At 39.9% G+C, this 57671-nt stretch carries 53 protein-coding genes and 4 pseudogenes (1 of these 57 running past the window's edge); 54 read left to right on the forward strand and 3 right to left on the reverse strand.

Annotation, left to right across the window (positions count from 1 at the left end):
* Both G593_RS0111965 and G593_RS21515 read left to right on the forward strand, forming a co-directional pair.
* On the forward strand, positions 1-111 hold a 111-nt coding region (locus tag G593_RS0111965), incomplete at its 5' end, for a zinc ribbon domain-containing protein (RefSeq protein WP_029731825.1).
* 277 nt (positions 112-388) lie between these two features.
* Positions 389-547 (forward strand): annotated as a pseudogene (locus G593_RS21515) (CHAP domain-containing protein); the annotation flags it as partial.
* Positions 548-593: 46 nt separating this feature from the next.
* Here the strand turns inward: G593_RS21515 and G593_RS0111975 are convergent.
* A complete protein-coding gene (locus G593_RS0111975; RefSeq protein ID WP_029731827.1) occupies positions 594-1559 on the reverse strand; it encodes a helix-turn-helix domain-containing protein in 966 nt (321 codons plus the stop codon).
* A gap of 261 nt (positions 1560-1820) precedes the next feature.
* On the opposite strand from G593_RS0111975, the gene G593_RS0111980 reads away from it, so the two are divergent.
* The 37 genes and pseudogenes from G593_RS0111980 to G593_RS19605 all read left to right on the forward strand — a co-directional run bounded on the left by G593_RS0111980 (position 1821) and on the right by G593_RS19605 (position 40000).
* The gene (locus tag G593_RS0111980) at positions 1821-2423 is read left to right on the forward strand and encodes an MptD family putative ECF transporter S component (RefSeq protein ID WP_029731828.1); all 603 of its coding nucleotides are present in this window, start codon (positions 1821-1823) and stop codon (positions 2421-2423) included.
* Positions 2424-3167: an energy-coupling factor transporter transmembrane component T gene (locus G593_RS0111985; protein ID WP_029731829.1), complete on the forward strand. Its 744-nt coding sequence runs from the start codon at positions 2424-2426 to the stop codon at positions 3165-3167. It abuts the gene before it with no gap.
* Positions 3164-4642, forward strand: a complete 1479-nt coding sequence (locus G593_RS0111990) for an ABC transporter ATP-binding protein (RefSeq protein WP_029731830.1) — start codon at positions 3164-3166, stop codon at positions 4640-4642. The genes G593_RS0111985 and G593_RS0111990 overlap by 4 nt, the downstream gene beginning before the upstream one ends.
* Before the next feature lie 31 nt (positions 4643-4673).
* Positions 4674-6416: an ABC transporter ATP-binding protein gene (locus G593_RS0111995; protein ID WP_029731831.1), complete on the forward strand. Its 1743-nt coding sequence runs from the start codon at positions 4674-4676 to the stop codon at positions 6414-6416.
* Positions 6416-8158, forward strand: a complete 1743-nt coding sequence (locus G593_RS0112000) for an ABC transporter ATP-binding protein (protein WP_155961808.1) — start codon at positions 6416-6418, stop codon at positions 8156-8158. The genes G593_RS0111995 and G593_RS0112000 overlap by 1 nt, the downstream gene beginning before the upstream one ends.
* Positions 8159-8210: 52 nt before the next feature.
* Positions 8211-8699: an iron dependent repressor, metal binding and dimerization domain protein gene (locus G593_RS0112005; protein ID WP_081646544.1), complete on the forward strand. Its 489-nt coding sequence runs from the start codon at positions 8211-8213 to the stop codon at positions 8697-8699.
* 244 nt (positions 8700-8943) lie between these two features.
* Positions 8944-9633 carry a response regulator transcription factor gene (locus tag G593_RS0112010; RefSeq protein WP_029731834.1) on the forward strand — a complete coding sequence of 230 codons (690 nt, stop codon included), beginning with the start codon at positions 8944-8946 and terminating at the stop codon, positions 9631-9633.
* Complete coding sequence (locus G593_RS0112015) at positions 9606-10742, forward strand: sensor histidine kinase (RefSeq protein WP_049946486.1); 1137 nt, start codon at positions 9606-9608, stop codon at positions 10740-10742. The genes G593_RS0112010 and G593_RS0112015 overlap by 28 nt, the downstream gene beginning before the upstream one ends.
* 108 nt (positions 10743-10850) lie before the next feature.
* Positions 10851-11522 carry an ABC transporter ATP-binding protein gene (locus G593_RS0112020; protein ID WP_005341592.1) on the forward strand — a complete coding sequence of 224 codons (672 nt, stop codon included), beginning with the start codon at positions 10851-10853 and terminating at the stop codon, positions 11520-11522.
* Positions 11519-13984, forward strand: coding sequence for an ABC transporter permease (locus G593_RS0112025; protein WP_029731836.1), 2466 nt, complete (start codon positions 11519-11521; stop codon positions 13982-13984). Before G593_RS0112020 ends, G593_RS0112025 begins: the two co-directional genes overlap by 4 nt.
* A gap of 638 nt (positions 13985-14622) precedes the next feature.
* Positions 14623-15906, forward strand: coding sequence for a group II intron reverse transcriptase/maturase (ltrA, locus tag G593_RS0112035; RefSeq protein ID WP_029731837.1), 1284 nt, complete (start codon positions 14623-14625; stop codon positions 15904-15906).
* Between the two features lie 103 nt (positions 15907-16009).
* Positions 16010-17425 (forward strand): IS1182 family transposase, encoded by a 1416-nt coding sequence (locus tag G593_RS0112040; protein ID WP_029731838.1) that lies wholly within the window; start codon positions 16010-16012, stop codon positions 17423-17425.
* A 364-nt stretch (positions 17426-17789) separates the two neighbouring features.
* Positions 17790-18224, forward strand: a complete 435-nt coding sequence (locus G593_RS0112045) for a MarR family transcriptional regulator (protein WP_029731839.1) — start codon at positions 17790-17792, stop codon at positions 18222-18224.
* Complete coding sequence (locus G593_RS0112050; RefSeq protein ID WP_029731840.1) at positions 18214-19446, forward strand: acyl-CoA thioesterase/bile acid-CoA:amino acid N-acyltransferase family protein; 1233 nt, start codon at positions 18214-18216, stop codon at positions 19444-19446. The genes G593_RS0112045 and G593_RS0112050 overlap by 11 nt, the downstream gene beginning before the upstream one ends.
* A 52-nt stretch (positions 19447-19498) precedes the next feature.
* Positions 19499-20080, forward strand: a pseudogene (locus G593_RS0112055) (site-specific integrase); the annotation flags it as partial.
* A gap of 445 nt (positions 20081-20525) precedes the next feature.
* Complete coding sequence (locus tag G593_RS0112060) at positions 20526-23567, forward strand: SrtB-anchored collagen-binding adhesin (protein WP_029731842.1); 3042 nt, start codon at positions 20526-20528, stop codon at positions 23565-23567.
* Positions 23568-23758: 191 nt separating this feature from the next.
* The gene (locus G593_RS0112070; protein ID WP_029731843.1) at positions 23759-24085 is read left to right on the forward strand and encodes a YdcP family protein; all 327 of its coding nucleotides are present in this window, start codon (positions 23759-23761) and stop codon (positions 24083-24085) included.
* A 16-nt stretch (positions 24086-24101) separates the two neighbouring features.
* Positions 24102-24470, forward strand: coding sequence for a YdcP family protein (locus G593_RS0112075; protein ID WP_029731844.1), 369 nt, complete (start codon positions 24102-24104; stop codon positions 24468-24470).
* 81 nt (positions 24471-24551) lie between these two features.
* Positions 24552-25580: a DUF6602 domain-containing protein gene (locus G593_RS0112080; protein WP_029731845.1), complete on the forward strand. Its 1029-nt coding sequence runs from the start codon at positions 24552-24554 to the stop codon at positions 25578-25580.
* Positions 25581-25643: 63 nt separating this feature from the next.
* The gene (locus G593_RS0112085) at positions 25644-27032 is read left to right on the forward strand and encodes an FtsK/SpoIIIE domain-containing protein (RefSeq protein WP_029731846.1); all 1389 of its coding nucleotides are present in this window, start codon (positions 25644-25646) and stop codon (positions 27030-27032) included.
* Between the two features lie 158 nt (positions 27033-27190).
* Positions 27191-28423 carry a MobT family relaxase gene (gene mobT, locus G593_RS0112090; RefSeq protein WP_081646547.1) on the forward strand — a complete coding sequence of 411 codons (1233 nt, stop codon included), beginning with the start codon at positions 27191-27193 and terminating at the stop codon, positions 28421-28423.
* A 15-nt stretch (positions 28424-28438) separates the two neighbouring features.
* On the forward strand, positions 28439-28579 hold the full coding sequence (locus G593_RS0112095; RefSeq protein ID WP_029731848.1) for a DUF3789 domain-containing protein: 141 nt from the start codon (positions 28439-28441) through the stop codon (positions 28577-28579).
* The gene (locus G593_RS0112100; RefSeq protein ID WP_029731849.1) at positions 28576-28797 is read left to right on the forward strand and encodes a hypothetical protein; all 222 of its coding nucleotides are present in this window, start codon (positions 28576-28578) and stop codon (positions 28795-28797) included. The genes G593_RS0112095 and G593_RS0112100 overlap by 4 nt, the downstream gene beginning before the upstream one ends.
* A 69-nt stretch (positions 28798-28866) precedes the next feature.
* Complete coding sequence (locus G593_RS0112105; RefSeq protein ID WP_029731850.1) at positions 28867-29793, forward strand: DUF5677 domain-containing protein; 927 nt, start codon at positions 28867-28869, stop codon at positions 29791-29793.
* 73 nt (positions 29794-29866) lie between these two features.
* Entirely contained in the window at positions 29867-30103 is a 237-nt protein-coding gene (locus G593_RS19600; protein ID WP_081646546.1) for a hypothetical protein, read from the forward strand.
* On the forward strand, positions 30078-30575 hold the full coding sequence (locus G593_RS0112110) for an antirestriction protein ArdA (RefSeq protein WP_029731851.1): 498 nt from the start codon (positions 30078-30080) through the stop codon (positions 30573-30575). The genes G593_RS19600 and G593_RS0112110 overlap by 26 nt, the downstream gene beginning before the upstream one ends.
* A 17-nt stretch (positions 30576-30592) precedes the next feature.
* Complete coding sequence (locus G593_RS0112115) at positions 30593-31096, forward strand: antirestriction protein ArdA (protein WP_029731852.1); 504 nt, start codon at positions 30593-30595, stop codon at positions 31094-31096.
* 165 nt (positions 31097-31261) lie between these two features.
* Positions 31262-32155, forward strand: a pseudogene (locus tag G593_RS0112125) (ATP-binding protein); the annotation flags it as partial.
* On the forward strand, positions 32155-34317 hold the full coding sequence (locus G593_RS0112130) for a CD3337/EF1877 family mobilome membrane protein (protein ID WP_029731854.1): 2163 nt from the start codon (positions 32155-32157) through the stop codon (positions 34315-34317). The pseudogene G593_RS0112125 and the gene G593_RS0112130, both read left to right, overlap by 1 nt.
* A complete protein-coding gene (locus G593_RS0112135; RefSeq protein WP_029731855.1) occupies positions 34314-35321 on the forward strand; it encodes a bifunctional lytic transglycosylase/C40 family peptidase in 1008 nt (335 codons plus the stop codon). The genes G593_RS0112130 and G593_RS0112135 overlap by 4 nt, the downstream gene beginning before the upstream one ends.
* A gap of 17 nt (positions 35322-35338) precedes the next feature.
* Entirely contained in the window at positions 35339-36232 is an 894-nt protein-coding gene (locus G593_RS0112140; RefSeq protein ID WP_029731856.1) for a conjugal transfer protein, read from the forward strand.
* Positions 36233-36345: 113 nt separating this feature from the next.
* Positions 36346-36957, forward strand: a complete 612-nt coding sequence (locus tag G593_RS0112145) for a class I SAM-dependent methyltransferase (RefSeq protein WP_005337667.1) — start codon at positions 36346-36348, stop codon at positions 36955-36957.
* Between the two features lie 63 nt (positions 36958-37020).
* Positions 37021-37581, forward strand: coding sequence for a TetR/AcrR family transcriptional regulator (locus tag G593_RS0112150; RefSeq protein ID WP_029731857.1), 561 nt, complete (start codon positions 37021-37023; stop codon positions 37579-37581).
* Between the two features lie 76 nt (positions 37582-37657).
* Complete coding sequence (locus G593_RS0112155; RefSeq protein ID WP_029731858.1) at positions 37658-38977, forward strand: MATE family efflux transporter; 1320 nt, start codon at positions 37658-37660, stop codon at positions 38975-38977.
* A 1-nt stretch (position 38978) separates the two neighbouring features.
* On the forward strand, positions 38979-39203 hold the full coding sequence (locus G593_RS0112160) for a hypothetical protein (protein WP_005337661.1): 225 nt from the start codon (positions 38979-38981) through the stop codon (positions 39201-39203).
* A 156-nt stretch (positions 39204-39359) separates the two neighbouring features.
* The gene (locus G593_RS0112165) at positions 39360-39797 is read left to right on the forward strand and encodes an AraC family transcriptional regulator (RefSeq protein WP_029731859.1); all 438 of its coding nucleotides are present in this window, start codon (positions 39360-39362) and stop codon (positions 39795-39797) included.
* Positions 39798-39811: 14 nt separating this feature from the next.
* Positions 39812-40000 (forward strand): cysteine-rich KTR domain-containing protein, encoded by a 189-nt coding sequence (locus G593_RS19605; RefSeq protein ID WP_081048603.1) that lies wholly within the window; start codon positions 39812-39814, stop codon positions 39998-40000.
* Between the two features lie 106 nt (positions 40001-40106).
* On the opposite strand, the gene G593_RS0112170 is transcribed toward G593_RS19605, so the two are convergent.
* Positions 40107-40469: a helix-turn-helix transcriptional regulator gene (locus tag G593_RS0112170; RefSeq protein WP_005337657.1), complete on the reverse strand. Its 363-nt coding sequence runs from the start codon at positions 40467-40469 to the stop codon at positions 40107-40109.
* Positions 40470-40992: 523 nt separating this feature from the next.
* On the opposite strand from G593_RS0112170, the gene G593_RS0112175 reads away from it, so the two are divergent.
* The 9 genes from G593_RS0112175 (at position 40993) to G593_RS0112220 (ending at position 51885) form a co-directional block, all read left to right on the forward strand.
* Positions 40993-41412 (forward strand): sigma factor-like helix-turn-helix DNA-binding protein, encoded by a 420-nt coding sequence (locus G593_RS0112175; RefSeq protein ID WP_005337655.1) that lies wholly within the window; start codon positions 40993-40995, stop codon positions 41410-41412.
* The gene (locus tag G593_RS0112180) at positions 41409-41642 is read left to right on the forward strand and encodes a helix-turn-helix domain-containing protein (protein WP_029731860.1); all 234 of its coding nucleotides are present in this window, start codon (positions 41409-41411) and stop codon (positions 41640-41642) included. The genes G593_RS0112175 and G593_RS0112180 overlap by 4 nt, the downstream gene beginning before the upstream one ends.
* Positions 41643-42358: 716 nt before the next feature.
* Positions 42359-43579 carry a tyrosine-type recombinase/integrase gene (locus G593_RS0112190; RefSeq protein ID WP_029731862.1) on the forward strand — a complete coding sequence of 407 codons (1221 nt, stop codon included), beginning with the start codon at positions 42359-42361 and terminating at the stop codon, positions 43577-43579.
* A gap of 205 nt (positions 43580-43784) precedes the next feature.
* Positions 43785-46370, forward strand: a complete 2586-nt coding sequence (clpB, locus tag G593_RS0112195) for an ATP-dependent chaperone ClpB (RefSeq protein ID WP_029731863.1) — start codon at positions 43785-43787, stop codon at positions 46368-46370.
* A gap of 3 nt (positions 46371-46373) precedes the next feature.
* Complete coding sequence (locus G593_RS0112200; protein ID WP_029731864.1) at positions 46374-47621, forward strand: DNA polymerase Y family protein; 1248 nt, start codon at positions 46374-46376, stop codon at positions 47619-47621.
* 116 nt (positions 47622-47737) lie between these two features.
* Positions 47738-49492, forward strand: a complete 1755-nt coding sequence (gene iorA / locus G593_RS0112205) for an indolepyruvate ferredoxin oxidoreductase subunit alpha (RefSeq protein WP_022279029.1) — start codon at positions 47738-47740, stop codon at positions 49490-49492.
* A complete protein-coding gene (locus G593_RS0112210; protein WP_005342662.1) occupies positions 49492-50061 on the forward strand; it encodes an indolepyruvate oxidoreductase subunit beta in 570 nt (189 codons plus the stop codon). The genes iorA and G593_RS0112210 overlap by 1 nt, the downstream gene beginning before the upstream one ends.
* Before the next feature lie 32 nt (positions 50062-50093).
* A complete protein-coding gene (locus G593_RS0112215; protein WP_029731865.1) occupies positions 50094-51425 on the forward strand; it encodes a phenylacetate--CoA ligase family protein in 1332 nt (443 codons plus the stop codon).
* A 16-nt stretch (positions 51426-51441) separates the two neighbouring features.
* Positions 51442-51885 carry an ACT domain protein gene (locus G593_RS0112220; RefSeq protein WP_022279028.1) on the forward strand — a complete coding sequence of 148 codons (444 nt, stop codon included), beginning with the start codon at positions 51442-51444 and terminating at the stop codon, positions 51883-51885.
* A gap of 174 nt (positions 51886-52059) precedes the next feature.
* On the opposite strand, the gene G593_RS0112225 is transcribed toward G593_RS0112220, so the two are convergent.
* Positions 52060-52257 carry a cold-shock protein gene (locus tag G593_RS0112225; protein WP_005333869.1) on the reverse strand — a complete coding sequence of 66 codons (198 nt, stop codon included), beginning with the start codon at positions 52255-52257 and terminating at the stop codon, positions 52060-52062.
* A gap of 245 nt (positions 52258-52502) precedes the next feature.
* Here G593_RS0112225 and ptsP (G593_RS0112230) point away from each other — a divergent pair, with 245 nt between their 5' ends.
* The 6 genes and pseudogenes from ptsP (G593_RS0112230) to ptsP (G593_RS0112255) form a co-directional block, all read left to right on the forward strand.
* The gene (ptsP, locus tag G593_RS0112230) at positions 52503-54128 is read left to right on the forward strand and encodes a phosphoenolpyruvate--protein phosphotransferase (protein ID WP_029731866.1); all 1626 of its coding nucleotides are present in this window, start codon (positions 52503-52505) and stop codon (positions 54126-54128) included.
* A 309-nt stretch (positions 54129-54437) separates the two neighbouring features.
* On the forward strand, positions 54438-55184 hold the full coding sequence (locus tag G593_RS0112235) for a DeoR/GlpR family DNA-binding transcription regulator (protein ID WP_029731867.1): 747 nt from the start codon (positions 54438-54440) through the stop codon (positions 55182-55184).
* A complete protein-coding gene (gene pfkB / locus G593_RS0112240) occupies positions 55185-56120 on the forward strand; it encodes a 1-phosphofructokinase (RefSeq protein ID WP_029731868.1) in 936 nt (311 codons plus the stop codon).
* Positions 56117-56239 carry a hypothetical protein gene (locus tag G593_RS21130; protein ID WP_255348532.1) on the forward strand — a complete coding sequence of 41 codons (123 nt, stop codon included), beginning with the start codon at positions 56117-56119 and terminating at the stop codon, positions 56237-56239. Before pfkB ends, G593_RS21130 begins: the two co-directional genes overlap by 4 nt.
* A 68-nt stretch (positions 56240-56307) precedes the next feature.
* A pseudogene (locus tag G593_RS18630) lies at positions 56308-56564 on the forward strand (HPr family phosphocarrier protein).
* A 74-nt stretch (positions 56565-56638) separates the two neighbouring features.
* Positions 56639-57671: the 5' portion of a phosphoenolpyruvate--protein phosphotransferase gene (gene ptsP / locus G593_RS0112255; RefSeq protein WP_029731869.1), read on the forward strand. 590 nt of this gene lie beyond the right edge of the window; 1033 of the gene's 1623 nt are visible here — the first part of the coding sequence; it begins with the start codon at positions 56639-56641; its stop codon lies beyond the right edge, outside the window.

Below are 57671 nucleotides of genomic sequence, written 5' to 3' on the forward strand. Positions count from 1 at the left end.
AAAAATCTATCAGTAAGGGAATGGACATGTCCTGTCTGTGGAACAAATCATGACAGGGATATCAACGCAGCAAAAAATATACTGGAAGAAGGATTAAGACAAATAGCATAAAAATAACAATATAGGGCAGGGACTGCCCGAATTAACGCCTGTGGAGATAGTAGGTTACGAGGTCTGCGAAGCAGGAAGCCCATTGGCTTTAGACAATGGGTAGTTCACTTTGCTAAGGGCATTATCTTAGTCGAAAAACTGCTTGTTTCAGCGATATTTTTAGCATTGCTTATTTCTATCAGTAATATCATTGCTCCGGCAACGGCAGTATATTCTCTTTTGCACAGCATTACAGGAAGTATCGGAATTATCCTTGCGTCTGTCTGGCAAATCCCTTTGGGACAGTGATGGCACTACTGATCACGTCGGATTGGTAGAACGGGTAGAAAATGGCCGCGTCTACACGGTGGAGGGAAACTCCGGCGATATGGTCCGGCAGAGCAGCTATTCTATCGGAGACATCAGCATTTACGGGTATGGAGTACCAAACTACTAGCCGAGATAAAAAGGCCAGCCGCTTGTAGGCGGCTGGATACATAATATTAAACTTTTTTGTGTAATTTACGATAATCACGAGGAGACATTCCTACTTTTTGCTTAAAAAGGTAGGTAAAGCTACTTTGCTGAGCATAACCAATAATAGCCGAAATTTCTCCGATTTGATAATAACTATTTATGAGAAGTTCTTTCGCACGTTCTATTCGCAAATTATTGATAAATTCTATAAGCGTTACACCACTTACAGAATGAAATAATTCAGAAAGTTTAGATTTACTCATTTGGCACATTCTAGCAATATTTTTGACATCCAAAGATTCACAATAATGTTGTTGTAAAAAATGAATTAAACGATGTATTGCTTCACGATCTGCATCACAAATACTTCTTACGGAAGGCGAAAGTGATTCTTGAATATGCCAGTCAACTAAACATGCAATTAGTTCAAGTGCTTTTGCTTCATAGAAAAGTTCACTTGTTGCTATAATGGGTGTATAATCGGCAATTTCTTTAAAAATAGAAATTACAGAAGGAATATTTATCGTTCCATTCATCAACGCAGCTATGCGAGGTAAATCTGAAAAATCACGATCATACAAACTGCTTAGACGAGAATTATAAAATTCTGGTGTAAAAGCAATGCTGACGCTATCAATAGAACTAGATGCTGGCAGAGTATACTCATGTTCACCGTCTGGCAAATAATATCCAAGAAGCTGCTCTTTCTGTTCACTATTTTTATCGGATACAGCCTTAGCAACTATCGGAGAACTTAAGGAAATTACTAACATTGCGGGATGATGATAACGATAGTGCATTTCTTTATAATAAGTTAAATGATAAATGGTAACGGAAAAATAAGGATTAACCGGATATGTCCAAAGATAACCATTTCCTAAATCAGCATTAGGTACCATTGTAAAACCGCAACCGTTATTTTGACTGTTCGACTTTTCTGGAGTAAGCCCTAGTTGCGGAAACAAACCTTGCATAAAAGGATCTGTATTCAAATCACATTCTCTCCTTTTTAGTAAAAAATCCAATTTATTTAGGAAAACGTCCAAATCTATTATCCATGTATTGAAACAAATAAAGGTGGACGATATACTAAATAAGTGCAGTTAGCACTATCTAATTATATGGCATAAGTATATCATATTTTATGAAAAAGAACAAGGAGGGAAATCAATGCTACCAGTATATATATCATCCACCTAGTTATTAGAGGCAAAACGTGTTAAAGACTAAATATTAGATAGGAGAATGGGATAATGAGTAAAGAACTAAATTCAAACAAACTAAATGGTAAAGATTTAATTAATGCAGGTATTTTCTCTGCTATTTATGTAGTAATTATTATGCTTGTTGCGTGTACTGTTGGCATGATTCCAATAGGATTTATCTTATTGACGCTTCTTGTCCCTTTACTTGAAGGAATACCAATGATGTTATATTTTGCCAAAATCAAAAAAGTAGGTATGATTATGATCCTTCAAGTAGTTATCGGGCTTGCTATGATTATTACCGGTATGGGATACGACCTTCTTATATGGGGAATTGTTACAGGGATTATTGCTGAAATTATTATGAAAGTTACGAAATATAAAAAAGGGATTGCATGTGTACTTGCTTATGCTGTATCTTGCATTTGTATTGCTGGTAACTATGTTCATTGGATTGGCGCAAGTGATGAATGGTTAGCAAGCAAAGCAGCCGGTTATGGAGAAGTTTATATGAATACCATTGCTGGATATTTCAAAATTTGGTGGGTATTTCCTGTTATGATAATTCTTTGCTTTTTAGGTGGCCTTATTGGAGGGCTTATTGGACGTAAAGTAATGAAAAAACATTTTGAAAAGAGTGGGTTAGTATAAATGGCTTCAGAATTATATCAAGAAAAGGCTTCGTCAAAGCAGCTCTATCTTGATCCACGGACCAAAATTCTGCTTTGCCTCAGTGTTTCTACAACATTAATTGCAGGTAATGGTACAGGATATTTGTTATACTTACATTATGCTCTGGCTGTCCTTCCTCTCATTTTTTTGTTGATTTTGAGAAAGTTTAAGGCTGCACTTTATTACGTTACTGTGTATGCCTTTGCTCTTTTTGTTCCAGACTTAATTATGCCATACCTTCCAAATGCAGTTAATCTTTTATTTACAGGTGTATTCGCATTTTCAACAAAACTAATACCAGGAACTATGATGGCGTATTTCTTATTTGCAACAACATCTGTCAGTGAATTTATTGCAGCAATGGATCGTATGCACATTACAAAGAAATTGTCAGTCCCTATTTCAGTTATGTTTAGATTCTTCCCCACTATAAAGGAAGAATATCGAAACGTTCAAGATGCAATGAAATTACGAGGAGTAGGTTCTGTTCGTGATCCTATGAAAATGTTGGAATATCGTATGGTTCCGTTTTTAATGAGCGTGGTATCCATAGGAAATGATTTATCTGCCTCCGCATTGACAAGAGCATTAAACTCTCCGAATAGAAGGACGAATGTATGCAATATAGGTTTTACAGGGCGTGACGTAATAACATTTATAGGAATTTTCTTTTTCTTTTCCTTGTATTTTAGCATTATGTTATGGCAAGGAGGTACAGTATGATCAAGTTTAATAACGTAGATTTTACATATCAAAATGCCCAAAACGGAGCAGGTGTTCATAATATCACTCTTTCTATCCCACAAGGGCAGGTTGTTCTTTTATGTGGAAGTTCTGGATGTGGGAAGACTACTTTAACAAGAATGATTAATGGACTAATTCCTCACTTTTATGAAGGAGAAATGAGAGGAGATGTCACTGTTTGTGGTATGTTGACCGCAGACAGTGACTTATATGAAATTGCTCCATTTGTAGGAAGTGTATTTCAAAATCCTAAATCTCAATTTTATACGGTAAAAACAGATACTGAGATTGTTTTTGGGTGTGAAAATGTTGGAATGCCAAAAAAACAAATACTTTCAAATTTTGAAAATACAGTTAAAGAGTTGAATATATCAACTCTTTTAGGAAAAAGTTTGTTTTCTCTTTCAGGAGGAGAAAAACAAAAAATAGCATGTGCTTCTGTGGCTGCGTTGTTCCCTTCTATTATTGTGATGGACGAACCGACTTCCAATTTAGATATGAAAACTATCTCTTATTTAAAAGAGATTATCAAAAAATGGAAGAAAAGTGGAAAAACAGTTATTATTGCAGAACACCGATTATATTGGTTGATGGACTTAGCTGACAGAGTGATTTACATGGATAATGGGTATATAGTGCAAGACCTTCTTATCAACGAATTTAGGGAATATTCTGAAAACGATTTGCACCAAATGGGCTTGCGCAATTCTATTGCATCTGAAAATAGCTTGTACAGGTGCAATGAAAGAGATACGGGGCTTACGTTTACTGATTTTAGTTTTTCGTATAAAAACGCACCACATAAGGCGTTAGACATTGAAAAACTTTCTATTCCTAAAGGCGCAATAGTAGCTGTGTTAGGAAACAATGGGGCGGGAAAAACAACATTTGGGCGCTGCCTTTGCGGATTAGAGAAAAGGTGCAAAGGTACTGTGATTTTAGAAAATCGAGAATTAACTCAAAAGCAGAGGATTGCTTTATCTTATATCGTAATGCAAGACGTAAATCATCAACTGTTTACAGAAAGTGTAATTGATGAAATTCTTCTTTCAATGGAAAAACAGCCGGGAACTTTGGAGGAAAAAGAAAAGCGAGCTATGGAGATACTACATCTACTTAAATTACAAGAATTTAGAGAGTGTCACCCAATGTCATTATCTGGAGGCCAAAAGCAACGTGTTGCAATAGCCAGTGCGTTAGGATCAGGGAAAAAATTTCTTGTATATGACGAGCCTACCAGTGGTTTAGATTACAGACACATGCTAGATGTTGCAGAAGCAATTCGGGAAATGAAAAAAGCTGACAATACTCAGTTTATTATTACTCATGATGCAGAACTTGTTTCCCATTGCTGTGACTATATTATCCTTATGCAGTCAGGGAAAATCATAAAACAAGGTTCATTAATGAATCAAGATATAAATAAAGCAGTACGGGAATTCTGGAAACAGTAATTCCCGATTGTTTAGAAAGGAAATGAAATAAATGCTAAAAAAGATATTATATTATGGAAAAGAAAACAATAAAAAAACCGTTAGGTCAATTATTGTTCTCTTTTTATCTGTGATTTTTCAAATAGCCCCTTTTCTTTTTATATATTTTATAATTGGCAAAATACTAAATCACCAGACAGTTACAATATCATTTATTATAATATGTGCAGTTGGAACTGGCATTTCATTATTTTTACAGGCGATTACATATTGTAAAGGATTAGGACTATCACATGAAGCGGCTTATGGCACTTTAATGAATTTAAGAATATCATTACAAGGTAAAATGGAAAAATTACCTTTAGGAGTCATTGAAGGTAAAGGAACAGGTACATTTAAAAAGATTTTTATTGATGATATTGACAGCTTAGAGGTCTTATTGGCTCATGGAATACCAGAGGGCCTGTCTAATTTAATGGGGATTCTGGCTGTTTATTTTTTTATCTTTATTATTGACTGGAAAATGGGATTATTGGTACTTTTTACTATTCCGATGGGTATGATACCAATGATTCTAATGTATAAAATTGGTAACAAAGGTATGGAAGCTTACTATACTGCTGGACAAGTAATGAATAATACTATTGTTGAATATGTAAACGGTATGGAGGTTGTAAAAGTATTTAATAAATCGGGTGAATCCTATGAAAAATTCAAAACCGCTATTTGTAATTATAGGGACTATACTCTTGCATGGTTTAAGGCATGTTGGCCCTGTATGGCAGCTTATAGCGCACTTATTCCATGTACAATCTTATTTGCACTTCCAGTAGGCTCATGGCTAGTATTACAAGGAATAATAGAATTATCTCAATTTGCCTTAGTATTATGTCTGGCATTAGGATTAGGTTCTCCTTTATTACGGACTATGTCATTTACTTCTGTAATGCCACAGGTAAAATATAAAATTGACGAATTAGAAAAATTAATGGATATTCCCCCTCTAAAGGAAGGTTCTGCTCTTTTTGAAGGAGAAGATTATAATATTTGCTATGATAATGTCTGTTTTGGCTATGATGAAAAAGAAATCTTACATCATGTATGTCTTAACCTAAAACCGAATACTAAAACTGCTTTTGTTGGAGAATCCGGTTCAGGAAAGAGTACACTTGCTAAACTGTTGGTCCATTATTATGATGTAAATTCTGGATCTATCTCGATAGGCGGACAAAATATCTGTGATATGAGTTTGGAAACTTTAAATAATCTTGTTTCCTATGTTTCGCAAGATAATTTTCTTTTTAATACAACTCTTATGGAAAATATACGGATTGGAAAACCCAATGCTACGGATGAAGAAGTAATAGAGGCCGCTAAAAAGGCTCACTGTATGGAATTTATTAAAAAATTTCCTGAAGGGTTTAAAACCTTAGCTGGTGATTGTGGTAATCAATTATCAGGTGGAGAAAAACAAAGAATTACGTTGGCAAGAGCTATTTTAAAAAATGCGCCTATTATCATTCTGGATGAGGCTACTGCTTTTGCTGACACCGAAAATGAAGCAAAAATTGAAGCAGCTATTTCAGAATTTGTGCATAATAAAACATTGATTGTTATTGCTCATAGATTGTCATCTATTATTAATGCAGATCAAATATGTGTATTAAAAGCCGGAGAAATTATTGGCTGTGGTGTACACGAGGAGTTATTAGTAAATAACGAGTGTTACAGGACACTATTGGAGGCACATCAGAAAAGTCAAGGGTGGCAACTGGGTAAAGGGGGGATTTTATGATTTTGAATATGATGACCCGTATACTAAAAGTATCCGGAAAATATAAAAAACAAATTCAAATAGCTTTTATTTTTTCTGTTTTAAATGCAGTTCTTGCTAAAATGCCAATTTTATATGCAATGATTATAATAAGTAAATTATATTATGGGACAATGACTTCACTTCATGCTATATATGTCGGCATAGTAATGGTTATAACCATCATTTTGCAAATGATTTTTCAACATGCAAGTGATCGTTTACAAAGCGGAGCTGGATACTTACTATTTTCTGATAAACGAATCGAATTAGGTGAACATCTAAAGCGCTTGCCAATGGGATATTTTACAGAAGGAAATATTGGTAAAATTAGTTCCGTTCTTTCTACGGATATGCTTTTTATTGAAGAAAATGTAATGGCAAAAATAGCTAATATTTTAAGCTACGCTTTTTCCGCAATAATTTTAGTTGTATTTATGTTTATAATGGACTGGAAATTAGGAATTATTGCTACCATAACTTCTATAATTGCAATTTTAATAGGGCAAAAAATGAATAAAGTATCCCTAAAGGAAGCGGAAGTACGTCAAGAACAGAGTGAGCATTTAACAGAGGCGGTATTGTCGTTTGTAGAAGGAATTTCTGTTATTAAAAGTTATAATCTTTTGGGAAACAAGTCAAAAGAGTTAAGCGAAAATTTTCGCCAATCAAGAGATAAAAATATACAGTTTGAAGAAATGGTTACACCCTGGATGCGTGGTCTAAGCTGGTTGTATGCAATAGGAATTTTAGGAATTTTAATTAGTGGTTTATTTTTGTTTATATCTGATACATTGTCGTTGACTTATACAATGGGTATGCTTTTATTTGTTATAGAGATTTTTAATCCTTTAAAATCATTATATGCAGAATCAAATAACATGACAATCATGGAAAGCTGTTTGGATCGAATAGAAGAACTTTTTGCAGTAGAAGAACTTCCAGACAAAGGTAAAAAGGAAATTAACACGTATGAATCAGAGTATGTTGTAGAATATAAAAATGTTTGTTTTTCTTACGGTAAAAAGGAAGTATTGCATGATGTGTCATTTGGTTTAAAGGAAAATTCTATGACGGCTTTAGTAGGCAAAAGTGGTTCTGGAAAATCAACAATCGCTAATTTATTAGCGCGTTTTTGGGATATTAACAGTGGAACAATATATATTGGCGGTATTGATATAAAAGAACTCCCATTATCTGTTTTAATGAATCAAATTAGTATGGTTTTTCAAAATGTTTATTTATTTGAAGATACTATCTATAACAACATTTTAATGGGACGTTCAGATGCCACAGAACAAGAGGTTATAGAAGCTGCAAAGAAAGCCAGATGTTATGATTTTGTTATGGAACTTCCAAATGGTTTTCAGACTATTATTGGCGAGGGAGGCGCAAGCTTATCAGGAGGAGAAAAACAACGTATTTCTATTGCGCGCTCTATTCTAAAAAATGCGCCTATTATTATTTTGGACGAAGCTACCGCAAGCATTGACAGTGATAATGAAAGTTATATTCAAGAAGCAATAGATGCGTTAGTAAAAGGGAAGATACTTTTAGTGATAGCTCATAGGCTTAATACAATCAAAAATGCTAATCAAATATTAGTTTTAGATGAAGGTAAAATAACAGAACATGGGACACATGAAGAATTAATAATACAAGACGGTTTGTACCGTCGCTTGTGGTCTAGCCAACAAAATACCGGAACATGGAAAATTAATTAGAGATTATTAGGCTTTCTCTGCTCTAAATCATTTTGGAAAGGAGGTTTGCTATGTGATTTTAACTTCATCATTGGAAGATTATCTGGAAGCTATTTTGATTATTCAACAAAACCGCGGTTATGTACGCTGTACAGATGTGGCGGATCATTTAAGAGTGAAAAAACCGTCTGTAAGCCGGGCGGTAAAGGAACTGTCTAAAAAGAAATGTGTGATGAAAAAAACAGATGGTACACTCTCCTTAACAGAGCAAGGACAGAAATTAGCTAAACAGATTTATGAGAGACATTTGTTTTTTACTCAGCAGCTTATGGATGTGGGCGTTCCTTATGAGATTGCAGAACAGGACGCTTGTCGATTAGAACATGTTATCAGTGAAGAAAGTTTTAAGAGATTAAGAGAAGCAAGCCGTACTTCTAATATGCACTTTGGTATGGGACTTTATATCACAAGCAACATTATCAAGCAACATGGCGGGCAGCTTGTTTTAAGCAATTCTAAAAAGACTGGCGGCGCACAGGTTATTATCAAAATTCCATATTAAAAGTAGTGGGCGGTACTGTGGTATTGCTCATTATTTTTTCTAATCTTTATAAATTCTACAAATTTTCCATATAGCATATAGGTAAAGAATAGAACTATAATCTGCCGGACGACGGCAAAAGAAAAAAAGCCGTCGTAGAGCAGACTTTTTCTTTTCTGGAGAGCAGGTGGATACTATGCAATTTTGGAGGAGTGTGGTAAAATGTGATTGTTTATCATGTTAGGAGATTAGGAAGGTAGATGAAATGAGGACAATTTTGTTATTGGAAGATGATGAGAATCTGAACCGTGGAATCGCGCTAAAACTGCAGAAAGAAGGGTATCAGGTTTTTTCCGCTTTTCAGATTTCAGAGGCAGAAAAATTGTTTGATGAAAATAGAATAGATCTGGTAATCAGTGATATTACTCTGCCGGACGGAAAAGGACTGGAGTTTTGCAGGAAGATTCGAAATAAGAGCAAAGTCTTTGTACTGTTTCTCACGGCAATGGATTCGGAAATTGATATGGTAAACGGCTATGATGCAGGGGCGGATGATTATATTACAAAGCCATTCAGCCTGATGGTACTGGTTTCAAAAGTTCAGGCATTTATGAGAAGAATGGAAGGAGTCTGCGGACACAACAGAATCTTATCGGGAAATATCGAAGTAAATTATGGAGAAATGAGAGCGTTAAAACGAAATGCTGATGGAGTGACTCCTTTGCCATTAAGTAAAAAGGAACTTCAGATAATGATTTACTTTATGGAAAACGCAAGGCAGATTTTATCAAAAGAACAGATTTTAGAGTATGTCTGGGATGTTGACGGGCAGTTTGTAGACGATAATACAGTTCCTGTAAATATCAGCCGATTGAAAGGAAAAATCGGGAATGATTATATACAAAATGTAAGGGGGATGGGATATATATGGACCGAAGAAAGCGTACAGGAGTAGCTCTGGCAGCAGGGCTGCTTTTTCTGTTTGTGACAGAGATATTGTTGCTGTTTCTGGCAGGAAATAGTTTATACAAGGAAGAGCAGGGGAAATTAGGGGCGTTAGTGCTGTCCCATCCGGAACAGGAGACGGAGTATATAGAGTTATTTGACAGAGGAAAGCAAAGAAATCGTCAGGAAGAGGAAGCGGGGAAAGAGCTGGAGGAGCGTTACGGGTATACTCCTTTTGATGGGAGAAGCGTGAAAACCTTTGCTGCATATGGAATAGGAATGGCGATGGTTTTTGTGGCAGGACTTGGAGTTTCATGGGTTTTGTTTTTGCGAAATAAAAGAGACCGGCAGCAAGATGAAAATAACCAGGAAGAACTTCGGGAAAAATATATAGAACTGCAGAATCATTTTGAAAAAGTAAGAGAAAAACTTTCCAGAGAAGAAAATAATACAAAATCTTTAATTACAGATATTTCCCACCAATTGAAAACACCGATTGCTTCATTGAAGATGAGTTGTGAACTGGCGGGGTCTGCCGATTTAACCTGGGAGGAACGGGAAGAATTTTATAAAAAGGAATGGGATGAAATTCAAAGACTGGAAAATCTTTTGGATTCACTGATTCATGTGTCCAGATTGGAATCTGGGATGATTCAGATTCAGCCAGAGATGGGCAGTCTGAAAAATACATTGGTACAGGCTGTAAACAGTGTGTATATGAAAGCGTATGAAAAATCCATAGATATTTCTCTGGATGAATTTCAGGATGTGCAAATTGTACACGACTCGAAATGGACAGGAGAAGTGTTCGTAAATATTTTAGACAACGCAGTAAAGTATTCGCCGGAGCATACAGAAATCCGAATTCGGGTAACAGAGCTTGCTACCTGCATGATGCTGGAATTTATCGACCAGGGAACAGGTATTCCGGAAGAAGAGGCGCATCGGGTATTTCAGCGTTTTTACAGAGGAAACCAAGAGTATGTAAAAAAACAGGAGGGCTCTGGGGTTGGACTTTATCTTGCCAGAAAAATTTTGGAGGAGCAGAAAGGCACGATTTGTGTAAAAGCAGCACCTGAAGGCGGTAATAATTTTGTGGTGACATTACCAAAGAAATAGATTTCTGAAAAAAAGATTTCTTACAAAATTGTTATGCTTTTTGTAAGCCTGCTGTAAGACTGGATTGATAGAATGACATTAGCAAAGAAAAAGGAGGCTTCAAAGTTTATGAAAGCAATATTAGAAACAAGAGATCTTGTGAAATATTATGGAAAAGGCGATAATTTGGTGAAAGCTATTGACCATACAGATTTAATAATCGAACCAGGTGAATTTACAGCAATTGTAGGACGTTCTGGATCGGGAAAAAGTACTCTTCTTCATATGCTGGGAGGATTGGACCGTCCTGATTCCGGAAAGGTTTTGATAGAAGGAAGAGATATTTTTCAACTGAAAGATGAAAAACTTGCAGTGTTCCGCAGAAGAAAGATTGGGTTTATTTTCCAAAGTTACAATTTAGTACCATCCTTAAATGTTTGGGAAAATATTGTGCTACCCATTGGATTGGATGGAAAGAAAGTGGATACAGAGTATGTTATGGATATTATCTGTAGAATTGGAATGGAGGATAAATTGAAATCCTTACCGAATACTCTTTCTGGTGGGCAACAGCAGCGGGTTGCTATTGCAAGAGCGTTGGCATCCCGCCCGGCGATTATTTTAGCAGATGAACCAACAGGAAATTTGGATTCCAAGACGGAGTTAGAAGTGATTTCTATGTTGAAATCCTGTGTTTCAGAATATGGGCAGACACTGGTTATGATCACGCATGATGAGACCATTGCGCAGATGGCTGACCGTATGATTGTCATTGAAGACGGTAAGGTGGTGAGAGCATGAAAACAGTAACAAAAACAGCGCTTGCCAATGTAAAACAGAACAAAGGAAGAAATTTTTTATGTGGATGCGCCATTGCACTGACTACGTTTCTGATATTTGTTGTTTTAACGGTGGGATATGGAATGATCCGCGTACGGCTTGCATCGGTGGATGCTTATTATCCAACTTACCATATTATGTTCCGCCAAGTTTCCGAGAAAAACACCAAAGCACTTCAGGTGCATAATGATATAGAAGAAATCGGTCTGAGAATGGATTTGGGACAGATTATAGATGATGATGCCACAATCATTATGACCGCTATGGATAATAATGGGATTCGGTTGAACAAAGCGGAGTTAGAAGAAGGAACTTTCCCAAAAAATGAAAAAGATATTGTTGTTTCCAAGGGAGTTTTAGAGGAACTGGGAATTCAGGGAAAATTGGGTGATGAAATCACGATTCCATACCAAATTTACGAAAAAGACGGTATGGGATATGCGAAAGAAGACACTTTCCGCATCTGTGGCTTTATGAAATCTTCTGATTTGAATAAAGAAAAGAAAATGTATTTTGTGATGAATTCCATGGAATATGCGAAACAGATGATACCGGAAGCAGACAGAGAATATCGTGTGATGTTCCGTCTGGCAGATGCAGAGCATATGACAACAGATGAAATCGTAGAGAGGGGAAAAGAAATCGGAGAGGATTTTGGTGTACCTGAGGGAAATGTGGTAGAAAACAGAGAGTATTTGGCTGCAAATTATACGGATCCGTCATTTGTAAAAGGAATGATCGTGGTAATCGTTATGGTTGTTTTAGCAGGAATCCTGACTATTTACAGTATTTATTATGTGTCTATGATACCAAAAGTACAGGAATATGGAAAATTAAAAGCCATAGGCTCCACCAAAAGACAGATTCGGCAGATGGTATTCCGTGAAGGAATGCTGGTTACGGCGCTTGCCCTCCCTGTAGGATTGCTTATCAGTAGTTTCCTGTCCAGATGGATTATGAAACAGATGATTACTTTTATGGCAGGCGAAGACCCTCTAATGCAGGTAGCAGCAGAACTTGTAAAAAATGGTGAGGTATCTTTGTTGCACTGGTGGATTTATGCGATTACCATTATGGCGGTGCTCTTTACTTCCGCAGTTTCTTTGGCAAAACCGATGCGAATTGCTGCCAAAGTTTCGCCCATTGAGGCTATGCGTTATCAGGGGTTAGAAAAACGTGGGAAAAAAGTACGGAAAGGCTATCAGAATCTCACGATTTTTCGTTTGACAAAAGCAAATATGGCAAGAAATAAAAAGAGGACTGGGATTACGATTGTTACATTAGGAGCAACTGGTATTCTGTTCATGGTTGTGGCAACTATTTTATCTTGCGCGGCACCGAAAGAAATTGCAAGAAAGGATATTGAATCTGATTATAAAATTAAATTGGAAACATGGGGTGGGGACAAAATGAATCCGGACAGAGACTGGAGACAGGTTCAGCAGAATAACCCCTTGACGAAAGCGTTTATTGATCAGGTTCGTGATGTAGACGGTGTGGAAGAGGTAAAGGTAAAAACATTTATGAATGGCAAAATTCCGAAACTATCTATGGATGGTGAAATTTGGGACGCGGATATTATTGGACTGGATGCATCTTATGCAGAAACGCTGGAAAAAGGAGAGATACAAGGACATGTGACATATGAAGAATTGGAAAAAGGAGATAAAATCCTCATGTCTGCTAATATGCTATACTGGTTCCCGGAACTGAAAGTGGGAGATTCCTTGAAGATGGTTTTGAATATGGGAGATGACAAGGTAGAAAAGACTTTTGAGATAGGAGCCATCGGAGATTACTATGAAAGCCTTGGCGGAAGTTCATTTTATCTGCCCCAATCAGTGTTGGAAAAAATGAATCCCAATAATCTGAACTACACACTGGAAATCACAGTGAATGATCAGAAAAAGAACAGTGCATATCAGGAACTTCAGGCACTTGCCGACAACAGTGAATACCTGGTGACAGGAAGTTATGAAGAGCAACTTCAGGAGTGGGAAAAGAATATGCGGTTGATGAGCGTTTTGTGTTATGCATTTCTGATTATTCTGGGTGGAATTGGAATCATGAATCTTGTGAACACTATGATGAACAGTATTTACACAAGAAGGCGGGAGCTTGGAATGATACAGGCGATAGGAATGTCTGAAAAACAGTTGATCCGTATGCTGCAACTGGAAGGAATCATCTATACTTTGGGAACATTGGCAGTTTCTGTGGGCATTGGAAGTCTTGTAGGATATGGTGCATTTCTTTATGCAAAAACCAAACACATGTTTCAGATCACTGAGTATCATTTTCCAGTGGTCCCAGCAGTGCTTTTGATTTGTGTGGTTGCCTTTTTACAGGTACTGCTCACATATGGAGTATCTGCAAATTTCCGAAAATTGAGTTTGATTGATCGGATACGATATGCAGAGTAATATATTAAAAACATCATATATACAAAGGGAAACGCTATAAAAAAACAGAATTGCCCAATATGATTAAAAGGACCACCGTGCCATAAAGTATCTTCACGCGTCATTTCTAAATTACGGCGGCTTTGATTTTCAGAGCCGCCGCTTTCTTTGTTTGCGCGCCATGGGCGCGCTCTAACGGGTGTAAGTCCCGAACATGCCCAGGTAGTGGGAAATGTATAGACGAACAGCAAGGGTGTCTACCGTGAGGTGGAATCTGAAGGAAGCTGTAAGCAAATCTCTGGTCCGACGGACAGAAATCACATATAAGGCTAGGCTTCGAGTGATAAGCTGGCAAAGAACAGCGAAGTCTAATAACTACCACGTTTGTAGAAGCAGAGTAAATGCGGCGGATATATGGAGAGAAAGAGCGTGCACCTTAAGCGTGGAGGTCTCACAGAGGTTTCATTAGCCTAGTAACAACGAACTGTGAGAAGTCAGCCGAGCCCATAGTAGTGAAGAAGTCTCTGTAATGGGGATGGAGCGAAGGGGCGAACAATCAATCAGTTTGAGTATGTCTCGTATTGCAGAAATGACAACATCTGCCGTAACCAATCGGGTAAAAGGTGGTCAAATCAAGCGAGACGGAAAGGAAAGAACGCATGGACACAAGTAATCTAATGGAGCAGATATTATCTAGTGATAATCTCAACAGAGCATATCTGCAAGTCGTACGAAACAAAGGTGCTGAGGGAGTGGACGGAATGAAGTACACAGAACTGAAGGAACACCTTGCAAAGAACGGCGAAACCATCAAGGGACAGTTGAGGACAAGAAAATATAAGCCTCAGCCAGTACGAAGAGTGGAGATACCAAAGCCTGATGGCGGTGTCAGAAACCTGGGAGTACCAACAGTAACAGACAGATTCATACAACAAGCCATCGCACAGGCGTTAACACCAATCTATGAGGAACAGTTCCATGACCACAGTTACGGATTCAGACCTAATAGATGTGCACAGCAGGCAATTCTAACGGCACTTGATATAATGAATGACGGAAATGACTGGATTGTAGACATCGACTTGGAAAAGTTCTTTGACACAGTAAACCATGATAAGCTAATGACTTTAATTGGAAGAACAATTAAGGACGGAGATGTCATCTCTATTGTAAGGAAGTATCTAGTGAGCGGAATTATGATAGACGATGAGTATGAGGATTCCATTGTGGGAACTCCACAAGGCGGAAACCTTTCTCCATTGCTGGCAAACATCATGCTCAATGAACTTGATAAGGAAATGGAAAAGAGAGGGCTTAACTTTGTACGATATGCAGATGACTGTATTATCATGGTCGGAAGTGAAATGTCTGCGAATAGAGTTATGAGAAATATCTCACGATTCATCGAAGAAAAGCTAGGGCTCAAGGTCAACATGACTAAGAGTAAAGTAGACAGACCAAGCGGACTTAAATACCTTGGATTTGGGTTCTACTTTGATTCAAGAGCGCATCAGTTTAAGGCAAAACCACATGCAAAATCAGTAGCGAAGTTTAAGAAGAGAATGAAAGAACTCACATGCCGTAGTTGGGGTGTTAGCAACAGCTGTAAAGTGGAGAAGCTCAATCAGCTCATAAGAGGTTGGATTAACTACTTCAAGATAGGCAGTATGAAAACACTATGCAAGGAATTAGATTCAAGAATCCGTTATCGGCTTCGCATGTGCATTTGGAAACAATGGAAAACACCACAGAATCGAGAGAAGAACCTTGTAAAACTTGGAATAGACAGAAACACAGCTAGACGAGTTGCATACACAGGTAAAAGAATAGCTTATGTATGTAACAAAGGCGCAGTAAATGTTGCTATAAGTAACAAAAGATTAGCCTCATTTGGACTAATCACAATGTTAGATTACTACACCGAAAAGTGTGTTACTTGTTAAGTTGATTGAACCGCCGTATACGGAACCGTACGTCAGACTGTCTAACGATTAAGAAAAATGTTATAATAAAACTACCAAATACAGTATCGTAGGGGGATTCGTTATGGCATATATTGTTGGCGCAGATAGATATCAAACAAGAATGGTAACCACTTCATTAGATGACTTAATAAGTAAGGATAATTCTGTACGAGTAATAGATTCTTATGTAGAATCCTTAAATTTAGAAAATCTAGGTTTTATAGAGTATAGTGGTAGGAATCGAGGACAATCACCTTATCGCCGATCTGATTTATTAAAACTTCATATCTATGGCTATTTAAATAAGATTCGTTCTAGCAGAGCATTGGAAACAGAAGCAAAACGCAACCTGGAATTAATGTGGCTGGTAAACTGCATAACACCTGATCATGGTACTATTGCAGGTTTTGTTCAGAAGAATAAGGCTGCGTTTCACAATACATTACGAAATCTTACCCTTATTCTCAAAGGATGGGGGCTCATTGATGGAGAACTGATTGTTATTGATGGAACTAAGATCCGTGCTCAAAACAGCAAGCATAATTGTATTACGCAAAGCGGTTTAGATAAAAAAATCGAATATGCGGAAGCTCAGATAAATGCATATCTTATGGCAATCGCTAAAGATGAAGCGCTGGCAGATGACCTTACAGATAAACTAAAAACATATCAAGAGCTAAAAGAACAGTATCTTACACAAAAACAGGAATTAAAAGATGAAGGACTGGAACAAAAGAGTTTGACAGATCCTGATTCAAGAAGGATGAAAAATAACGGCTCATTGGATATCTGCTACAATGTACAGTCTGTTGTAGATGCAAAGAATCATTTTGTTGTAGATATTTCGACGACTAATGATATAAATGACCAAAACCAGCTTTACACTATGGCACAAAAAGCATCCGAACTTTTAGAAAAAGAGTCTTCTACAGTTCTGGCAGATACAGGTTATTATAACGGAACGGAGATAAAAAACTGTGTTGATGCCGGAATGAATGTCTTTATAAAAAAAGCTAAAGCGAATAATGCTACAAAGGATAATGAATTTCGCAAAGAAAAGTTTATATATAATGGTGAAACTGATGAATATACATGCCCAGCAGGAGATAGATTACGATTTTTTGAAAATACTTCGAAGAATGGTATGAAGTATCGCAAATATAAGTGTACAGACTGCAATTCATGCAAATATAAAAAAGACTGCACTACTTCTTCATCTGGAAGAACGATACAGCGTTGGGTACATGAAGATGTTCTTGAAACTGTGTATAATGAAACACTAAATAATAACGAGGTTTATAAACAGAGAAGATGTATCGTGGAGCATCCGTTTGGGACTATAAAAAGAAGTCTCGGATATAGTTTCTTTCATCGACGCAGACAAGAGAATGTTGACGCAGAAGCTGCATCTATGTTTATCGCTTATAACTTTAAGCGATTATTAAGCATGTTTTCAACAGAAGAATTAGCAACGAAGTTTGAAGGAAGTGTGATGTAGCAGGGAGAGGAACGCATGTAATTCATGTGAAAAACAAAGATAAAAATGGTATTAAAAAAATCAAATATAAAAATACCGTACATCAGACTGAATTTTCGAATCGTTAGACAGTCTGACGTACGGTGGTGTGAGAGGTCGGAATTTCTCATTTAAGAGAAATTCCTCCTACTCGATTTGCCTATCGGCAAGTCTACGACGACCCGAACACTGTAAAAATACGGCGGCTAATGGCGGCTATATGCTGGAAAAACGACCGGAAGAAATTTCTCTTATCCTTTACAAATCATAGCCTAATAGTATATAGTTGACATTTTTTTATGAATATGATATTTTGTTAAGTACGTTAACAAAAAGGAGCGGTGAAATGAACTACGAAAAAATTTTATGCGAATTTCAAAACTTCATAAAAGCATATCTCAGTTTAGAACACAAACAACATAGAATTCTTGACTTGAATTTATCAGAGGTACATTTATTGAAAGTAGCTGAACAAAACCCAAATTACACTCTTAGTGAATATGCTGAAAAGCTGAATGTAAGTCGAAGTGCCATTACGCAATTAGTTAATTTGTTAGAAAAAAAAGATTGTGTCAAAAAGAAAAAGGCTAACATGAAAAGTTTTGTGCTTGAGTTAACATCTAAAGGAGAAATAGTATGTAATAAACATGATGAAGAGCATAAAAAAATAGAAAATGATTTAAGAAGAATTTTTGAAAAATATGATTGTATTTTTTTTGAACAATTGAGCGAATTAATGTCTGATATCATAAGCGCTTGGGAGGAATACGATGGGATGTAAAATTATAATTGAAGATACTAATAAAATGATGGATTCAAAGATGAATATATGCATCCAGGGATTAAAAAAGTTTGAAGAAATTAAAATTATTTTAGAAACAAACTGTTTTTATAATATAAATGCTCCTATGAATTGGTCAGAGAATACATTTTGGCAAGCTGAAGCTATTTTTCTTAGTGATTCAAATGGAATAGTATCCCTTAAAAACTCACCATCTAAAGGGGGAGATTATATAGGCATTAGAGATATGGGGCTGTTTGAATCTCTTAAGGCTGTATCTATAGTTAATAAAAAACATATTAGAGACCTTAAAAATTTACCTTTAAATGATGTTGTAAGTTATAAAATTTCAGTTTTATCGGATGGAAAGTTACTTGCTAAAACAACTTTTAATAGATTCTATAAAAATTCTAATATAAATTACTATGATATACTAAGGGATAGTTGGCAAGGGAGATTGTTTTATGAGGAGGATAAAAATAAAAAACCAGCTATTATAGTATTATCTGGTAGTGATGGAGGAATTGAAAAAGCACAAAATATTGCAATGATGTTATCAAATCATGGTTTTGTGACACTAGCTATTAGTTATTTCGGAATGAATAACCAAAAATCAAGTTTAGATAGAATACCACTTGAAAACATTGAAGAAGCATTAAAGTATATACAAAAGTTGACATTTGTTGATTCTGCAAAGATTGGAATTTATGGTAGATCAAAGGGAGCAGAATATAGTCTAATGTTTCTAACTAAATATGATGGTATTAAATGTGCAGTTTTAAATTCTCCAAGTGATAGAGTTTATGAAGGGTTAAAAGGAAAGAGAAATTCTAAACATTCTTCTTGGACATATGGTGGAAAAGAGATATCTTATAAACCATTTAAAATAAGGGAATTTATTATGAATATGCTGACGAAGAAATCAAGTATTGATGATTCTGGAGTTATGGACATAGAAAATGTTACATGTCCCCTTTTACTAATTACTTCAATAAAAGATGAAATATGGGATTCTTATAGTGCATCAATTAACATTATGAAAAAAGCAAAATCATATGAAAAGAGTATTGTATTAACAACAGAGTTAGGGCATATGAACACCATTTCCTATCTTCCAAATCCACGCTATAAAAAGTATAAAACAGACAAAATATATTATGAGGCTATACTGTCGTGGGAAAATACTCTATCTTGGTTTATTAATTATTTAAAAAACATATGAAAAGATTAGTTTATAAAAGCGTGAGGAATACGGAGTAACACAAACAAGGCTTAGATCGTTGGAACTGATTGGATTGACTTGGGAAGATGTAGATGTCAGAACGAAAGCGGTAAGTATTGACCATCAGTTGATTTATAAAGATTTAGGCGATGGCTATAAATTCCATATTTCCACGCCAAAGACGGATTCTGGAATCCGAACTATCCCTATGACATCAGATGTACAAAGAGCATTTGAAGAACAAAAGAAATTAAACTTTATGCTTCAAAAAGGAAAAGATGTTGAGATAGACGGTTATAAAGGATTCATTTTCATGGCAAAGTCCGGCAGACCGCTCATGCCTAGTGCAATAAACAATATCTTATATAATATTGTAGACGCATATAACAAAAAAGAAGTTCAAATTGCAAAGACTGAACATAGAAATGCTGAATTGTTACCAACGGTATCCGCTCACATTATGCGACATACGGCTTGTACCAGAATGGCAGAAAAGAGGATAGACGTAAAAGTTCTTCAATATATTATGGGACATGCCCACATAGATGTAACAATGGACGTGTATAACCATGTAAGTGAGATGTCCAGAATTGAGAGTGAAATCACAAGGCTGGAAAGCGTAGCAATTAGCTGACACCAAAAATAAAAAAATTGGTGTCAAAATGGTGTCAAATCAAGAAAAAGTGATGATTATAAGGAAGAAAAAGTGTTGCAAACCTCGTAAAATCAAGGTTTGCAAAAAAATCTCAAAAAACTAGCACTCAATACTTGTTATCACAGTGTGGATTTTGTCTAACTTCATAGAGTGCCGTAAGTGCCTATTTACGGGCATTCTCGGATTTTATGATTTTGTCTTAGCTCATCAGAAATCGTCATTTTACAAAAAATTGGTGTCAAAATTGGTGTCAATCAGCAGAGAGATACCTTTTCTTGCCACAGTATATCAGTATCACAAATTGAAAAATTGAATATTGTAAGTAGATTATGGAACGCCGATATTGACGTTCCTTTTCTATTTCCAGCCGTTCAGAAATGGACGGCTTTTTCTATATCCAAACGAAAGGAGAATTTTAAAAGCTATGAAAAAGATATTGAAGCGATTAGCCACAGGCTTCCTTGCCTTTGCAACTATCGCTACCGCTTTGCCTACAACGGCAGTCCATGCTTCTGAAACGCAATATTGGACAGAAAGTGCAGAGCGTGTCGGTGTTGTTGAAAAAGTGATGAATGATGGTTCTATCGGTTCGACATTCAATGAGGGCTACATGAAAGTTGAGGGCGAAACTGCCTACTGCGTGGATATCAACACCAACTTTAAGAACGGCTACAAGACCAGAGCCGATGCAAGTACCCGCATGAGTGCCGACCAGATTTCCGACGTTGCCCTCTCTCTGGAATACGTCAAGCAGTACACACAGAGCCACAGCGGATTGAACTATAAACAGGTCTATCTTCTTGAACAGTGTGTCGTATGGCAGAGATTGAGTGTTCATCTTGGCTGGCAGTGTGATAATGTCAGAGCTTCCTATGATGAAATTCCGAAAGCCATACAGGACGAGGTTTATGCTGGGGCGAAAGCCTTTGCCAGTGCAAACAAGGGACGCTATGAATGTGGCGGTTATATCTACTCTGGCGAGGGACAGGATATTGGACAGTTCTGGGCGAAACTTGCCGTAGGAAATGCTACATTGAAAAAGACTTCCAGTAATGCCAGCATTACCGACGGAAACGGGCTTTACTCTATCGCTGGTGCGACTTATGGTGTCTATTCTGATAAGGACTGTACGAAACAGCTTGTCACCCTTACGACTGATAACAGCGGGAACACGGATACCGTGGAAGTAAAGGCTGGCACAATCTATATCAAAGAGCTTTCTGCTCCTGCTGGCTATAAGGTGGACAGCACTGTATATTCCTTAAATGTGGAAGCTGGCAAGACAGCGACCTTGAACGTATCCGATACACCAAAGGTCACAGACACCTTGATTGAATTATTTAAGATTGACATGGAAACACAGAAAGACGCTCCACAGGGCGACGCTTCCCTAGAGGGTGCGGAGTTCACATGGAAATTCTATGCGGGACACTATACCGCCGACAATCTCCCTAGTGAGCCTACGAAAACATGGGTGACAAAGACAATCGCTGAAAAAGACAGCGACGGCACTATCCATTACGTTTCCCTCCTTTCTGATGAATACAAGGTATCTGGGGATAGCTTCTATACACAGGACGGAAAGAACGTGCTTCCTTTAGGAACGCTGACCGTTGAGGAAACAAAAGCTCCAAACGGATATCTTCTTGACGGTGCGTATATGCAGGCAAATGGCAGTGAAGAACAAATTAAAGGAATGTACCTTACACAGATTACCGAGGACGGCGACCTTGCCGTACTGTCTGGAAGCAATCAGTACCATGTATCAGACAAGGTTATCCGTGGCGGTGTGAAAATCCAGAAACGAGATTTGGAAACCAGCGATACAAAAGGTCAAGGAAGTGCGACTTTGAAAGACGCTGAATTTGAAATCGTTTCTCTTAATGACAATACCGTACTTGTTGAGGGCAAGCTCTACAAGAAAGGTGAAGTGGTAAAGACAATCCTTACTGACATTGAGGGCGTGGCTTCTACTTCTGCCGACCTGTTACCATACGGGAAATACCGTATTGAGGAAAGCAAAGCACCAGAGGGCTATCTGACTGACGGTGCGAAACCGATTGAATTTGAAATCACAGAGGACGGGAAAATCGTTGACCTTACAGGCGAGGACACTTCCATTTACAATCAAGTGAAGCGTGGCGACCTAGAGGGTGTCAAGATTGGTGCTGGCACACACCAGCGTCTTGCGGGAGTTCCGTTTAGGATCACCAGCAAGACCACAGGTGAGAGCCATGTTATCGTGACTGACGACAACGGGCAGTTTTCCACTTCTTCTGACTGGGCTTCCCATAAGAACAACACTAATGCAGGAAAGACCAGCGAGGACGGTATCTGGTTTGGGACAAGCGAGCCAGACGACAGCAAAGGTGCTTTGATTTACGATACCTATATCATTGAGGAATTACGCTGTGAGAGCAACAAGGGCTTTGAGCTTATCCCACCGTTTGAAATCGTGGTGTCCAGAAACAATGTGACCGTTGACTTAGGAACACTTACGGATGAATACGAGAAAGAAATCACTATCCATACTACAGCCACAGGCAAGGACGGTGAGAAGTCTATTGTAGCTGGCAAAGAGGTAACAATCGTTGACACAGTTACACTTGACGGATTGGAAAAAGGCACAAAATATCAGTTGAAAGGCTGGCAGATGTTGAAAGAGGAAAATGTCGAGCTTCTTATCAACGGACAGCGTATAGAAAACAGCTATACCTTTACTGCTGATGATGAGGAAATGAAGATTGAAATGGAATACACATTCAATGCTTCTGCTCTTGGCGGTCAGAACCTTGTGACCTTTGAGGAACTTTACGACCTTTCCAATGAAGACGAACCTGTAAAGGTGGCTGAACACAAGGACATTGACGACGAGGGACAGACGGTGCTTATTACGGAGCGTATCATCTCTATCCATACTACAGCGACCAGCGAGGATGGTAAGAAAGAGATTGAAGCTGGAAAAGACGTGACAATCATTGATACCGTTACCCTCGACGGATTGGAAATCGGCACGAAGTATCAGCTCAAAGGCTGGCAGATGATTAAGGACGAAAACGCAGAGCTTATCATCAATGGTGAACGTGTCGAGAATGACTATACCTTTACTGCCGACAGTGAAAGCACGGAAGTTCAGATTGCCTTTACATTCGACGCTTCCGAGCTTGGCGGAAAAGAGCTTGTGACCTTTGAGGAATTATACGATTTGAGCAATCCAGACGAACCGACTAAGGTTACAGAGCATAAGGACATTGAGGACGACGGGCAAACGGTAACAATTACAGAAGTACCAGAAACGCCAGAAGAACCTACACCAGAACAGCCGACCACACCAGATACACCGAGCAAGACAACAGACGCTCCAAAGACAGGTGATAATACAAACATTGCCTTATTCTTAGGACTTCTTGCTCTCTCTGGTGCAGGCGTGGCAGGAACATACTTCTTCAAGCGTAGACGTTCCTAATCGGGCGGTCTACTTATGATGATGAAGAAATCACGTTCCCCGCCGTATGGACTTGTAACAGGAAATGAAAATTTAAACTGTTCCTTTTCTGTTCTTCTGTTTGCAGATCAACGGAAAAGGACAGTCCACTAGGGGCGTGGGGAGTGTAGCTCCTCACATATCAATGACAGAAAGAAATGAGGTAGAAACACATGAAATTAAAATATATCGTGCCAGATATGGCACAGACTTTTGGAAACTTAGAGTTTGCAGGTGAAAATGAGGTGGAGCAACAGCGTGTTAATGGTCGCTTTGTTCCCATGACAAGAAGCTATAACCTGTATTCCGACATTCAGAGAGCCGACGACATTATCGTGGTGCTTCCCGCAAAGGCTGGGGAGAAGCGTTTCAAATATGAGCAGAAAGTCAAGCTCGTAAACCCGAAGATTACCGCCGAGGGAAAGAACGTAAGAGGTCGTGGCTATACCAACTATATCTTAACGGCTGACGATATGCTTCCAGCCGAGGAAAGCAAGTAAAGGGGGATAACAGATTATGAGATTAGCGAATGGAATTGTATTAGATAAGGAAAAGACTTTCGGTGTTTTGAAATTCTCTGCTCTTAGACATGAGGTGCGTATGGAGAATGAGGACGGGACGACCAGCGAGGAAATCAAGCGTAGAACCTATGATTTGAAGTGCAGTCAGCAGGAACGCACGATACAGGTATCTATCCCAGCAGAAATCCCTGTCAAGGACTATCCGTACAATGCCGAGGTGGAGCTTATCAATCCTGTTGCCGACACGGTGGCAAACGCCAACTACCGAGGGGCAGATGTGGAGTGGTACATCAAGGCAGATGATATTATACTGAAACAAAAGTCAAACGTTGGTCATAAAACAGCACCAGCAAATATAAAATAATTTTTAATAGTCTATCAGATTGTATCCATCCTCAAATATACGGTATAATCAGTATATAAACTTTATTAAAGGGGTGGTATTATGTTTCTCTACAATATTGAGTCCATAGCCAAAAAATTACAAATAGACTATGAAGATATAACCAGCCATATCGAGCATATGGGCGTCCGTGGCACTAGCAGGGAAGACGTTTTACGGCAACGAATTAAAGAACTGTTGCCACAAAAATTTACTGTTGGAAATGGTATCATTACTGATTGTCAAGGAAAACAAAGCCGTCAACAAGACTTTTTCGTTTATGATGCTTTTAATTCACCTACATTTTTACAAACGGAGTCCTCTTGTATTATTCCTGTGGAAAGTGTATATGCAACCATAGAGGTTAAATCTACACTTAATAAAGACACGTTAAGGCAGAGCGTTGAAAACATAAAAAGTGTTAAAGAATTAGAATTATCTGTTTTACATAATTCTCCTTTTATACCGCAAAAATATAATTATATTTTTGGTGCTATCTTTGCATATAGTTCTGAAACCACCATTGAAACTATTGCAAAAAATTTAGGAGAATTTTGTAAGGAGATTCCCTACTCACAGCAACCTAATATCGTATGTATTTTAAATCAAGGTATAATCATACATACACCGAAAGTTGAGGGCAGACAAATTGAAATTACTCCATCAGAGAAAACAACTATAGCCATAATAAGAAACAGTCTTGAATTAAATTTATATCTATTTTATTTGGTATTACAGCAACATCTTAATACGACAAAGAACTTTCCACCTAATTTACTAAAATATGCTGAAAAGTCGGGCGCACTGAATAATCTGCAAATATATATCCCCCTTGACCTTATTCCAGAAGATTTTTCACTAAAAGCTGGAAAAACAAATTTTACTGGTGAGGAAGTTCAATTTTTAGGGAAATACAATGAAATTATTTTTAAGGCTTTTACGAAGCAATTAACGCCAGAAGATTTAAAAAAGCATTCTCTTTCGGAGGAACAAGTTCTTGAAATTATAAGTAAATTCTCTGCTATTATTAAACGCTCATTTGGAGATGGTGTAACAGTGAAATCTATAGAACAAACTAAAGAAAATAAATAATACCTATGAACTGGTAGTCATAAACATAAACGACTGCCAGTTTTTTTGAAAGGAGATGGATATTTGATAAATAGAAAAGGAAAGCGTATCAGAGTTAGTGACAAGAACCTTGTGTACCGCTTCTGTTTGGGTACGCTTCTGCTCCTGTTCGTGGCGGTTCTCCTGCTATTGAACATGGGACAGCTCATGCGTACCGATTGGGAGCATTTCAGCTTACTTGATAATGGCGTGACGCTTTCCACATACAACTTCATAACCATAGGGATAGCGACTGGTGTTTGTGCATTGGTCGCTTTTCTTTATTACCGCTTCTTCCATGACAGCTTCAAGAAGCTATTGCACCGTCAAAAGCTGGCACGCATGATACTGGACAATAAGTGGTATGAAGCCCAGACCGTACAGGACAGCGGTTTTTTCGCTGACCTGCAGAGCAGATCAAGGGAAAAAATCGTCTGGTTTCCTAAAATCTATTATCAAATGGACACGGGACTGCTCCATATCCGCTGTGAAATCTCTCTGGGAAAGTATCAAGACCAGTTCCTTAGACTGGAAGATAAACTGGAAAGCGGGCTGTACTGTGAGCTGACCGACAAGACGCTCCATGATGGCTATATCGAATACACCTTGCTCTATGACATGATAGCGAACCGTATCACGATTGACGAGGTAAAAGCAGAAAACGGGGGCTTGCATCTGATGAAGAACCTTACATGGGAATACGACGCACTTCCTCACGCCCTTATCTGTGGCGGGACTGGCGGTGGAAAGACCTATTTCCTGCTGACAATCATTGAAGCCCTCTTGCAGACCAACGCCCAGCTTTTCATCTTAGACCCTAAGAACGCCGACCTTGCGGACTTGGGTACGGTCATGGATAATGTGTACCACACCAAAGAAGATATGATTGAATGTGTCAATGCGTTCTATGAGGGCATGTTACAGCGAAACGAGAAAATGAAGCAACACCCAGACTACAAGACGGGCGAAAACTATGCCTATCTGGGCTTACCGCCCTGCTTCCTTATCTTTGATGAATATGTGGCGTTCTTGGAAATGCTGGGGACAAAGGAAAGTATGAGCCTTTTAAGCCAACTAAAGAAAATCGTCATGCTCGGCAGACAGGCGGGCTATTTTCTCATTGTCGCCTGCCAGCGTCCCGACGCAAAGTATTTTTCAGACGGTATTAGAGATAACTTCAACTTCCGTGTGGGCTTGGGACGTATCAGCGAGCTTGGCTACGGTATGCTTTTCGGAAGCGACGTAAAGAAGCAGTTCTTCCAGAAGCGTATCAAAGGGCGTGGCTATTGTGACGTGGGTACGAGCGTCATATCAGAGTTTTACACTCCCCTTGTACCAAAGGGGCATGATTTTTTACAGGCTATCGGCTCGCTCGTTCTCAAAAGGCAGGACGGGACGGCGACGTGCGAAGCGAAAGGCGACGGCACGGACTAGCCCTGCTGGTGTGGCGTCAGCCACGCCAGCGAAAGAAGCCCCTCGGTATCTAACAGAGGGGCACAATTCCGCTGGAAACTACGGTCAAAAAGTCTGGAAATCCCGCTTGTCATAAGGGGTTTCTCTCACTCATGGCTGACTGTGACAATCGGCGGAAAATATCACAGATTTATATAAATACACGATTGGGGGTATGCAGGCTGAATGAAAGCACCTTTATAAACGCCTTGAAAGAGAAACGTCAGTCTTACGGCGTGTCCCAGACAAGGCTTGCAGTCATGGCTGGTATCAGCCGTGAACATTTAAACCGTATCGAAGCGGGAAAGGTAACGCTCACAGAGGATATGCAGGAAAAGCTCATGGAAGCTGTTGAGAAATTCAATCCCGACGCTCCCATGTACCTGTTGTTCGACTATGTGCGTATCCGTTTTCCTACGCTGGATATACAGCACGTTATTAAAGATATATTGAAGCTCAATATCGACTATATGCTCCATGAGGATTACGGACACTACAAGTACACCGAGCATTACTATTTGGGTGATGTGTTTGTCTATACCTCGCAAGATGAGGAAAAAGGTACGCTTCTGGAGCTGAAAGGAAAAGGCTGTCGCCAGTTTGAGAGCTATCTGCTGGCACAGGAGCGAAGCTGGTATGACTTCCTCATGGACGCTCTGGTTGAGGGTGGTGTGATGAAACGCCTTGACCTTGCCATTAACGACAGGGCGGGCATACTGGATATTCCAGATCTGACCGCAAAATGCAACCGTGGGGAATGTGTTTCCCTGTTCCGTTCGTTCAAGTCCTATGCTTCTGGCGAGCTGGTGAAGCACAACGAGCAGGACAAGGCGGAAATGGGACACACGCTGTATATCGGCTCTCTGAAATCAGAAGTCTACTTCTGCTGTTATGAGAAGAACTACGAACAGTACGCAAAGCTGGGAATACCGCTTGAGGAAGCACACATAAAGAACCGCTTCGAGATACGACTGAAAGATGAAAGAGCCTATTATGCCGTCCGTGAACTGCTGACCCATTATGACGCAGAACAGACGGCATTTTCTATCATCAATTACTATATCCGCTTCGTGGACAGAGAGCCGGAAAAGCGAAAGACAGACTGGAAGCTCAATGACCGCTGGACGTGGTTTATCGGGAAAGACCGCCCACCTGTCAAGCTGACGACAGAGCCAGAGCCTTACACGCTGGAAAGGACGCTGGGTTGGATAAGCAGGCAGGTCGCCCCTACGCTGAAAATGCTGAAAAAGATAGACGCTGGCAATAGCACAAGCTATCTGAAAGAGATTGAGGACAATGCAAAGCTGACGGAAAAGCATTTGCAGATAATCCGTCAGCAGACAGCGGACACAGAGGAACTTATCACAGAGTAAAGGAGAATTGGGATTATGGCAGAACTTGTCAAGGACTTGGTGCTGGCATCGCTGGGAATGGGTATCGGTGTCGTCCTTATGTGTATCGCACAGGTCAGCAAAATGGCTGATGAAGAAATGGAAGAAATCAAAAAGGAAAGGATTGATAAAGAATGAATTTCGGACAGAACTTATACAACTGGTTTTTAAGCAACGCCCAGAGCTTAGTGCTTATGGCAATCGTGGTAATCGGTATCTACTTAGGATTTAAGAGAGAGTTTTCAAAACTTATCGGCTTCCTTGTGATTGCCCTTATCGCCGTGGGTCTGGTGTTCAATGCTTCGGGCGTCAAGGACGTGCTGTTAGAGTTGTTCAACCGTATCATTGGAGCATAAATATTATTAGTAGTAGATTTTTAAGAAGAATGATATAATTATCAATCATCAAGATAAAGGTGGTTTATGATGAAACGATATGAATATTTAATGAAACAACTTGCAGTAGAAGAAATGTTACTTTTAAAAAAACAAGGAAAAACTGAAGAAGAGATATCTCATATAATGGAACAAAAATTTAAAAGTGACGGTTATTGGGAATATTTTAATACAGTTTCTAATAATGAAACAGATAAAATACTTAATAATATTTCTAATGAGATGAATGAATTTGAAACAAAAGATATGAAATATCTTTCAGCATTAAATAAAAAATGGCGATTGCCATTACGTCTAGCAAAACTAGTTTGGCTCAAAGCAGTAGAATATGGCGAAAATCAAAATAATTATGTACGTTCTCAAACAATGACTACCAAACATGGAGTAGTTTATATGATTTATGCCAAAGCTTTACAACGTTATTTAGAAATTATAACTTTGAATAGCAATGGACTTCCAGAAGGAGCAAAAATTCTTTGGCGTTCACTTTATGAATTGATAGTAATTGGAGATTTCATTTCTACTCATGATGAAAAGTGTGCTGAATCTTATATGAGAGAATATAATTCCAGCAATAGATACGAATGGGCTAAAAATTTTCTTTCAGTTAATAAAAAGAAAAAATATGTTTCATTTAGCGATATAGAAAAAAACTTTATATTGAGAGTAGAGGATAAGGAATGGAATATAGCTTATGAAGAATCTAGTAGGGTTCTACACGCCTATTCATCAACGACCTTTAATAGAATAGGTGCAGATTTTGGAGAAAAATTAGTGGGACGTACAAATGTCGGAATAGCTGATACACTAATAAATGGAGCTATTCTTATTCTGAAATTATTTGAGAACCTGCGAGATATGAATGATAATGAAGATTGTGGTATGGAATTTCAAATATTAAGTAATTTGATAGATAAACTTATTGATGTATCTTTAAAAATTGATGAAGGTAATTAGTTATGATTAAGCGGTTACTCCCTTGGAGATCAACCGCTTTTTCTATACTCAAATTTCAGATTGGAGTGATTGATTGAACGATATTTTTTCGGAAATGCAGGCAAAAATTGGGTGTCCGTATCTCTCCGACTTGCCCTACTACAAGCGTGCGGTCTGGTTTGAGATAAAACGCCTTTGCCTGTCTGATTATCCTAAGAAACAGTTAGAAGATTTTTCACGCTATGTATTCGGTATACCTTACACCGTCATACAAGAAGCGTTGACAAGAGAGGACGTGATGAAACATGGAAGAAATGCGTGTGCAGATTGAAGCCAGAGAACCGACAGACGGCGAGATACGAGCCTTTTGGTTCACCCTGCCTATCGACACAGAACAGGTGGAAGAACTGCTGGGGATTGATGTAAATACGGACTATTACTCTATTACAGGTAAGGAGCTTCCCTTTGCTGATGAAGTGCAGGAAGATACCACCGTGGAAAAGCTCAATGACCTGTATTCTACTTATGAAAATTTACCCTCTGACTTGAAAGAGGACTATATGGAGCTGATGTGCCATTTTACTGACCTTGAAGAACTGCACCGATACAGGAATGATATTATCCATTATTCATGGTGCAGGAACATGACGGACGTTGCCCGCCACATTCTGAACAATGACCCAGACTTTACTTCCCTTAGTGAGAGCGTTATCCGCTATTTCGATTATGAAGCCTACGGGCAATATCTTGACGACAACGGACGCTTTGTGGAAACCGACCACGGTATCTATGAACTTCCATAGAAAAGAGGTGTGTGCCATTGGTTGACGACATGAGGGTATATATTGCTAATCTCGGCAAATACAACGAGGGCTACCTTGTTGGGGACTGGTTCTCTTTTCCCATCGATGAAGAAGAAGTTGCGGATCGTATCGGACTGAACAGCTATTATGAAGAATACGCTGTCCATGATACTGATAACTTTCCCATTGAAATCGGGGAGTATGTTTCGATTGAACAGCTCAATGAGATGTATGACATTATCTGTGAGCTTCCCGACTATATCATGGACGCTCTGGATGAGTTTATGTCCCATTATGGAAGTCTGGAAGAAGTCTACGAACATAAGGATGATGTGTATTTCTATCCCGACTGTGACAACATGACCGACCTTGCCTATTACTTCATTGATGAAATGCAGACGCTTGGCGAGATACCGCCACAGCTACAGAACTATATCGACTATGAAGCATACGGCAGGGATTTATCCTTTGAGGGAACATTTATCGAAACAAGCCGAGGAATTTGCGAGATACCATATTAGAGCTGGCAGATCAGCGACAGGAAGTGTTGCTACTGACAGCTTTTTATATTTTACGGGGACGGTCAGAAGCGGGCTGTCCCCTTGATGTTGAAAGAAAGGAGCTGAAACAGATTGAAAAAGATTAAGAGCTACACGGGTATCTGGAACGTGGAAAAAGTTTTATACGCAAACCTTACCAGCGACAAGGAGAATGCAGGGCTTCTTGACCCGTTCGTGATTATGAAGAACGTAAAAGACGCTGAAAGTCTGGCAATAGACATTCTCACATTCCTTACGGGAATTTCCTCTAGGGACGGCGAGAAGTTTCCTATCCTTAGAAAAGCGGTGCGAGCCGTGACCCAGAGCGATCAGCGAGGACTTCTCCATGTGATAGACGAGCTACGCAGAGAGGACACGGCGATAGCCCGCAATATTGCCGACCATATCGATAGCTTTACAGACTATGATTTTGCACATCTGCTGTTCTCTGACGGTTCGGTTAAGAACGCTATCAGCTTAGACAACCAGCTCAATATCATACAGGTGGCAGATTTGGTACTGCCCGACAAGGACACGACCTTTGAGGAATACACGACCATTGAACTGCTGTCCGTGGCTATGCTGATTGTCATTAGTACCTTTGCCCTTGACTTTATCCACAGCGACAGAAGTATCTTTAAAATCGTGGATTTGGATGAAGCATGGGCTTTCTTGAATGTGGCACAGGGCGAAACCCTCTCGAACAAGCTGGTGCGTGCGGGACGTGCTATGCAGGCTGGTGTGTACTTCGTCACACAATCCTCTGGGGACGTATCAAAGGAAAGTCTGAAAAACAATATCGGCTTGAAGTTTGCCTTTAGAAGTACCGATATAAACGAGATTAAGCAGACCTTAGAATTTTTCGGTATCGACCCAGAGGCTGAGAACAACCAAAAAAGGCTTCGTGACTTGGAGAACGGGCAATGCCTGCTTCAAGATTTATATGGGCGTGTGGGTGTGGTGCAGATACACCCTGTCTTTGAAGAATTACTGCACGCCTTTGATACCAGACCGCCGATACATAGAAATGAGGTGGAGTGATGAAAGAAAGGATAAAGGGGCTTCTGACGAAACAGAAGCTCTTTCGCTTTTTCAAGATAGCTCTGATAGTCATTTTTACCTCTGTCGTGTTTCTATCCCTGTTCGGTACGGTGGCTCATGCCACGGGGCTTGTTGATGATACGGTCAATGCGGACAACCTGTATTCGCAGTACCCGCTAGAAAACTACCAACTTGATTTCTATGTGGATAATAGCTGGGGCTGGCTTCCGTGGAACTGGCTGGACGGTATCGGAAAGTCCGTACAGTACGGCTTGTACTGTATCACCAACTTTATCTGGACTATCAGCCTGTACCTTTCCAACGCCACAGGATACGTTGTCCAGCAGGCATATAAGCTGGACTTCATCAACGACATGGCAGACAGTATCGGAAAGAGCATACAGACATTAGCAGGCGTAACGGAAAACGGCTTTGGAAGTACGGGCTTTTATGTAGGCTTTCTGCTTCTCATTATCCTTATCGTGGGTATCTATGTAGCCTATACGGGACTTATCAAGCGAGAAACCAGTAAGGCGCTTCACGCCGTTATCAATTTTATTGTGGTGTTTATCGTGTCCGCTTCTTTTATTGCTTACGCTCCCGACTATATCAAGAAAATCAATGACTTTTCTTCTGATATTTCCACAGCTTCTCTAGACTTGGGAACAAAAATCATGCTCCCCGACAGCGACAGTACGGGAAAAGACAGCGTGGACTTGATAAGGGATAGCCTGTTCTCCATACAGGTGCAACAGCCGTGGCTACTCTTACAGTTTGGCAACAGCGATATAGAAGAAATCGGAGCTGACCGTGTGGAAGCTCTGGTATCGGTCAGCCCGTCAGCAGACGACGGGGCGACCCGTGAAGATGTGGTGAAAATGGAAATCGAGGATAACGACAACGACAATCTGACGATACCGCAGGTCATCAACCGTCTGGGAATGGTATTCTTCCTGCTCATCTTCAATCTGGGGATAACGATATTCGTATTCCTGCTTACGGGCATGATGATATTCTCCCAGATACTTTTTATCATCTTTGCCATGTTCCTGCCGATTAGCTTTCTGCTCTCCATGATACCCAGCTATGAGAACATGGCAAAACAGGCAATCGTGCGAGTATTCAATACGATTATGACAAGGGCGGGAATAACGCTCATTGTCACGGTGGCTTTCAGTATTTCCAGTATGTTCTACAACATATCCACCGATTACCCGTTCTTTATGATAGCGTTCTTACAGATAGTCTGCTTTGCGGGTATCTACATGAAGCTAGGTGACCTTATGAGTATGTTCAGCCTTAACGCTGGGGATAGCCAGAGCATGGGACGCAGAATATTCCGCCGTCCTTATCTGTTTATGCGACACAGAGCTAGGCGTATGGAACACCGTATCGCAAGGGCTGTCGGTGCTGGAAGCGTCGCTGGTGCGGTGGCTGGTACAGTAGCAGGAACAGCCATGAATGACGGTTCCGGAAAATCTGCCAGAGCTGGTACAGGGAGAAAAGAGCGTCGAGAAAATGCGTCTTTTGGAAGCCGAACTGGTTCAGCCGTGGGTGCGGTGCTTGATACGAAAAACAAGGTCAAGGACAAGGCAACGGCTGTCAAGGAGAATATCAAGGATATGCCGACCCAGACCGCCTATGCCGTACACTCCGCAAAGGAAAAGGCAAAGTCCAGTGTTTCCGACTTCAAGCATGGCATTGTGCAGGGACAGGAAATCAGACAGAGTCAGCGTGCCGACAAACTCCAACAGCACAGACAGAATATCGCTGACAAACGTATGGAGCTTCAAAAGGCACAGGAAGCAAGGCAGACTGGCAGAACGACGGACGGATCAGCGACAACAGGAGCTACCCGTCCCCATGACAGACCTGTGACTGCTTCTAAAGAACGTGAGCCTGTCATGCAGGATATGAGAAAACACCCTGTCACATCTGATAGGACAAGCACTGACAAAGTACATACCGAGCCGACAAAAGCACAGTCTGTCAAGGAGCGACCGCTTGCGTCTGGCACAGACAGGAAAACTTCTGAACCTGTATTGCAGAAACATGGAACAAGGCTCAATGGTATGGAGCTGAACCAGCAGTTCACCAGAAAGGAACGAAACATCAAGAAAGTGACCCTAAACACTACGGATAAGAAAGGACGTAAGAAATGAAGCTAAGACATATCGCCCTTATCGGCAGTCTGTTTTCCTTTCTTCTTGCGATAGTGCTTTTCTTTGGTATGCTTATCAGTGCCGAGGACGACGACGGGGGCGGTGGTTCTTCCTCATGGGTAACGGGCATGAACCTGTCCGCAGAGGTGTTGAAACATCAGCCTATGGTGGAGAAATACGCTAAAGAATACGGCATATCCGAGTACGTCTCCTATCTGCTGGCAATCATACAGGTGGAAAGTGGCGGAACAGCTGAGGACGTTATGCAGAGTTCCGAGAGCATGGGCTTACCGCCTAATTCCCTTGATACGGAAAGTTCAATCAAGCAGGGGTGCAAGTATTTTGCGTCCCTGCTTTCTTCAGCAGAAAATCAAGGCATAGAGGATATAAACGTTGTGGTACAGTCCTATAACTATGGCGGGGGCTATATCGACTATGTAGCTAAGAACGGGAAAAAGCACAGCTTCACGTTGGCAGAGAACTTCGCCCGTGACAAGTCGGGTGGAAAGAAAGTCGTCTACACGAACCCTATCGCTGTCGCCCGCAATGGTGGCTGGCGATATGCCTACGGGAATATGTTCTATGTAGAGCTTGTCAGCCAGTATCTCACTGTCAGTCAAGTATCGGGTGAACTGGCACAGAAGATAATGAATGAAGCTCTGAAATATCAAGGCTGGGACTATGTGTACGGCGGGAGCAATCCTAACACTTCTTTTGACTGTTCGGGGTTGGTTCAATGGTGCTATGGCAAGGCTGGTATCTGTCTGCCGAGAACGGCACAGGCACAGTATGACGCTACCCAGCATATCCCGCTTTCACAGGCACAGGCTGGGGATTTGGTGTTCTTCCACAGTACCTACAATGCGGGAACGTATGTAACCCATGTCGGTATCTATGTGGGAAATAACCAGATGTACCACGCTGGCGACCCGATAGGCTACGCTGATTTAAATAATAGCTACTGGCAACAGCACCTTATCGGAGCTGGCAGAATTAAGCAATAGAAAGGAATGGAAATATCATGTTCAAGAAAAAAGAAAAACCGATAAAGGAAAAGAAAGTCCGTACTATGAAAGTGAGGACGCATAAGAAATCCGTCATTGTCCTCTGGGTGGTGCTTATCGCAAGCGTGAGCTTTGGTGTGTATAAGAATTTTACCGCTATCGACCAGCACACCACCCATGAGATAGAAACTATACAGCTCCGCTTAAATGACACCAACGGTATAGAGAATTTCGTCAAGAACTTTGCGAAGTCCTATTACACATGGAGCAACAGCAAGGAAGCAATCGAAGCAAGGACACAGGCTATCAGTGCCTATCTGACACAGGAATTGCAGGATCTGAATGTTGATACGGTGAGAACGGATATACCGACCAGCTCCACGGTCACGGACGTACTTATCTGGGACGTGGAACAGTCTGGGGAGAACGCTTTTACTGTTACCTACGAAGTAGATCAGCAGATAAAAGAGGGCGACCAGACAAGGAATGTATCAGAAACCTATACCGTGACCGTTCATGTGGACGCTGACGGGGATATGGTCATTATCCAGAACCCGACCCTTGCCCCTGCTATGGAAAAATCCAGCTACGAACCAAAGGCACAGGAAACCGACAACAGCGTGGACGCTGATACGGTGAATGACGCTACAGCATTTCTGGAAACATTCTTCAAGCTGTATCCTACCGCAACGGACAAGGAGCTTGCCTACTATGTAGAGGGAAATGCCCTTGAACCAATAAACGGGGACTATCTCTTTTCCGAGCTTGTCAATCCAGTATTTACGGCTGACGGCGATAATGTGAAAGTGAGCGTTGCGGTGAAATTCATTGACAATCAGACAAAGGCGACACAGGTATCACAGTATGAGCTGACGCTTCATAAGGATAGTAACTGGAAGATTATAGGATAATAGACAAATAGGCTTGTCATTGTATTGGCAAACCTATTTTTTTATTGAATGAATATTATTCATTGACAGCCATTCATTCACGCTGTATAATAACCTACGAAAGGAGCGATAGTATGAATAAAAATAAGGAAAATTCAAAAAAAACTTTCGACAAGCAGGCTATTTCTTATGATACTGCTATGGTAGGTGAACATGCAAGAAATCTATATGCTCCAATTTTAAAAAAACTGAAGCAGGAAGAACATGTTAGTTCACTTCTTGATTTAGGGTGTGGAACAGGAGCTTTGTTAGAAAGTATATTTAACCTGCATATTACAAAACAGTTATCTGGAATAGACTTATCTCCCAATATGATTGAAGAAGCCAAAAAAAAGATTGGCGATAATGCGAAATTATACATTGGAGATGCTGAAAATCTACCTTTTGAAGATAGCTTATTTGATACGGTGATATGTAATGACTCATTTCATCATTATCCCTCACCGGATAAAGTAGTAAAAGAGGTATCACGGGTATTGAAAAAAGGTGGGCTTTTCATTATTGGCGACTGTTGGCAACCAGCAGGAGCCAGACAAATTATGAATTTTTACATGAGGCATAGTAAAAGTGGTGATGTGAAAATATACTCAAAAAAGGAAATGGAAAATCTATTATCAAAAGATTTTTGTACAGTATTGTGGGAACATATTAGCAATACTTCTAGTTTAACAATAGCACGAAAGTGAATGAATATTAGTCATTGACATGTAACGCCCAAGACATTATGATGAAAAAGGAGGTGTGTTATAATGCGTATTTCAAAAGAACCGGAAGAAAGAAAACAAGAAATTTTGGAAATAGCAATTAAGTTATTTGCACAAAATGGTTTTGAAAAAACATCAATTTCTGATATTGCAAGAGAAATAGGAGTTGCTCAAGGACTTTGTTATAGATATTTCCCGTCTAAAGATGTTCTATTCCAAACCGCTTTAGATGAGTATGCAAATATGTTAATTTCTAAAATGACAAAAGGTATCGACATAAAACAAAACTCTTTAAAGGAAATTCTTAATAAAATGACTCTTTTTTCAGAACACGAAAGTGATACTTATTATCAAATGTTTCATGATAATCAAAATAAGAATTTTCATGATTTACTTGCTTTATGCGTTTGTAAAAAGCTAACTCCTATTGTTCAAGAAATAATTATTCGAGCTAATCAAAATCATGAGATAAATATTTCTGATCCAGAAACGTGTGCGAGTTTTTGTGTTTTTGGTCAATTAGGAATATTGATGAATAATGAAATTGCTTTAAATGAAAAAAGCGACAGAATAAAAGCCTTTTTTAATAAATTATTTAATTTTTGATATATCCCCTGCTTAAAGCAGGGAATATTTAAACGCTAAATATGAATGATGTTCATTCAATAACGGAGGACTTAATATGAATGGTAAGATAGACTTTATTAATGGAGATACAAAAAAATGTTTATTATCCATGACGCTTCCAATGATTGTCGCTATGTTTTTAAATGTGGCATACAATTTAGTGGATAGTCTTTGGATTGGGAATTTATTAGGAGAACAAGCATATGCGGCACTTACAAATTCTACACCTATAATCTTGATTTTAACCTCAATCGGTATGGGGGCAACAAATGGTGTTTCTATTCTTTTATCGCAAGCAATCGGAGCAAAAAAAGACGTAAAGAAAAATCGTGTATTATCTACTTCATTTTTTGTGTCTGTAATATTTTCAATACTGATTACAATTTTATTAGAAGTATTTTTAAACCCTATTTTAACTGCTTTGAATACGCCAGATGAAATATTTGATATGGCTCGAAGCTACTTGTTTATGTATATCTTAGGTTATGTAGCTGTCTATTTATATTTATATTTCACAGCGGTTTTAAGAAGCTTTGGAAATACAATGTTTCAAGCTGTTGCAATGCTTGTATCTACCCTACTTAATGCAATTTTAGACCCTATACTTATTAGAATAATTGGATTTCATGGTGCGGCTATTGCAACATTGACATCACAAATTATCTGTTTGATTTTTATGTGTATCTATATTTCAAAAAAGAAATTATTTAAGTTTACTCTATCTGATTTTGATAAATCGGAAATTATGCCACTTATTAAAAATTCTGTACCGTCTATTATTCAGCAGAGTATTCCTGCTATTAGCACGACTTTCCTGACCGCATTAGTAAGCGGTTATGGTATTTCAGCTATTGCCGGTTATGGTGTAACGGGAAAATTAGAAACCATACTATTCTATCCGGCTATGGCACTAAATATGGTATTGACTTCAATAGTAGGACAATGTATAGGCGGAAAACGAATTGATAGAGCTAAAGATTATTTAAAATTATCTTTGAAATATGGAAGTATTACTTTAATTATACTATCACTGATTATTATTGTTTTCTCCAAACAATTAGCAGGGCTTTTTGTGGCAAGTGAGAATGTAGCAGTTATTGTTAATCAGTATTTTACAATAGTCAGCATAGGATATGTTCTTTACACGATTACAAGCTGTTGTCTAGGTACATTAAACGGACTTGGGAAACCAACAAGAAGTATGATACTTATGATTTTTTACTATATTATTATTCGTATTCCATTAGCATATATTTTCGCAAGTTTAGGAAGTGGTTTAACTGGAATTTGGTTATCTATTTTAATCAGTCATATTATTGCCTGTATTGCAAGTGTAGTATGTGGTATTGGTTCTATGAAAATAAAGGAGTCATAAAATGATTGGATTAAAAAAACACGATATGAAGACACTTTTAAAAGTTGGTGCAAAAGCCAAAGGAGTATCGTTATCGGAATTCAGAGCTGAGATACAGGAAAATATTGATAACACTATGAATAGTAAAGACCCAGTGATACAGAAACGCTTCAAAAAATATTTTGGAAACAGAACTCCTACACCAGAAGAATATATTTATACAATTACAAAAAAAGTGAAGATTTAAGTTCTCTTTCTGCTTCCTGCGAGGCAGATCAGCAGGAAGAACTTATCTTTTAAAAAAGTTTTGGTGCATTTTAAAAAATATCTTGAAAAACATTTTAATTGCCCTTACCATTGCCTTATCAAGCTTGATACCGATTGAAATAAGGGAGGTCATAACTTGGTTATTGAAGAATTTAAAGATATTGAAATTGCATATATACGCAGAACCGGTAAGTATGGTGCAGAAAACAAGCAACTAATGGAAAAGCTAAAAGACTATTTAAAAAGTAATGATTTATTCAAAGATGATACAGCGATACTAGGTATAGCTTTGGACAATCCTTTATCAACGCCAGAAAATGAACAGCGATATGACGTGGGAATGGTTATCACTAGCAGGGATATACATTGTGATTTACCTGTTCGTAACATTGATAGTGGGCGTTACGCTATATTTGAGGTTCCACATACAGAAAATGATGTGGCAAATTTTTGGAAAAATATTGATACGTTAACTTCCGGTTTGCTAGTTGACTATACGAAACCGATAATTGAACGATATTCTTTCTCGAAAATCTCATTACATTTGTGTGAATTTTGTATTCCGTTAAAATAAAAGGTGGTGTTGCCGTGGAAAAGCAATCATGGATATTATGTCCTATTTGCAATAGTAAGACACGAGTTAAAGTACGAAAAGATACAGAATTGATAAATTTCCCTTTATTCTGTCCAAAATGCAAGCATGAAACTTTAATCAATATAAATCGTGGGATAGTAAAAATTATTAAAGAGCCAGACGCTAAGACGCAGAGCCAATAGTTTGTAAGAATTACTCTTACAGATTATTGGCTCTTTTTATTAAATCCTGCTTCCTGCGGAGCAGATCAGCAGGATAGTTTATGAGAGAAAAAAGAAAACGAGAAGCCTATTTGCTTCCCGTTCCCTTGTATTTCATGATACCGTCAATCGTTCCTTGGATGATTTTGAGTTCTTCATCTGTCAGTTCATTCAGCGATACCTCTATCTGTCTACGGATTGTAGATTTTTCTGCTTTCTCTTGCGGGTAGAAGTATTCGTCAACAGAGATATGGAACATGGTCACTAAATCATGAAATAACTGGAAGCTGGGGTGTTTCCCTATATTCTCAATATCTGCGATATGACGTTCTCCGTAAAAGACCTTATCGCCTAAATCATTGCGGGAAAGCCCAGCTTTTTCTCTCGCTTCTCTGATTGCCAGTCCAAGCGGACGGAAATCAAAGCTGTGGGTGTCTTTCTTTTTCCTCATTTTAAATCACCTGTCATGAGTTTATACTTCATGACACATGATTAAAATGTGTTAAAAATACATATATTATGCATTTATAATTCATATTAATATTACCTTGACGGTAAATAAAAAAAACCGTTCTAGGGTAATATCTTTTTCCATGTCTTTCAATCTGATTAGGACGGTTTTGGATAACCAGAGCTGTCCTTTTCTTTTGTACTTACGGTACAGCTCTGGATAAGGGGGTTGTGCCATGATTGCGTATCAGCGAATACGTCAGTATTTACAACTGAATAACCGCCTTACAATGGTTATCCAGTCAACACACCCTAAACACGAGTTAAAAATTCATATCACTTACATTAGTAAAACAGTCTATTGGTACATTCGTATTCTAATAGACTGTTTTTGTTATGTCCGAGATTTGCAAATTCTTTTTTGTAAATCTTGGTAGCTGGACACCTCCTTGGGTAGTTGGGGTGCGGAAAGGGGGAAATGAACTTCCGTTCATTTCTACTTCGCACAGAAAGGAGGTGAAACAGTGGAAACATCTTCTTTCAGACGAGCCATTGAAGCACAGTTCGATTGCCTTTCAAAAAAAGTCATCAAGCGAGCTGTGATGAAAGGCTACCGTGATATGAAACGACGTGAAAAGCGTGAGTGTTCATTTTCTGATTTGCCAGATTATCAGCAGGAACGCTTTGGCGAGTGTGATAAGTACGAATGCGACTACACCGTGTTTAACGTGCTGGGAATTGAAGTATGGGTTGAAAATGACAAGTTGAGTGAAGCTCTTAAAGCTCTGACCGAGAAGAAGCGAAATATTATTCTGTTGTCCTACTTCATGGATATGGCAGACGGAGAAATCAGCCGTTTTATCAATATCCCTCGTTCAAACGTCCAGTATCACAGAACAAAGACGCTTGAAACATTGAGAAAATACATGGAGGAACACGAATGATGAAACATGAACGCTTACCTTTTGGAGTTATCGTATCAGCGACAGAGGGAGACCCAGAAGCTATTGCCACAGTGCTGAACTTTTACGACGGGTATATCTCAAAGCTCTGTTTGCGAAAGCTCTATGATGAACACGGAAATGTGTGCATGGTAGTGGACGCAGATTTGAAAAACAGAGTACAGACAGCCTTTCTGGATATGATACTCAATTTTGAAATCACAGTAATCTAAATACATACAGGCGGGTGTGGTTTTCTCCCCTTTCCAGCCACACCGCTTGTCATTCTATAAAAGTCAATAGTCCTGGTGTTGGCTTTTACAGGCTGACAAGCCGTTGCGGTCTTTGACAATTGAATAAAGCAGACAGATACGTTTGTGATACAGCGAGCCACGGGGACTGTACGCCATGACCTTTTCCAAAGAAAGCGAGCGACCCATGCAGTGATCTGAGAGCGACCTTTGGAAAAGTTGTTCAGCCATGACCTGTATTCACAGGATAATGATACGTCCCAGAGGTGGTTTTGCTCATAGGAATGAGATTGGTTGAGATACCAGCGGAGCTTTTCCAGAGCCGTCTGTCTGCTTAGAAAATACAGGAAAGGGGGTGTCGCAGAATAAGTGATACTGATATGCTTATTTTGCTGATATATGAACAAGACAAAAGAACGAAAAACCAGCCAGTCGATTACTGTTGATATAGAGGGGCTTTCTGCTATGCTCTCATGCGGTCATGCTACGGCAAGGAAAATCGGTGAGCAGGCAGGAGCGAAAATTGTCATAGGTCGCAGGGTTCTTTACTCTGTAGAAAGGGTCAAAAAATATCTGCTTTACCTTGCAGAATAGCTCCGTCATCTATTCATGTTCTTGTGGAAATATGGTATAATTATCTATAGGCAAACCACGCTGTGAGAACATGAAAAGAGGGCTAAAAGAAAGGATTGGTTCTCATGGCAATTAGCAGAAAAGACCCGAAAGGGAGAAAATTAAGAGAGGGAGAAAGCTGGCGTAACGACGGCAGATACAGTTATCGCTTCACAGATATAAGAACAGGAAAACGTCGTACAATCTATGCACAGGATTTACCAGAGCTTAGAGAGAAAGAAAAAAAGATTGCAAAGGATATGGACGATAACATTCTGACAGACAGTGCAATCAAGAAAATGACGTTAAATACCTTGTTCGAGCGATACATGGAAACCCGTGAACTGAAAGAGTCTACACGAGTAAATTATCTTCGTATATGGGATAATCGTGTAAAAGACGAAATCGGCAACATTAAAGTTGTTCAGATGTTACCCTCTCACATTAAAGCCTACTATTCTAAATTATCCAAAGCTGGATATGCTCATTCTACTATTAAATCTATTAACAACATGATTTTTCCTGCGTTGGAAATGGCGGTTGATGATGATATTATCCGTAAAAATCCAGCAAAAGGTTCTATCAGCGATTATGGCAGACCAGCAGAGGAGCGAGTGGCATTGACAGTCTCACAACAGGAAAAGCTCATTGCTTTTGCAAAGCAGAGCAATGTCTACAATACCTATTATCCTATGCTTACGATTATGATAGGTACAGGGTTAAGGTGTGGAGAACTGATTGGTCTTACATGGAAAGACGTAGACACGAGAGCAAGACGCTTGAATGTAGACCACCAGCTTATCTACAAGAATTATGGAGATGGCTGTCGCTTCCATATCTCTACTCCAAAGACGGATTCGGGTATTCGTGTGATACCTATGACGCAGGAAGTACAGAAAGCATTTGAAGAACAGAGAAAAATTAACTTTATGCTGGCAAAAGATAAGTCAGTTGAGGTGGACGGATATTCTGGCTTCGTATTCACTGCTAAATCTGGCAGACCGCTTATGCCCTATGGTGTAAACAGTGTATTATATAACATTGTGGACGCTTATAACAAAGAGGAAGTCCAGAGGGCAAAGAAAGAACACAGGAAAGCAGAACTGCTTCCAAAGGTTTCCGCTCATGTTATGCGACACACAGCCTGCACAAGAATGGCAGAGTGCCGTATGGATATTAAGGTATTACAGTACATCATGGGACACGCTCATTTTGATGTGACTATGGAAGTGTATAACCACTTGGGCGACAGGGCAAGGATTGAAAACGAGATAGCAAAGCTGGATAGTATGGCAGTGAACTTCTGACACCAGAAAAGAAAAATTGGTGTCAAATTGGTGTCAAACCTAAGAAAAATGACAATTTCAAGAGTGAAAAATGCTTGCAAACCATTGATTTTATTAGGTTTGCAAAAAAATAAAAATAAAATTAGCACTCACCTATTGACAGTGCTAACAACCTGTGATATTGTTATATCGTAAATAGAACAGATAAACAAAGGAGGTTGTCTCTATGAACATAAATAAATTTACACAGAATTCATTACAGGCAGTTCAGAATTGTGAGAAGATCGCTATGAATTATGGTAATCAGGAGCTTGCGCAGGAACATTTGTTATATGCACTTCTTACACAGGATGACAGCCTGATCGCAAAGTTAATGGAAAAGATGGGACTGGATAAGAACATGGTCATTAACCGTGTGGAAGAGTCCTTAAGAAAACTTCCGAAAGTACAGGGAGGTCAGCAGTATGTCGGACAGGCACTGAACAATGTTCTTGTACATGCGGAAGATGAAGCAAAGCAGATGGGCGATGAGTATGTATCAGTAGAGCATCTGTTTCTTGCTATGATAAAGTATGCTGGTAAAGAGATGAAGAGTATCCTAAGGGAGCTTGGAATCAGTCGAGATGGATTTTTACAGGCACTTTCCAGTGTCAGGGGGAATCAGCGAGTGACCAGTGATAATCCGGAAGCTACTTATGATACCTTGAACAAATATGGATCAGATCTTGTGGAGCGTGCAAGAGAGCAGAAATTGGATCCAGTTATTGGACGTGATTCTGAAATTCGGAATGTTATCCGTATCTTGTCCCGTAAGACGAAGAACAATCCGGTTCTGATCGGTGAACCTGGTGTTGGTAAGACAGCAGTTGTAGAAGGACTTGCACAGCGTATTGTGCGTGGTGATGTGCCGGAAGGACTGAAAGATAAGACGATATTTTCACTGGATATGGGAGCACTGGTAGCAGGAGCCAAGTATCGTGGTGAATTTGAGGAACGTCTGAAAGCAGTGCTTGAGGAAGTGAAGAACAGTGACGGAAGGATCATCCTGTTCATTGATGAATTACACACAATTGTCGGAGCAGGTAAGACAGACGGAGCTATGGATGCCGGTAATATGTTAAAGCCCATGCTTGCAAGAGGAGAACTTCACTGTATCGGTGCAACAACACTGGATGAGTATCGACAGTACATTGAAAAAGATGCGGCACTGGAACGTCGTTTCCAGCCGGTTATGGTAGAAGAACCAACTGTAGAAGATGCAATTTCTATCCTTCGTGGACTGAAAGAGCGGTACGAAGTATTCCATGGTGTTAAGATTACAGACGGCGCATTGGTAGCGGCAGCAACGCTGTCAGACCGTTATATTTCCGACCGTTTCCTTCCGGATAAAGCAATCGATCTGGTTGACGAGGCATGTGCACTGATTAAGACAGAGCTGGACTCTATGCCGACGGAGCTGGATGAATTGAACCGTAAGATTATGCAGTTAGAGATTGAAGAGACTGCTCTAAAGAAAGAAGAAGACCGACTTAGTAAAGAACGTTTGGAGCATCTGCAACAAGAACTGGCAGAACTGCGTGCAGAATTTGCAGGCAAGAAAGCTCAGTGGGATAATGAAAAAGTAGGAGTTGAGAGAGTTCAGAGACTTCGTGAAGAGATCGAGCAGGTAAATAAAGACATTGAAAAAGCACAGCATTCTTATGATCTTGACAAAGCAGCTGAATTGCAATATGGTAAATTGCCACAATTGCAGAAGCAGTTAGAGCAGGAGGAAGAAAAAGTCAAAGATGAAGATCTCTCACTGGTACATGAAAGTGTTACAGATGAGGAGATTGCCCGTATTGTGTCACGGTGGACTGGAATTCCGGTTGCAAAGCTGAATGAGAGCGAACGTAATAAGACATTGCATCTGGCAGATGAACTTCACAAGAGAGTCATTGGTCAGGATGAAGGTGTGGAGCTTGTGACAGAAGCAATTATTCGTTCTAAAGCCGGAATCAAAGATCCGACAAAACCGATTGGTTCATTCCTTTTCCTTGGACCTACCGGAGTTGGTAAGACCGAGCTTGCAAAAGCACTGGCAGCAAGTCTGTTTGATGATGAGAATAATATGGTGCGTATCGATATGAGTGAGTACATGGAGAAATACTCCGTATCCAGACTGATCGGAGCTCCTCCGGGATATGTAGGATATGACGAAGGCGGTCAGCTTACTGAGGCAGTCAGAAGAAAACCTTACTCCGTTGTACTTTTTGATGAGATTGAGAAAGCCCACCCGGATGTGTTCAATGTCCTGTTACAAGTATTGGATGATGGACGTATCACGGATTCACAGGGACGTACGGTAGACTTTAAGAACACGATTCTTATTATGACTTCCAATATTGGTTCTCAGTATCTGCTTGATGGCATGGATGACCATGGCAACATCAGTGAGGAGAGCCAGACTATGGTTATGAATGATCTTCGTGCACATTTCCGCCCAGAGTTCCTAAACCGTTTGGACGAGACGATTATGTTCAAACCATTGACGAAAGACAATATTTATGACATTATTGATTTACTGGTAGCAGATGTGAATAAACGTCTGGCTGATCGGGAAATTCAGATTAAGCTTACAGAAGAAGCAAAGAAAATGATTGTGGATGGAGGATATGATCCGAATTATGGTGCAAGACCTTTGAAACGTTATCTGCAGAAAAATGTAGAGACATTAGCTGCAAAACTGATGCTTCAGGGAGATATCGGCACTGGAGATACAATTGTGATTGATGTGGAGAATGGCAAGCTGGTCGCAAGGAGCAGGTCATAAACGGTGATAATCTTTCATATAGATGTAAATTCAGCTTATCTTAGCTGGACAGCAGTAGAACAACTAAAGAATGGAGCCAGGACAGATATCCGTACAATACCGGCCATTATTGGCGGGGATCAAAAATCCCGCCACGGTATTGTGCTGGCAAAATCTGTCCCGGCGAAGAAGTATGGCATTCGTACTGGGGAACCGGTTGCGAATGCCTTTCGTAAGTGTCCGAATCTTCACATGGAAGCACCGGATCATGAAATGTACCATAAGCACAGCAGGAAGCTTATGGCTTTTTTGTGTTCTTATACTCCTGATATCGAGCAGGTCAGTGTCGATGAATGTTACATGAATTTTACGGGAATTTCAGGACGATTTGCATCACCTGTGGAAGCTGCATTTGAGATCAAAGACGAAGTAAAAAAACGGTTTGGATTCACAGTTAATATCGGAATCTCAGACGTGAAAGTGTTGGCGAAGATGGCATCGGACTTTGAAAAGCCGGATCGTGTTCATACACTTTTCAGGAAAGAAATTCAGGGAAAAATGTGGCCGCTTCCAATTTCAGATCTTTTTATGGCAGGGCATTCCAGTGTGGAGACATTGAGAAAACTGGAGATTCAGACGATTGGTGATCTGGCAAAGGCTGACCCAAAGCTGATAGAATTGCATTTGAAAAGCCATGGAAGGCGTCTGTGGGAGTTTGCCAATGGAATGGATGACTCTATTGTAGAATCGGAAAAAGCTGAGGCAAAAGGAGTCGGAAATTCGACTACTTTATCCAAAGATGTGTCAACAAAAGAAGACGCGCAGAAAGTCTTACTTTCTCTAGCCCAAAGTGTAGGAGGACGTTTGAGAAAACACGGATATCATGCAGGTGTGGTCAATGTGGAAATCAAGTATGCAGATTTTACCGTGAATTCACATCAAAAACAGCTTGAAAGAATGACGGCAAGTGATCAGGTCATTTATCAGACTGCAGTGGAATTATTTTGTGAAATGTGGAATGGAAAACCAATCCGCCTGCTTGGAATCCGGACTTCCAAGCTGTCGCAGGAGGGTGAACCACAACAATTGAGTCTCTTTGATCTGAATTTTCACAGCAGCGATAATATTTCTAAAGAAGTCAAAAGTTTTGAAAACGGCCAGAAACATGAAAAATTAGATCAGGCACTGGATGAAATCCGAAAAAAATTCGGGAAAGATGCAGTTGTCCGTGCCAGCTTTTTAAAAAAGCCGGAAAAAGAGGAAAAGATGTGAAAAAGCTGATTAGTAAAATTGACATTCCTATATAAAAACGCTAGAATAGTAAACAAGATTACGTTTATAGAGCGCACTCTAAAAGTGTCCCGATATTCGAAGGAGGAATTAGGAAAATGTCAGAAGTAAAAAAAGTGATTATGCTCGGTAATGAGGCGATTGCCCGAGGAGCATATGAGGCAGGCGTGAAAGTATCTGCCGCATATCCTGGAACACCGAGTACTGAGATCAGCGAGAATCTGGTCAAATACAAAGACGATCTTTACTGTGAATGGTCTCCGAATGAGAAGGTTGCAACAGAAGTTGCGATTGGCGCATCTGTCGCAGGTGTCCGGGCTATGTCCTGTATGAAACATGTAGGATTTAACGTGGCAGCAGACCCGGCTTATACCGTATCTTATATGGGAGTCAATAGAGGACTTGTCATTGTCGTAGCAGATGATCCGGGACTTTACAGCTCTCAGAATGAGCAGGATACAAGAATGGTCGCAAGAGCTGCACAGCTTCCGGTACTGGAACCTTCCGACAGTTCTGAGGCAAAAGAATTTATGAAGATTGCATTTGATCTGAGTGAAAAGTATGATCGTCCATTTGTATTTCGCACAACGACAAGACTGGCACATTCACAGGGACTGGTAGAGTTATGTGACCGTGAAGAGATTCCGGATAAGCCATATGAAAAAAATATCCGCAAGACAGTTATGATGCCGGGAAATGCAAAACTCCGCCATGTGGAGATTGAGAAACGCAACCTGGAGCTTGCGGAGGCAGCCAATACACTCCCAATCAACCGTGTAGAGATGAACGATACAAAGATTGGTGTGATTACAAGTGGTATTCCATATCAGTATGTAAAAGAGGCACTTCCGAATGCTTCCGTACTGAAGCTTGGAATGGTGAATCCGCTTCCAAGAAAATTGATTGAAGATTTTGCTTCTAAAGTAGAGAAGCTTTATATTGTAGAAGAATTGGATCCGGTTATTGAAGAACAGGTGAAATCCTGGGGAATCAAGGCAACTGGAAAAGAAATCTTCACGGTTCAGGGCGAGTACAGTGCGAATATGCTAAGAGAAGCAATTCTTGGGGAGGAATTAAAGCTTGATGCACCGGCAGCTGCGCCTGGAAGACCTCCGATTTTATGTCCAGGCTGTCCACACAGAAGCGTGTATTATGTACTGAACAAGTTAAAAATGCATGCGGCAGGAGACATCGGCTGTTATACACTTGGTGCAGTGGCACCGCTTAGTGTTATCGATACAACGATCTGTATGGGTGCAAGTATTTCCAGTCTTCATGGAATGGAGAAAGCAAAAGGAAAAGAATATATTAAAAACTGGGTAGCAGTAATCGGAGATTCCACATTCCTTCATACAGGTGTGAACTCTCTTATGAATATGATGTACAATAAGGCAACCGGAACAGTGATGATACTTGATAACTCTACGACAGGTATGACAGGACATCAGGATCACGCTGCAACTGGTAAGACATTGCAGGGAGATCCGACTTATGCCATTGACATTCCGGCATTATGCCGCGCAATCGGTGTGAAAAATGTCATTGAGGTCAACGCATTTGACATTGAGCGTCTGGAGAAAGTCATCAAAGAAGAAGTGGCAAAAGATGAAGTTTCTGTCATTATTACAAAAACACCATGTGTACTTTTGAGTAAAAAGAAAAAACCGCTTTACGCAGAAGAACCAGATAAATGTAAGAAATGTGGTATGTGTATGAAACCGGGCTGTCCGGCTATGACAAGAAATGCAGATAAGACGATCCATATTGATGATACCATGTGTACCGGATGCGGACTTTGCAAGAGTCTGTGTAAATTTGACGCGATCAAATTAGTAAGGGAGGGTGACAAATAATGGCTACTAAGAATATTATGATCGTAGGTGTCGGCGGCCAGGGAACACTCCTTACAAGCCGTATTCTCGGAGGACTGGCACTTGCCGGAGAATATGATGTTAAGCTTTCTGAGGTGCACGGAATGGCTCAGAGAGGTGGAAGCGTTGTTACATATGTGCGTTACGGTGAAAATGTAGCAGAGCCAATCGTAGAGGAAGGACAGGCAGACGTTATCATCGCATTTGAGAAGCTGGAAGCCTTAAGATATGCACATTTTCTCAAAAAAGACGGTGCATTGATCGTCAATGACTGGAGAATCGACCCGATGCCGGTTGTGATCGGAGCGGCTGAATATCCGGAGAATATTTTGGAGAATCTGAAAAAAGATCACAAAGTCTATACGGTAAATGCAACGGAAGAAGCGAAAAAGCTTGGAAATTCCAGGGTATTTAACTTAATCGTGCTTGGAATCGCAGCACAGCATATGGATTTTACAAAAGAGCAGTGGTATGAAGTAATTGAAAAAACAGTACCTCCAAAGACGATCGACATCAATAAAAAAGCATTTGATGTAGGATATCAATTATAATAATACTATCAGAAAAGAGAGGCAAGAAAGCAATGGCAAGAGTAGCATTGGAAGATTGGCAGGAACAGGTCCGTGACCCGAAGATTGAGTGTATGAGCCGCGATGAGATGACTGCCCTTCAGAGTGAGCGTCTGGTACGCCAGGTAAAGAACGTTTATGAAAATGTAGCATTTTACCGCAAGAAAATGGATGATATGGGAGTGGAGCCGGGAGATATCAAAGGAATCGAAGATATCGGTAAGCTTCCATTTACAACAAAAGAAGACTTAAGAGCCAATTATCCATTCGGACTTCTGGCAGTTCCGCAGGAGAAAATCGTCCGTGTACAGGGAACATCAGGAACGACCGGGAAACTGACACTGGCCTCTTATACAGAAAAAGATGTAGATGTATGGGGAGACTGTGTTGCCAGAGGACTTACAATGGCAGGACTTAATGCAGCAGACCGTATCCATATCTGTTACGGATATGGACTTTTCACAGGTGGACTTGGGCTTGACTTCGGAGCCAGAAAGCTTGGCGCAATGGCAATCCCGATGTCTGCAGGTAATACAAAGAGACAGCTCATGTGTATGGAAGATTTTGGAGCCACAGCATTTGCATGTACGCCATCTTATGCCCTTTATCTTGGTGAGGTTGCAAGAGAGGCAGGAGTGGTTGATCGTCTGCAGTTAAAGGCTGGTATCAATGGAGCAGAGCCTTGGACAGATGAGATGCGCCGTAAGATTGAGGAACTTCTTAATGTCAACAGTTTTGATATTTATGGACTTTGTGAGATTACAGGACCGGGTGTTGCACTTGACTGCATTCATCACAAAGGTATGCATGTGCAAGAGGATTATTTCTATCCGGAGGTCTTAAATCCTACAGATCATACGCCATGTAAAGATGGAGAGACGGGTGAGCTTGTATTTACAACGCTTGTAAAAGAAGGTATGCCGCTTTTGCGTTACAGAACAAAAGACCTGACAAGTATTGATCATTCAAAATGTGAGTGTGGAAGAACACTTCCGAGAATCCATAAATTTACAGGACGTACAGATGATATGAAAGTCATCCGTGGTGTGAATGTATTCCCAACCCAGGTCGAGACTGCACTTCTGTCAATGGGTGGCGGAGTTGCACCACACTATATGATGATCGTTGACCGTGAGAACAATCTGGACGTATTGACTGTAGAGGTAGAGGTTGATGAGAAGTACTTCTCAGATGAGATCCGTAAGCTGGACGGACTTCGTAACCGTGTAGCAGCAACTTTGAAGCAGGCACTTGGTGTAGCAGTTCATGTAAAACTGGTAGAGCCTAAGACAATTCAAAGAAGTGAAGGTAAAGCAAAACGTGTCATCGACAATCGTGACATGTAGGAAGGAGGATTGGATTATGGGAATCAGTAATACAATTCAGCAGTTATCTGTATTTTTGGAAAACAGAGAGGGACGTTTGGACACTGTGCTTAAGATACTGGCTGAAAATGATGTAAATATCGTGGCATTAAGCCTGGCAGATACTTCTGATTATGGAATGCTCCGTATGATCGTATCAGACCCACACAAGGGAAAAGCTGCACTTAAGGACGCTGGAATCACAGCTATGCTGACAGATGTTGTGGCTCTTCGCGTACCTCATGCGACCGGTTCACTGAGCAAAGCGATGCATCAGATCGTGGAAGGTGAGATCAACGTGGAATATATGTACGCATTTGCAAATGGTGCAGACGCTGCAGCAGTTTTAAAGAGTGATGATCCTGCGAGAGTGATTGATATCTTAAAAGGAAGCGGATTTGACGTATATACAGCCGATGAGGCATACCAGGCAAATCGCTGATATATGTTTTATGATTTAATAAAAATACCAGGCCTAAGGCCTGGTATTTTTCTCGTCATTGCTGTCTTAATCTCATTTCATGTGTATGTCTTTTAAATATCAAAATGCTATAAAAGCTGCTTTTTATATATTATAAAAGGTACATCATCTAAAATATGATTAAATCATTCATGATTAAAGCTTAGTTACGTTAACAGCCTGAGGTCCTTTAGCTCCCTCAGTAACGTCGAATTCTACTTCCTGTCCTTCCTCAAGAGACTTGAATCCTTCCATGTTCAGTCCTGAGTAGTGTACGAAAACATCGTTTCCGGACTCATCAGAAATAAAACCGTAACCTTTTTGGTTGTTAAACCATTTAACTGTACCTTTCATTGATAGTACCTCCCTAAAAATTAAAAATAACTAAGAATGCTTTATCACATTAGCATGTATCAATAAAAAAGTCAACAAAATATGGAATATTTGTAATGTTTTTACCAAAAAAGAACATAAAAATGTAAGGAATTCGTCAGACACGGAAACCATTTGCTTGACGAATAGTCCACGGACGTGTAAAGTAGAATAGAGTATTAAAATGATTTTTACTATATAATAATGAGCAGGGGTTTTGTAGAAGAATGATTACACTGACAGGAAAAAAGATATCCGAAGGCATTGCAATCGGGAAATTAACATTTTATAAAAGAGACATCAAAGAGATTAAAAGAATCTATGTAAAAGATGTAGAGAAGGAGATTCAGCGTTATAAGAAAGCAAGAGAAAAAGCAATTGCTGAACTGGAACTTGTCTATGATCTTTCTGTGCGTGAAGTCGGTGAGGCAAATGCCGCAATCTTCGAGATGCAAAAGGAACTCTTGGAGGACCAGGAATATACAGATCATATTATAAAGAGGATTCTGGAAGAAAAACTTAACGCAGAGTATATTGTTCAGACGTCTGTAGAACAGTTAATTCGAATCAGTAGTCATCAGCAGAATAATCCAATTCAGGGAAAAGAAGAAGATGTCAGAGACGTGGCAATTCGTGTGATCCGCATCTTGTCCCGAAGCTGGAAGGATCGTATGCTGACAGATGAGCCATTTGTCATGGCTGCGAGAGATATATATCCAAGTGAAGCGCTTCAGTTCGATAAGGCAAAGGTACTGGGGTTTGTGACTATGTACGGAACAATTAATTCACATACTGCCGTTCTGGCCAGAACGAAAGGAATTCCGGCGGTCATCGGTCTTGGAGAATCTCTGAAAGAAGAATATGACGGAAAGACAATTATTATAGATGGTTATGAAGGAAAGATTTATATTGAGCCTGACTATGCAACTCTAACGAAGATGCGGGAACGCAAGGATGCGAATCTGAGGCATGTCAGGAATCTGGAACGTCTGAAAGGTAAGGAGAACATTACCCAGAGTGGTCAGAAAATTGATATCTGTGCCAATGTAGGCACAAGAGAAGATATTGAAAATGTTTTAAGAAGTGATGCCGGTGGAATTGGATTATTCCGGAGCGAATTTCTGTATATGGAAATGGGGAGCAAACTGCCTTCCGAAGAGCAGCTCTTTCAAGTTTATAAACTGGCAGCAGAGTCTATGGGAGCCAACCGTGTTGTTGTCCGAATCGCAGATTTTGGCGGTGACAAGATGGTAGAAAGTGTAGATCTTGGAGAACAGGCAAATCCGGCGATTGGGCTGCGTGGAATACGTATTATGATGGAAAAAGAAGAATTGTTCCTTCCACAGTTTCGCGCGATTCTCAGAGCTTCTGCACTTGGAAATGTATCTATTATGTTTCCGATGGTTACATCCATGGAGGAAGTAGCAGCGGCAAAAGCCCTGCTTGAAAAGGCAAAGAAGCAATTGAAAGATGAAAAGACTGCTTATAATGAGAATATTGAAATTGGAGTCATGATCGAGACTCCGGCAGCAGTCATGATCAGTGGAGAACTGGCAAGAGAAGTAGATTTCTTCAGTATCGGAACGAATGATCTGCTGCAGCTTACACTTGGCATGGATCGTGAAAATCCAAAACTGGACAAGTATTATAACCCATACCACCCGGCTTTGATGAAGATGATCCGAATCGTAGCCAACAATGTACATCTGGAGGGAAAAAGAATCAGCATCTGTGGAGATCTGGCAGCAGATCTGAGCATGACAGAATTCTTCGTACAGATTGGAATTGACGAACTGTCCGTAGCGCCACACCAGGTACTTGGACTTAGAAAGAAGATCCGAGAGATACAGTAGTGGGTTTATTATAATAACAAAACTCAAAATCCTCACATTGATATTCCGCGCGCGAAACATTGCGTCGAGCCATAAACTATCATCAAGTTCGGGAGAGCCCTTCTTGATGATAATCGTCTCGACTCCATCGTGCTTAAGTCATATCACTGTGAGGGTTTTGCGTTATTTATCATACAATCCTACTAATCCCTAATTGTGAATCTGCAAAAAAATCTACATGAATTTTTGACTATTATTTTGACTGAACATGATTATATTATGTGATTGAAGATGAACGAAGTTGACTGAAAATGACTGAGAGGTGATTTGATGCTGGCGGAAGAAAGATTCCGGGAAATTCAGAAATATGTGGAAAGCCATGGTACTGTGACAGTACAAGAGCTGACAGATCTTTTGAATACGTCAGAATCTACGGTGCGGAGAGATCTGACAGAACTTCACAAGCGTGGAACTCTTATCAAGGTTCACGGTGGAGCGACAACTGTTGGAATTTCCGTGAGGACAAGAGATGAAGAATTGTCGGTCAGACGAGACCGGAATACAGAAGAAAAACATAAAATCGCAGCATATGCGGCTGAACTGATAGAGGCAGATGATTTTGTATATCTGGACGCTGGAAGTAGTGTAGATCTTCTGATTGACGAATTGAATGAAGAGTCAGCTGTTTTTGTGACGAATGCGATCGGGCATGCGCAGAAGCTTTTGAAAAAGGGGTATGAAGTTCTTTTGATCGGTGGGAAATTAAAAGGTGTGACGGAGGCAATCGTCGGTGCGGAAGCATTGGAGAGTCTGAACCGGTACAATTTCACAAAAGGATTTTTTGGAACGAATGGAGTTCACCCACAGAGGGGGCTTACCACACCAGACAGTGAGGAAGCGCTGGTCAAGAAAAAAGAGATGGAGCGGTGTGCACAGTGCTTTGTACTGGCAGATTCAAGCAAAATCGGTCAGGTAACATCAATTACATTTTCTGATATGAAAGAATCTGAGATTCTTACAACAGAATTTAAAGCTTCTTCTTATAAAAAATATAAAAATATCGTGGAGGTTAAGTAGATGATTTACACAGTGACATTTAACCCGTCTCTGGATTATGTCATCGGGGCGGAAAAATTGGAACCTGGAAAAATCAACCGGACAACGAGAGAAAACATTTACCCCGGAGGTAAGGGGAATAATGTTTCTGTGGTACTTTCAAATCTGGGACATAAGAGTAAAGCACTCGGATTTGTATCAGGATTTACCGGGGAGGCATTGGAGAAGATGTTGGACGATTTTGGCTGTTATACCGATTTTATCCAGTTAGATAACGGATTTACCAGAATCAATGTAAAAATCAACGCCGGTGAAGAGACGGAAATCAACGGTCAGGGACCAAAGATCAGTGAAGAGGCCATCGGAAAGCTTTATGAAAAACTGGATGCACTGACCAAAGGAGATGTACTTGTTCTTGCGGGAAGTATTCCGAATACCTTGCCGGAAGACATTTATGAACGCATCATGGCAAGACTTGCCGGACGTGAGATCAGGATCGTGGTAGACGCAACAAAAGATCTTTTGATGAATGTCCTGAAATACCATCCATTTCTTATTAAGCCGAACAACCATGAGTTGGGAGATATGTTCGGAGTTCAGATTGAAACAGATGAAGAAATCATCGAATATGCAGGAAAATTAAAAGAAATGGGGGCAAGAAATGTATTGATTTCCATGGCAGGCGATGGAGCCATTCTTTTAGATGAACATGGAAAAGTCTACCAGGGAAGACCACCGAAGGGAGAGGTGCTCAATTCTGTCGGAGCGGGAGATTCCATGGTAGCAGGATTTGTCACCGGTTATCTCAATACCGGAGATTATGAGAAAGCATTTGAACTTGGAATTGCAACTGGAAGTGCCAGCGCATTTGAGTATTGGCTGGCAGAAAAAGAAGATGTAGTGAAACTGTTGGAGAAGGAACCTGAATTATACGGATTGCAGGAGGAAAGGGAATGAAGATTGTAATCGGTATTATTGAAAATGCACCGATGTTCCTTGTGGCACTTGTTATCGGAGCAGTCATCACAATGGCAGGAATCGTACTTCTGAAAAAACCATTAAATACAGAAAAATAATTGAATTGTTGTTAGTAAAAAAGATATTAAATATAATTAAGTCAAAATGAGAAAAGGAGATTAAAACGATGAAAGAATTTAAATATGTAATTACAGACGCAGAAGGAATCCATGCAAGACCAGCAACTATGTTCGTAAAGAAAGCGGCAGGATTTAAGTCCGATATTAACATTGAGGCAGAAGGAAAAAAGTGAATGCAAAAGGAGTTCTTGGTGTTATGGGACTCGGCGCTAAAAAGGGAGCAGAGATTACAGTAACTGTAGATGGTGAAGATGAAGAAATCGCAGCAGCAGAGCTTGAAACATTTTTAAAAGAGAACCTGTAAGAAGCATTTCTTTTTGGAAAGCACAGAGAAATGGATTATTAAGAGAATCTTGAAAACAGGAGAGTCGGATCATGATGATTACTTTAGAAGGTAAAAGTGTATTTGGCGGGGTTACAATTGGCAAAATCCAGTTCTATAAGAGAAATGAGATTACGATAAAGAGAACCCGTGTGGAAGATGTGGAGGCGGAAGTAGAACGCTTTCAGAATGCAAAAGCAAAGACGTTAGAACTGTTAAAAGGATTATATGAGAAAGCATTGGAAGATGTGGGAGAGGCAAATGCCATGATTTTTGAGGCGCATCAGTTAATGCTGGAGGATCCGGACTATGTAGAGTCAATTGAAAATATTATTCGCACCCAGGATGTGAATGCAGAATATGCAATCGGTGCGACAGCGGACAACTTTGCAGCAATTTTTGAAGCTATGGACGATGCTTATATGCAGGGAAGAGCAGCAGATGTCAGAGATGTCTCAGAGCGGCTCCTTCAGGCATTATCCAGTCAGAATGAAACTGTTATGGTGATGGATGAACCTGTGATCATTGCAGCAGATGATCTGATGCCAAGTGAAACTGTTCAGCTTGACAAAGAGAAGGTATTGTCCTTCGTGACCATGTATGGCTCTGCTAATTCTCATACGGCGATTCTTGCAAGAACCATGAATATTCCGGCAGTGATCGGTCTTGGTGAAGCGTTGAAAGAAGAATATGATGGTAAGGTCGCAATTGTAGATGGAGTAGATGGAAAAGTCTATATTGATCCGGATGAAGAGACTATGGCTTCCATGCAGAAAAAGCAGAAGAAAGATCAGGAACAGAAAGAACTTCTGAATCAGCTCAAAGGCAAAGAGAATGTGACAAAGAGTGGCCAGAAAGTGAATGTCTACGCAAATATTGGAAACCTGGCAGATGTAGGAGCGGTTCTTAAGAATGATGCCGGTGGTATCGGATTATTCCGAAGTGAATTTTTGTATTTGGAAAGTGATACTTATCCGACAGAAGAGCAGCAGTTTACAGTATATAAAAAGGTCGCTGAGACGATGGCCGGGAAAAAGGTCATTATCCGTACTTTAGATATCGGAGCTGACAAGCAGGTGGATTATTTTA

It is taken from the genome of Dorea sp. AGR2135 (genome assembly GCF_000420885.1).
Classification (GTDB): Bacteria; Bacillota; Clostridia; order Lachnospirales; family Lachnospiraceae; genus Dorea; species Dorea formicigenerans.

What these genes read in the sequence shown, in the direction of transcription:
- G593_RS0112215 (WP_029731865.1), top strand. Translation starts at nt 50,094, where the DNA reads ATGGCAAGAGTAGCATTGGAAGATTGGCAGGAACAGGTCCGTGACCCG.
- G593_RS0112210 (WP_005342662.1), top strand. Translation starts at nt 49,492, where the DNA reads ATGGCTACTAAGAATATTATGATCGTAGGTGTCGGCGGCCAGGGAACA.
- G593_RS0112145 (WP_005337667.1), top strand. Translation starts at nt 36,346, where the DNA reads ATGAATAAAAATAAGGAAAATTCAAAAAAAACTTTCGACAAGCAGGCT.
- G593_RS21130 (WP_255348532.1), top strand. Translation starts at nt 56,117, where the DNA reads ATGAAGATTGTAATCGGTATTATTGAAAATGCACCGATGTTCCTTGTG.
- G593_RS0112080 (WP_029731845.1), top strand. Translation starts at nt 24,552, where the DNA reads ATGTTTCTCTACAATATTGAGTCCATAGCCAAAAAATTACAAATAGAC.
- G593_RS0112100 (WP_029731849.1), top strand. Translation starts at nt 28,576, where the DNA reads ATGAATTTCGGACAGAACTTATACAACTGGTTTTTAAGCAACGCCCAG.
- clpB (WP_029731863.1), top strand. Translation starts at nt 43,785, where the DNA reads ATGAACATAAATAAATTTACACAGAATTCATTACAGGCAGTTCAGAAT.
- pfkB (WP_029731868.1), top strand. Translation starts at nt 55,185, where the DNA reads ATGATTTACACAGTGACATTTAACCCGTCTCTGGATTATGTCATCGGG.
- G593_RS0112140 (WP_029731856.1), top strand. Translation starts at nt 35,339, where the DNA reads ATGTTCAAGAAAAAAGAAAAACCGATAAAGGAAAAGAAAGTCCGTACT.
- G593_RS0111985 (WP_029731829.1), top strand. Translation starts at nt 2,424, where the DNA reads ATGGCTTCAGAATTATATCAAGAAAAGGCTTCGTCAAAGCAGCTCTAT.
- ptsP (WP_029731866.1), top strand. Translation starts at nt 52,503, where the DNA reads ATGATTACACTGACAGGAAAAAAGATATCCGAAGGCATTGCAATCGGG.
- G593_RS0112225 (WP_005333869.1), bottom strand. Translation starts at nt 52,257, where the DNA reads ATGAAAGGTACAGTTAAATGGTTTAACAACCAAAAAGGTTACGGTTTT.
- G593_RS0111995 (WP_029731831.1), top strand. Translation starts at nt 4,674, where the DNA reads ATGCTAAAAAAGATATTATATTATGGAAAAGAAAACAATAAAAAAACC.
- G593_RS0112110 (WP_029731851.1), top strand. Translation starts at nt 30,078, where the DNA reads ATGGAAGAAATGCGTGTGCAGATTGAAGCCAGAGAACCGACAGACGGC.
- G593_RS0111990 (WP_029731830.1), top strand. Translation starts at nt 3,164, where the DNA reads ATGATCAAGTTTAATAACGTAGATTTTACATATCAAAATGCCCAAAAC.
- G593_RS0112170 (WP_005337657.1), bottom strand. Translation starts at nt 40,469, where the DNA reads ATGAGGAAAAAGAAAGACACCCACAGCTTTGATTTCCGTCCGCTTGGA.
- G593_RS0112070 (WP_029731843.1), top strand. Translation starts at nt 23,759, where the DNA reads ATGAAATTAAAATATATCGTGCCAGATATGGCACAGACTTTTGGAAAC.
- G593_RS0112105 (WP_029731850.1), top strand. Translation starts at nt 28,867, where the DNA reads ATGAAACGATATGAATATTTAATGAAACAACTTGCAGTAGAAGAAATG.
- G593_RS0112075 (WP_029731844.1), top strand. Translation starts at nt 24,102, where the DNA reads ATGAGATTAGCGAATGGAATTGTATTAGATAAGGAAAAGACTTTCGGT.
- ltrA (WP_029731837.1), top strand. Translation starts at nt 14,623, where the DNA reads ATGGACACAAGTAATCTAATGGAGCAGATATTATCTAGTGATAATCTC.
- G593_RS0112180 (WP_029731860.1), top strand. Translation starts at nt 41,409, where the DNA reads ATGATGAAACATGAACGCTTACCTTTTGGAGTTATCGTATCAGCGACA.
- G593_RS0112025 (WP_029731836.1), top strand. Translation starts at nt 11,519, where the DNA reads ATGAAAACAGTAACAAAAACAGCGCTTGCCAATGTAAAACAGAACAAA.
- G593_RS0112040 (WP_029731838.1), top strand. Translation starts at nt 16,010, where the DNA reads ATGGCATATATTGTTGGCGCAGATAGATATCAAACAAGAATGGTAACC.
- G593_RS0112130 (WP_029731854.1), top strand. Translation starts at nt 32,155, where the DNA reads ATGAAAGAAAGGATAAAGGGGCTTCTGACGAAACAGAAGCTCTTTCGC.
- G593_RS0112150 (WP_029731857.1), top strand. Translation starts at nt 37,021, where the DNA reads ATGCGTATTTCAAAAGAACCGGAAGAAAGAAAACAAGAAATTTTGGAA.
- G593_RS0112155 (WP_029731858.1), top strand. Translation starts at nt 37,658, where the DNA reads ATGAATGGTAAGATAGACTTTATTAATGGAGATACAAAAAAATGTTTA.
- G593_RS0112060 (WP_029731842.1), top strand. Translation starts at nt 20,526, where the DNA reads ATGAAAAAGATATTGAAGCGATTAGCCACAGGCTTCCTTGCCTTTGCA.
- G593_RS0112235 (WP_029731867.1), top strand. Translation starts at nt 54,438, where the DNA reads ATGCTGGCGGAAGAAAGATTCCGGGAAATTCAGAAATATGTGGAAAGC.
- G593_RS0111980 (WP_029731828.1), top strand. Translation starts at nt 1,821, where the DNA reads ATGAGTAAAGAACTAAATTCAAACAAACTAAATGGTAAAGATTTAATT.
- G593_RS0112020 (WP_005341592.1), top strand. Translation starts at nt 10,851, where the DNA reads ATGAAAGCAATATTAGAAACAAGAGATCTTGTGAAATATTATGGAAAA.
- G593_RS0112190 (WP_029731862.1), top strand. Translation starts at nt 42,359, where the DNA reads ATGGCAATTAGCAGAAAAGACCCGAAAGGGAGAAAATTAAGAGAGGGA.
- G593_RS0112160 (WP_005337661.1), top strand. Translation starts at nt 38,979, where the DNA reads ATGATTGGATTAAAAAAACACGATATGAAGACACTTTTAAAAGTTGGT.
- G593_RS0112045 (WP_029731839.1), top strand. Translation starts at nt 17,790, where the DNA reads ATGAACTACGAAAAAATTTTATGCGAATTTCAAAACTTCATAAAAGCA.
- G593_RS0112015 (WP_049946486.1), top strand. Translation starts at nt 9,606, where the DNA reads ATGGACCGAAGAAAGCGTACAGGAGTAGCTCTGGCAGCAGGGCTGCTT.
- G593_RS0112135 (WP_029731855.1), top strand. Translation starts at nt 34,314, where the DNA reads ATGAAGCTAAGACATATCGCCCTTATCGGCAGTCTGTTTTCCTTTCTT.
- iorA (WP_022279029.1), top strand. Translation starts at nt 47,738, where the DNA reads ATGTCAGAAGTAAAAAAAGTGATTATGCTCGGTAATGAGGCGATTGCC.
- G593_RS0112095 (WP_029731848.1), top strand. Translation starts at nt 28,439, where the DNA reads ATGGCAGAACTTGTCAAGGACTTGGTGCTGGCATCGCTGGGAATGGGT.
- G593_RS0112010 (WP_029731834.1), top strand. Translation starts at nt 8,944, where the DNA reads ATGAGGACAATTTTGTTATTGGAAGATGATGAGAATCTGAACCGTGGA.
- G593_RS0112050 (WP_029731840.1), top strand. Translation starts at nt 18,214, where the DNA reads ATGGGATGTAAAATTATAATTGAAGATACTAATAAAATGATGGATTCA.
- G593_RS0112220 (WP_022279028.1), top strand. Translation starts at nt 51,442, where the DNA reads ATGGGAATCAGTAATACAATTCAGCAGTTATCTGTATTTTTGGAAAAC.